At 53.2% G+C, this 51,046-nt stretch carries 56 protein-coding genes, 2 tRNA genes, 1 pseudogene and 1 riboswitch; of the genes and pseudogenes, 32 read left to right on the plus strand and 27 right to left on the minus strand.

The window, feature by feature from the left end:
* The first annotated feature begins 159 nt into the window (after positions 1-159).
* The 7 genes from phsA to KQJ19_RS09245 all read left to right on the plus strand — a co-directional run bounded on the left by phsA (position 160) and on the right by KQJ19_RS09245 (position 7,411).
* A complete protein-coding gene (gene phsA, locus KQJ19_RS09215) occupies positions 160-2,433 on the plus strand; it encodes a thiosulfate reductase PhsA (RefSeq protein WP_216403583.1) in 2,274 nt (757 codons plus the stop codon).
* Between the two features lie 14 nt (positions 2,434-2,447).
* Positions 2,448-3,026 carry a thiosulfate reductase electron transport protein PhsB gene (phsB, locus tag KQJ19_RS09220; protein WP_019077108.1) on the plus strand — a complete coding sequence of 193 codons (579 nt, stop codon included), beginning with the start codon at positions 2,448-2,450 and terminating at the stop codon, positions 3,024-3,026.
* Positions 3,023-3,790 carry a thiosulfate reductase cytochrome B subunit gene (phsC, locus tag KQJ19_RS09225; RefSeq protein WP_016156888.1) on the plus strand — a complete coding sequence of 256 codons (768 nt, stop codon included), beginning with the start codon at positions 3,023-3,025 and terminating at the stop codon, positions 3,788-3,790. Before phsB ends, phsC begins: the two co-directional genes overlap by 4 nt.
* Positions 3,791-3,928: 138 nt before the next feature.
* Entirely contained in the window at positions 3,929-5,101 is a 1,173-nt protein-coding gene (gene dacD, locus KQJ19_RS09230) for a serine-type D-Ala-D-Ala carboxypeptidase DacD (RefSeq protein WP_032931656.1), read from the plus strand.
* A 123-nt stretch (positions 5,102-5,224) separates the two neighbouring features.
* Complete coding sequence (sbmC, locus tag KQJ19_RS09235; RefSeq protein ID WP_216403584.1) at positions 5,225-5,692, plus strand: DNA gyrase inhibitor SbmC; 468 nt, start codon at positions 5,225-5,227, stop codon at positions 5,690-5,692.
* An 86-nt stretch (positions 5,693-5,778) separates the two neighbouring features.
* The gene (locus KQJ19_RS09240; protein ID WP_016156885.1) at positions 5,779-6,837 is read left to right on the plus strand and encodes an FUSC family protein; all 1,059 of its coding nucleotides are present in this window, start codon (positions 5,779-5,781) and stop codon (positions 6,835-6,837) included.
* Positions 6,838-7,075: 238 nt separating this feature from the next.
* On the plus strand, positions 7,076-7,411 hold the full coding sequence (locus KQJ19_RS09245; RefSeq protein ID WP_003834176.1) for a DUF496 family protein: 336 nt from the start codon (positions 7,076-7,078) through the stop codon (positions 7,409-7,411).
* Positions 7,412-7,451: 40 nt separating this feature from the next.
* On the opposite strand, the gene KQJ19_RS09250 is transcribed toward KQJ19_RS09245, so the two are convergent.
* The 21 genes from KQJ19_RS09250 to pduA form a co-directional block, all read right to left on the minus strand.
* Positions 7,452-8,318, minus strand: coding sequence for an L-threonine kinase (locus KQJ19_RS09250; protein WP_046275680.1), 867 nt, complete (start codon positions 8,316-8,318; stop codon positions 7,452-7,454).
* Positions 8,319-8,410: 92 nt separating this feature from the next.
* A complete protein-coding gene (locus KQJ19_RS09255; RefSeq protein WP_049270741.1) occupies positions 8,411-9,625 on the minus strand; it encodes an acetate/propionate family kinase in 1,215 nt (404 codons plus the stop codon).
* Positions 9,610-10,062 carry a propanediol utilization protein PduV gene (gene pduV / locus KQJ19_RS09260; protein ID WP_046275682.1) on the minus strand — a complete coding sequence of 151 codons (453 nt, stop codon included), beginning with the start codon at positions 10,060-10,062 and terminating at the stop codon, positions 9,610-9,612. The genes KQJ19_RS09255 and pduV overlap by 16 nt, the downstream gene beginning before the upstream one ends.
* Before the next feature lie 4 nt (positions 10,063-10,066).
* Entirely contained in the window at positions 10,067-10,417 is a 351-nt protein-coding gene (pduU, locus tag KQJ19_RS09265; RefSeq protein WP_016156881.1) for a propanediol utilization microcompartment protein PduU, read from the minus strand.
* On the minus strand, positions 10,417-10,971 hold the full coding sequence (gene pduT / locus KQJ19_RS09270) for a propanediol utilization microcompartment protein PduT (protein WP_003030201.1): 555 nt from the start codon (positions 10,969-10,971) through the stop codon (positions 10,417-10,419). Before pduT ends, pduU begins: the two co-directional genes overlap by 1 nt.
* Positions 10,972-10,973: 2 nt before the next feature.
* Positions 10,974-12,329, minus strand: coding sequence for a cobalamin reductase PduS (pduS, locus tag KQJ19_RS09275; RefSeq protein ID WP_047499008.1), 1,356 nt, complete (start codon positions 12,327-12,329; stop codon positions 10,974-10,976).
* Positions 12,326-13,438, minus strand: a complete 1,113-nt coding sequence (locus KQJ19_RS09280) for a 1-propanol dehydrogenase PduQ (protein WP_016156879.1) — start codon at positions 13,436-13,438, stop codon at positions 12,326-12,328. Before KQJ19_RS09280 ends, pduS begins: the two co-directional genes overlap by 4 nt.
* Before the next feature lie 10 nt (positions 13,439-13,448).
* Entirely contained in the window at positions 13,449-14,834 is a 1,386-nt protein-coding gene (gene pduP / locus KQJ19_RS09285; RefSeq protein WP_216403585.1) for a CoA-acylating propionaldehyde dehydrogenase PduP, read from the minus strand.
* Entirely contained in the window at positions 14,831-15,838 is a 1,008-nt protein-coding gene (gene pduO, locus KQJ19_RS09290; protein WP_141875387.1) for a two-domain cob(I)yrinic acid a,c-diamide adenosyltransferase PduO, read from the minus strand. Before pduO ends, pduP begins: the two co-directional genes overlap by 4 nt.
* A gap of 8 nt (positions 15,839-15,846) precedes the next feature.
* A complete protein-coding gene (locus KQJ19_RS09295; protein ID WP_003030211.1) occupies positions 15,847-16,122 on the minus strand; it encodes a EutN/CcmL family microcompartment protein in 276 nt (91 codons plus the stop codon).
* Between the two features lie 3 nt (positions 16,123-16,125).
* The gene (gene pduM, locus KQJ19_RS09300; RefSeq protein WP_216403586.1) at positions 16,126-16,617 is read right to left on the minus strand and encodes a microcompartment protein PduM; all 492 of its coding nucleotides are present in this window, start codon (positions 16,615-16,617) and stop codon (positions 16,126-16,128) included.
* A complete protein-coding gene (locus tag KQJ19_RS09305; RefSeq protein ID WP_181221595.1) occupies positions 16,614-17,246 on the minus strand; it encodes a phosphate propanoyltransferase in 633 nt (210 codons plus the stop codon). Before KQJ19_RS09305 ends, pduM begins: the two co-directional genes overlap by 4 nt.
* The gene (locus tag KQJ19_RS09310) at positions 17,246-17,710 is read right to left on the minus strand and encodes a BMC domain-containing protein (RefSeq protein ID WP_181221597.1); all 465 of its coding nucleotides are present in this window, start codon (positions 17,708-17,710) and stop codon (positions 17,246-17,248) included. The genes KQJ19_RS09305 and KQJ19_RS09310 overlap by 1 nt, the downstream gene beginning before the upstream one ends.
* Before the next feature lie 24 nt (positions 17,711-17,734).
* A complete protein-coding gene (gene pduJ, locus KQJ19_RS09315; RefSeq protein ID WP_001057752.1) occupies positions 17,735-18,010 on the minus strand; it encodes a propanediol utilization microcompartment protein PduJ in 276 nt (91 codons plus the stop codon).
* A 19-nt stretch (positions 18,011-18,029) separates the two neighbouring features.
* A complete protein-coding gene (locus tag KQJ19_RS09320; protein WP_216403587.1) occupies positions 18,030-18,380 on the minus strand; it encodes a glycerol dehydratase reactivase beta/small subunit family protein in 351 nt (116 codons plus the stop codon).
* Positions 18,370-20,202 (minus strand): diol dehydratase reactivase subunit alpha, encoded by a 1,833-nt coding sequence (locus tag KQJ19_RS09325; RefSeq protein WP_216403588.1) that lies wholly within the window; start codon positions 20,200-20,202, stop codon positions 18,370-18,372. The genes KQJ19_RS09320 and KQJ19_RS09325 overlap by 11 nt, the downstream gene beginning before the upstream one ends.
* A 15-nt stretch (positions 20,203-20,217) precedes the next feature.
* On the minus strand, positions 20,218-20,736 hold the full coding sequence (pduE, locus tag KQJ19_RS09330) for a propanediol dehydratase small subunit PduE (protein ID WP_049040279.1): 519 nt from the start codon (positions 20,734-20,736) through the stop codon (positions 20,218-20,220).
* Positions 20,737-20,750: 14 nt separating this feature from the next.
* Positions 20,751-21,425 (minus strand): propanediol dehydratase medium subunit PduD, encoded by a 675-nt coding sequence (gene pduD / locus KQJ19_RS09335; protein ID WP_003844241.1) that lies wholly within the window; start codon positions 21,423-21,425, stop codon positions 20,751-20,753.
* A gap of 10 nt (positions 21,426-21,435) precedes the next feature.
* Positions 21,436-23,100 carry a propanediol dehydratase large subunit PduC gene (pduC, locus tag KQJ19_RS09340; RefSeq protein ID WP_003030249.1) on the minus strand — a complete coding sequence of 555 codons (1,665 nt, stop codon included), beginning with the start codon at positions 23,098-23,100 and terminating at the stop codon, positions 21,436-21,438.
* A gap of 18 nt (positions 23,101-23,118) precedes the next feature.
* Positions 23,119-23,931, minus strand: a complete 813-nt coding sequence (gene pduB / locus KQJ19_RS09345) for a propanediol utilization microcompartment protein PduB (protein ID WP_016153528.1) — start codon at positions 23,929-23,931, stop codon at positions 23,119-23,121.
* Positions 23,931-24,212: a propanediol utilization microcompartment protein PduA gene (pduA, locus tag KQJ19_RS09350; protein ID WP_003030255.1), complete on the minus strand. Its 282-nt coding sequence runs from the start codon at positions 24,210-24,212 to the stop codon at positions 23,931-23,933. Before pduA ends, pduB begins: the two co-directional genes overlap by 1 nt.
* Positions 24,213-24,737: 525 nt before the next feature.
* Here pduA and pduF point away from each other — a divergent pair.
* The 23 genes from pduF (at position 24,738) to ldtA (ending at position 44,798) form a co-directional block, all read left to right on the plus strand.
* A complete protein-coding gene (pduF, locus tag KQJ19_RS09355; RefSeq protein ID WP_016153527.1) occupies positions 24,738-25,547 on the plus strand; it encodes a propanediol diffusion facilitator PduF in 810 nt (269 codons plus the stop codon).
* 201 nt (positions 25,548-25,748) lie between these two features.
* Positions 25,749-26,660: a regulatory protein PocR gene (pocR, locus tag KQJ19_RS09360; RefSeq protein ID WP_016153526.1), complete on the plus strand. Its 912-nt coding sequence runs from the start codon at positions 25,749-25,751 to the stop codon at positions 26,658-26,660.
* A 332-nt stretch (positions 26,661-26,992) separates the two neighbouring features.
* A riboswitch (cobalamin riboswitch) is annotated at positions 26,993-27,168 on the plus strand.
* 87 nt (positions 27,169-27,255) lie between these two features.
* Positions 27,256-28,635 carry a cobyrinate a,c-diamide synthase gene (locus KQJ19_RS09365; protein WP_216403589.1) on the plus strand — a complete coding sequence of 460 codons (1,380 nt, stop codon included), beginning with the start codon at positions 27,256-27,258 and terminating at the stop codon, positions 28,633-28,635.
* The gene (cbiB, locus tag KQJ19_RS09370) at positions 28,632-29,591 is read left to right on the plus strand and encodes an adenosylcobinamide-phosphate synthase CbiB (RefSeq protein WP_216403590.1); all 960 of its coding nucleotides are present in this window, start codon (positions 28,632-28,634) and stop codon (positions 29,589-29,591) included. Before KQJ19_RS09365 ends, cbiB begins: the two co-directional genes overlap by 4 nt.
* Before the next feature lie 10 nt (positions 29,592-29,601).
* Entirely contained in the window at positions 29,602-30,234 is a 633-nt protein-coding gene (locus tag KQJ19_RS09375; RefSeq protein ID WP_008785140.1) for a cobalt-precorrin-8 methylmutase, read from the plus strand.
* Entirely contained in the window at positions 30,231-31,367 is a 1,137-nt protein-coding gene (gene cbiD, locus KQJ19_RS09380; protein ID WP_016153523.1) for a cobalt-precorrin-5B (C(1))-methyltransferase CbiD, read from the plus strand. The genes KQJ19_RS09375 and cbiD overlap by 4 nt, the downstream gene beginning before the upstream one ends.
* A complete protein-coding gene (locus tag KQJ19_RS09385) occupies positions 31,361-31,966 on the plus strand; it encodes a cobalt-precorrin-7 (C(5))-methyltransferase (RefSeq protein WP_019077093.1) in 606 nt (201 codons plus the stop codon). Before cbiD ends, KQJ19_RS09385 begins: the two co-directional genes overlap by 7 nt.
* The gene (locus KQJ19_RS09390; RefSeq protein ID WP_216403591.1) at positions 31,956-32,525 is read left to right on the plus strand and encodes a decarboxylating cobalt-precorrin-6B (C(15))-methyltransferase; all 570 of its coding nucleotides are present in this window, start codon (positions 31,956-31,958) and stop codon (positions 32,523-32,525) included. The genes KQJ19_RS09385 and KQJ19_RS09390 overlap by 11 nt, the downstream gene beginning before the upstream one ends.
* Positions 32,518-33,291, plus strand: a complete 774-nt coding sequence (locus tag KQJ19_RS09395; protein ID WP_003030275.1) for a cobalt-precorrin-4 methyltransferase — start codon at positions 32,518-32,520, stop codon at positions 33,289-33,291. Before KQJ19_RS09390 ends, KQJ19_RS09395 begins: the two co-directional genes overlap by 8 nt.
* Positions 33,272-34,327 (plus strand): cobalt-precorrin 5A hydrolase, encoded by a 1,056-nt coding sequence (gene cbiG / locus KQJ19_RS09400; RefSeq protein WP_016153520.1) that lies wholly within the window; start codon positions 33,272-33,274, stop codon positions 34,325-34,327. Before KQJ19_RS09395 ends, cbiG begins: the two co-directional genes overlap by 20 nt.
* The gene (locus KQJ19_RS09405) at positions 34,327-35,052 is read left to right on the plus strand and encodes a precorrin-3B C(17)-methyltransferase (protein WP_003030278.1); all 726 of its coding nucleotides are present in this window, start codon (positions 34,327-34,329) and stop codon (positions 35,050-35,052) included. The genes cbiG and KQJ19_RS09405 overlap by 1 nt, the downstream gene beginning before the upstream one ends.
* On the plus strand, positions 35,049-35,834 hold the full coding sequence (locus KQJ19_RS09410) for a cobalt-precorrin-6A reductase (RefSeq protein WP_047499027.1): 786 nt from the start codon (positions 35,049-35,051) through the stop codon (positions 35,832-35,834). Before KQJ19_RS09405 ends, KQJ19_RS09410 begins: the two co-directional genes overlap by 4 nt.
* A 10-nt stretch (positions 35,835-35,844) precedes the next feature.
* Complete coding sequence (locus KQJ19_RS09415; RefSeq protein ID WP_019077091.1) at positions 35,845-36,639, plus strand: sirohydrochlorin cobaltochelatase; 795 nt, start codon at positions 35,845-35,847, stop codon at positions 36,637-36,639.
* Positions 36,636-37,349: a cobalt-factor II C(20)-methyltransferase gene (locus KQJ19_RS09420; protein WP_216403592.1), complete on the plus strand. Its 714-nt coding sequence runs from the start codon at positions 36,636-36,638 to the stop codon at positions 37,347-37,349. Before KQJ19_RS09415 ends, KQJ19_RS09420 begins: the two co-directional genes overlap by 4 nt.
* Positions 37,346-38,083, plus strand: a complete 738-nt coding sequence (cbiM, locus tag KQJ19_RS09425; protein ID WP_016153516.1) for a cobalt ECF transporter S component CbiM — start codon at positions 37,346-37,348, stop codon at positions 38,081-38,083. Before KQJ19_RS09420 ends, cbiM begins: the two co-directional genes overlap by 4 nt.
* Positions 38,084-38,085: 2 nt before the next feature.
* Positions 38,086-38,367: an energy-coupling factor ABC transporter substrate-binding protein gene (locus KQJ19_RS09430; protein WP_006683999.1), complete on the plus strand. Its 282-nt coding sequence runs from the start codon at positions 38,086-38,088 to the stop codon at positions 38,365-38,367.
* Positions 38,354-39,031, plus strand: a complete 678-nt coding sequence (locus KQJ19_RS09435; RefSeq protein WP_103766451.1) for an energy-coupling factor ABC transporter transmembrane protein — start codon at positions 38,354-38,356, stop codon at positions 39,029-39,031. The genes KQJ19_RS09430 and KQJ19_RS09435 overlap by 14 nt, the downstream gene beginning before the upstream one ends.
* Before the next feature lie 8 nt (positions 39,032-39,039).
* Positions 39,040-39,855 carry an energy-coupling factor ABC transporter ATP-binding protein gene (locus KQJ19_RS09440; RefSeq protein ID WP_216403593.1) on the plus strand — a complete coding sequence of 272 codons (816 nt, stop codon included), beginning with the start codon at positions 39,040-39,042 and terminating at the stop codon, positions 39,853-39,855.
* Entirely contained in the window at positions 39,852-41,372 is a 1,521-nt protein-coding gene (locus KQJ19_RS09445) for a cobyric acid synthase (RefSeq protein ID WP_047357945.1), read from the plus strand. The genes KQJ19_RS09440 and KQJ19_RS09445 overlap by 4 nt, the downstream gene beginning before the upstream one ends.
* Positions 41,369-41,914, plus strand: a complete 546-nt coding sequence (gene cobU, locus KQJ19_RS09450; protein WP_016156859.1) for a bifunctional adenosylcobinamide kinase/adenosylcobinamide-phosphate guanylyltransferase — start codon at positions 41,369-41,371, stop codon at positions 41,912-41,914. The genes KQJ19_RS09445 and cobU overlap by 4 nt, the downstream gene beginning before the upstream one ends.
* Positions 41,911-42,654 (plus strand): adenosylcobinamide-GDP ribazoletransferase, encoded by a 744-nt coding sequence (gene cobS, locus KQJ19_RS09455; RefSeq protein WP_047415506.1) that lies wholly within the window; start codon positions 41,911-41,913, stop codon positions 42,652-42,654. Before cobU ends, cobS begins: the two co-directional genes overlap by 4 nt.
* 24 nt (positions 42,655-42,678) lie before the next feature.
* Positions 42,679-43,743, plus strand: coding sequence for a nicotinate-nucleotide--dimethylbenzimidazole phosphoribosyltransferase (gene cobT, locus KQJ19_RS09460; RefSeq protein WP_047499039.1), 1,065 nt, complete (start codon positions 42,679-42,681; stop codon positions 43,741-43,743).
* 125 nt (positions 43,744-43,868) lie between these two features.
* Positions 43,869-44,798: a L,D-transpeptidase gene (gene ldtA, locus KQJ19_RS09465; protein WP_016153509.1), complete on the plus strand. Its 930-nt coding sequence runs from the start codon at positions 43,869-43,871 to the stop codon at positions 44,796-44,798.
* 23 nt (positions 44,799-44,821) lie between these two features.
* Here the strand turns inward: ldtA and KQJ19_RS09470 are convergent, their stop codons facing one another.
* From KQJ19_RS09470 to mtfA, 5 genes are all read right to left on the minus strand, one after another.
* Positions 44,822-45,505 (minus strand): ABC transporter ATP-binding protein, encoded by a 684-nt coding sequence (locus KQJ19_RS09470; RefSeq protein WP_016153508.1) that lies wholly within the window; start codon positions 45,503-45,505, stop codon positions 44,822-44,824.
* A gap of 10 nt (positions 45,506-45,515) precedes the next feature.
* A complete protein-coding gene (locus KQJ19_RS09475; RefSeq protein ID WP_216403594.1) occupies positions 45,516-47,204 on the minus strand; it encodes an iron ABC transporter permease in 1,689 nt (562 codons plus the stop codon).
* Positions 47,188-48,225, minus strand: coding sequence for an extracellular solute-binding protein (locus KQJ19_RS09480; RefSeq protein WP_047499042.1), 1,038 nt, complete (start codon positions 48,223-48,225; stop codon positions 47,188-47,190). Before KQJ19_RS09480 ends, KQJ19_RS09475 begins: the two co-directional genes overlap by 17 nt.
* Before the next feature lie 262 nt (positions 48,226-48,487).
* Positions 48,488-48,563, minus strand: a tRNA-Asn gene (locus tag KQJ19_RS09485).
* A gap of 99 nt (positions 48,564-48,662) precedes the next feature.
* Positions 48,663-49,460 carry a DgsA anti-repressor MtfA gene (gene mtfA, locus KQJ19_RS09490; protein ID WP_047357950.1) on the minus strand — a complete coding sequence of 266 codons (798 nt, stop codon included), beginning with the start codon at positions 49,458-49,460 and terminating at the stop codon, positions 48,663-48,665.
* Between the two features lie 93 nt (positions 49,461-49,553).
* On the opposite strand from mtfA, the gene KQJ19_RS09495 reads away from it, so the two are divergent.
* A tRNA-Ser gene (locus KQJ19_RS09495) sits at positions 49,554-49,643 on the plus strand.
* Between the two features lie 66 nt (positions 49,644-49,709).
* On the opposite strand, the pseudogene KQJ19_RS23985 reads toward KQJ19_RS09495, so the two are convergent.
* A pseudogene (locus KQJ19_RS23985) lies at positions 49,710-50,103 on the minus strand (integrase); the annotation flags it as partial.
* A 552-nt stretch (positions 50,104-50,655) separates the two neighbouring features.
* On the opposite strand from KQJ19_RS23985, the gene KQJ19_RS09500 reads away from it, so the two are divergent.
* Complete coding sequence (locus KQJ19_RS09500; RefSeq protein ID WP_153690256.1) at positions 50,656-50,793, plus strand: hypothetical protein; 138 nt, start codon at positions 50,656-50,658, stop codon at positions 50,791-50,793.
* Positions 50,794-51,046: the final 253 nt, after the last annotated feature.

Consider the following 51,046-nt stretch of genomic DNA (forward strand, 5'->3'; position numbering starts at 1 on the left):
GATTTGTTGTGTTCTGGAAATTTTAAAATTCTTTTATAAACAATGGGTTTTTATTTTGGTGGTTAGCTGCTCTATATTCTAATGAAATGTGAGTGAGGTTAAAAATTAATAATTTAAACACCATATAATAATTGGATATATCTAATAACAGGAGGTTATATGAGCATTAGTCGGCGTAATTTTTTGCGAGGAGTGGGGATCGGTTGCTCGGCCTGCGCGATAGGCAGTTTTCCGCCAGGCGCACTGGCGCGAAATTCTCCAGAGAGCATTAAGGGGAAAACATCTCTGACGCCAAGCTTGTGCGAAATGTGTTCTTATCGTTGCCCAATACAGGCACAGGTAATTAATAACAAGACGGTTTTTATTCAGGGGAACCCTAATGCGCCTCAACAAGGCACGCGTGTCTGCGCGCGCGGAGGCAGTGGTGTTAGCCTGGTCAACGACCCGCACCGTATTGTCAAACCCATGAAACGCACAGGGCCTCGCGGCAGCGGAGAATGGCAGGTTATTAGTTGGGAACAGGCTTACAAAGAAATTGCCGAAAAAATGACGGCAATAAAAGCGCAGCATGGTCCTCAGGGGGTCGTATTCTCTTCCAAATCCGGTTCGCTTTCGGGTCATTTATTTCAGCTGGCAACGGCGTTTGGATCGCCAAACACCTTTACGCATGCGTCGACATGCCCTGCCGGAAAATCGATTGCCGCCAAAGTGATGATGGGCGGCGATTTGGCTATGGATATCGCCAATACCCGTTATATGGTCTCTTTTGGCCACAATCTCTATGAAGGTATTGAGGTTGCCGAAACGCATGAACTGATGACCGCGCAGGAAAAGGGCGCAAAAATGGTCAGCTTCGATCCCCGTTTGTCAGTTTTCTCCAGCAAGGCGGATGAATGGTATGCGCTCAAGCCGGGCGGCGACTTGCCGGTGTTAATGGCCATGTGTCACGTCATGATTAATGAACATCTGTATGACGCGGACTTCGTTGCGCGCTACACCACAGGGTTTGACCAACTGGCCGAAGCGGTACAAGAGACCACGCCGGAATGGGCGCAAAATCAAGCTGATGTGCCTGCTGATGTTATTGTTCGGGTCACCCGCGAAATGGCCGCCTGTGCGCCTCATGCTATCGTCAGCCCTGGCCATCGCGCGACGTTTTCGCAAGAAGAAATTGATATGCGGCGTATGATTTTCACCCTCAATGCGCTGCTGGGAAATATTGAGCGTGAAGGCGGCTTGTACCAGAAAAAAGCCGCGGCGACCTACAATAAGCTGGCCGGAGAGAAGGTCGCTCCGGTGCTGGCAAAACCTGATGCCAAATTGCCCAAGCCAACGGCGCAGCGCATCGATTTGGTTGCCCCACAATTCAAGTACATCGCGGCGGGCGGCGGCGTGGTGCAAAGCATCATCGATGCCGTGTTAAACCAGACACCCTATCCGGTGAAGGGATGGATTATGTCCCGCCACAATCCTTTCCAAACCGTGACCTGTCGGCCTGATCTGGTCAAAACCGTCGAACAACTCGATCTGGTGGTCAGTTGCGATGTCTATTTAAGCGAAAGCGCGGCATATGCCGATTATCTGTTACCCGAATGCACTTACCTTGAACGCGATGAAGAAGTCTCTGACATGTCGGGCCTGAATCCAGCCTATGCCCTGCGCCAGCAGGTTGTAGAGCCGATAGGGGATGCGCGTCCGAGCTGGCAAATCTGGAAAGAACTGGCCGTGCAGTTAGGCCTTGGGCAGTTCTACCCCTGGCAGGATATGCAGACGCGGCAGCTGTACCAGCTTAATGGCGATCATGCGCTTTCCGCTGAACTGCGTCAGAAAGGATATCGGGAGTGGGGGATTCCGCTGCTGCTGCGGGAACCTGAAGCAGTGCGTCAGTTTGTGGCGCGTTATCCGGGCGCGGTGGCGGTTGACGGCGACGGTACCTATGGCGAGCAACTGCGCTTTAAATCCCCGTCTGGAAAAATTGAACTCTACTCTGAAGAGCTGGAAGCACTTTTGCCTGGCTACGGTATTCCGCGCGCCCGCAATTTTGCCCTCAAAGGCGACAATGAACTCTATTTTATTCAGGGAAAAGTTGCGGTGCATACCAACGGCGCGACGCAATATGTACCACTGCTGAGTGAGCTGATGTGGGATAACGCGGTGTGGATCCACCCGCAAACGGCCCGTGAAAAAGGCATCAAAAACGGCGATGAGATTTGGCTGGAAAATGCGACCGGTAAGGAAAAAGGCAAAGCATTGGTTACTGCCGGAATACGACCCGATACGCTGTTCGTTTATATGGGATTTGGCGCCAAGGCGGGAGCCAAAACCGCGGCGACGACGCACGGTATTCACTGCGGTAATTTGCTTCCGCATGTTACCAGTCCGGTTTCCGGTACGGTGGTGCACACCGCTGGCGTTACGCTTCGTCGGGCATGAGAAAGGAGAACATCATGAATCAATCAACAAACCCTTATGTCATGTTGCATGACGAGAAACGCTGTATTGGCTGCCAGGCGTGTACGGTTGCCTGCAAGGTACTGAATGACGTGCCGGAGGGATTTAGTCGCCTACAAGTGCAGATCCGTTCACCCGAACATGAACCCGAGGTGCTGTCCCACTTCCAGTTTGTTCGCGTTTCCTGTCAGCATTGTGAAGATGCGCCGTGCGTCAGCGTCTGTCCTACCGGCGCTTCATTTCGTGACGAAAATGGCATTGTGCAAGTGGATAAGTCTCGCTGTATTGGTTGTGACTACTGCGTTGCCGCTTGCCCGTTCCATGTCCGCTACCTCAACCCACAAACGGGGATTGCCGACAAATGTAACTTCTGCGCCGATACTCGCCTGGAGGTCGGACAATCGCCAGCCTGCGTTTCCGTTTGTCCGACGGATGCGCTGAAGTTTGGACGTCGCGATGACCCGGAAATTCAGCACTGGATTAATCAAAAAGAGGTTTATCGCCAGCAGGATACGCGTAGCGGCCCGGTAAGTGTCTATCGGCGTAAAGAGAGCCATCAGGAGGGTAATGTATGAATTCTATCTGGGGAGCAGAGCTTAACTATGCGCCGGACTACTGGCCGCTGTGGCTCATTTATGCAGGCGTCGTTATTGTGCTGATGATTGCGGGCCTGGTCACGCACGCGCTGTTACGTCGGATGTTGGCGCCCAAAACGGCAACCGGGGAAGAGCATCGGGACTACCTTTATTCGCTGGCGGTCCGCCGCTGGCACTGGGGTAATGCGCTGCTCTTTATCCTGCTTCTGCTGAGCGGCCTGTTTGGCCACTTTTCTGTCGGACCGGTGGCCTTAATGGTGCAGGTACATACCTGGTGTGGCTTCGCATTGCTGGCCTTCTGGATTGGCTTTGTGTTAATAAACGCAACCAGCGGCAACGGCTGCCATTATCGCGTGAAATTTAGCGGGTTGATATCACGCTGCCTGCTGCAAACACGCTTTTATCTGTATGGCATTATGAAAGGTGAGCCGCACCCGTTTGCCGCAACGGCAGAGGACAAATTTAACCCGCTGCAACAGCTGGCCTACCTGGCCATCATGTACGCACTGGTTCCACTACTGATCATCACCGGGTTGCTATGTCTCTACCCGCAGGTGGTAGGGGCGGGGCCGGTGATGCTGGTGCTGCATATGGCGTTAGCGATTGTGGGCTTACTGTTCATCTGCGCGCATATTTACCTGTGCACGCTGGGTGACACGCCAGGGCAAATTTTTCGCAGTATGATTGATGGTTATCACCGCCATCGCAGTCATCACGCAGAGACCGCGCCGCGTAAAGGGTAGTTCCGGCGAGATTTGTCTCTGAACCCCTTTCCTGATAGCAAGAAAATGTGCCTTATGTCACATTTTCTTGCAATTTATCCATGTTTCTTCGACAGAACTTCCGTAAAAAGAACGGCTATTTCTCCCTTTCCTGAGGACATGCTGTTGAAACGCCGTTTGTTTATTGCCGCTTCACTATTAACGATGAGTTTTTCGCCCGCCTGGGCGAGCGATGCCGTGAGCTTCGCCCCACAACCTCCTGCGATTACTGCCGGGGCATGGGTGTTAATGGATTACACCACGGGTCAAATCCTGACAGCCGGTAATGAACACCAGCAGCGCAATCCTGCCAGCCTGACGAAACTGATGACTGGCTATGTTGTCGATCGCGCAATTGACAGCAAGCGTATTAGTCCGACAGATATTGTGACCGTCGGGCGCGATGCCTGGGCAAAAGATAATCCGGTATTTGTCGGTTCATCCTTGATGTTCCTGAAAGAAGGGGATCGCGTTTCGGTACGCGACCTCAGCCGTGGGTTAATTGTTGATTCCGGTAATGATGCCTGCGTGGCACTGGCGGATTACATCGCTGGAGGGCAGCCGCAGTTTGTCGCGATGATGAACAACTATGCGCAAAAACTGAACCTGCAGGACACCCATTTTGAAACGGTACATGGTCTGGATGCGCCGGGTCAGCATAGCTCCGCGTACGACCTGGCCGTGCTGTCCCGCGCTATCATCCACGGGGAACCGGATTTCTACCATATGTACAGTGAGAAAAGCCTTACCTGGAACGGCATCACACAGCAAAACCGTAACGGTTTGTTGTGGGATAAAACCATGAACGTAGATGGCCTGAAGACAGGGCATACGTCCGGAGCCGGGTTTAACCTGATTGCTTCCGCCGTCGATGGTCAGCGCCGCCTGATTGCGGTGGTGATGGGCGCGGAGAGTGCGAAAGGGCGCGAAGATCAGGCGCGTAAACTGCTGCAATGGGGGCAACACAACTTCGATACAGTGCAGGTTTTGCGTAGCGGTAAGCAGGTTGGCACTGAACGGATCTGGTATGGCGATAAAGAAAAAATCAGCCTCGGAACCGAGCAGGATTTCTGGATGGCCCTGCCTAAAGCAGAAGTCCCTAACATCAAAGCAAAATATGTCCTTGATAAGAAAGAGCTGGTTGCTCCCATCGCTGCGCATCAACGTGTGGGGGAGATTGAACTCTACGATCGGGATAAGCTGGTGGCACATTGGCCTCTGGTTACGCTGGAATCCGTCGGCGAAGGCGGCGTTTTCTCGCGCCTGAGCGACTATTTCCACCACAAGGCGTAGTTTTTCCTGATGCGTCTGACTGGCAAGAGTGCGAATCTGCTCACATAATAATCACTATTTCCTTGTGGTCGACATAGCCAGAAATTACACTGTATATAAATACAGTGTAACGGTGGAGGTTGTATGGAGTACGAGATAAAGCTGGTCGATAAACGCATGATTGCCGGTTTCCATATGGTTGGACCGTGGGAACAAACGGTGAAGCAGGGGTTTGAGCAATTAATGAAGTGGGTCGACGGAAAACAGATTGTGCCGTTGGAATGGATTGCTGTTTATTACGACAACCCTGATGTTGTTCCTGCGGAAAAACTGCGCTGTGATACCGTGGTTTCTGTGCCTGAAGGTTTTGAAATCCAGGAAAACAGCGAAGGGGTGATCCTCACCGAACTGGCGGGTGGCGACTATGCTGTCGCCGTTGCGCGCGTTGAGAATCACGATTTTGCGACGCCTTGGTATCAGTTCTTCGAGCGCCTGTTGCAGGATACAACTTATACGATAGCCGCTAAACCCTGCTTTGAAGTTTATATGAACAATGGCATGGAGGACGGTTACTGGGACATTGAAATGTACGTGCCAGTGCAGACGAAGTAACTGTTTGGGGTGTAAATCAGGATGATCTTTTCACGCTAAAAACAGGTACAATTCGCTTCTTTGCTATTCCCTGACGGAGTGCATGAGTGCGTGCAGACAAATCGCTGAGTCCTTTTGAAATTCGTTTGTATCGTCATTATCGTGTGGTGCATGGTATTCGCATTGCGCTGGCGTTTCTCCTTACTTTTCTGTTGGTACGCCTGTTAAACATTCCCGAAGGTACATGGCCTCTGATCACGCTGGTGGTGATTATGGGGCCAATATCTTTTTGGGGTAACGTTGTTCCCAGGGCCTTTGAACGTATAGGTGGCACGATCCTGGGCTCGGTCCTGGGACTGGTTGCCCTGCGTCTGGAACTCTTCTCGCTGCCGTTAATGCTGATATGGTGCGCGGTAGCGATGTTTCTCTGCGGCTGGTTGGCGCTGGGTAAAAGGCCGTATCAGGCGCTGCTGATTGGCATAACGCTTGCCGTGGTCGTGGGTGCGCCTGCCGGAGATATGAATACCGCGTTATGGCGCGGTGGTGATGTTATTCTGGGGTCGTTACTGGCGATGCTGTTTACCGGCATCTGGCCGCAGCGGGCATTTATACACTGGCGTATCCAACTGGCGCATTGCGTCACGGGGTACAATCGGGTGTATCAGGCCGCGCTATCCCCCAATCTGCTCGAGCAACCGCGGCTGGAAAAACATTTACAACAACTGTTGAGCGACGTTGTCAAAATGCGTGGGCTCATCGCTCCTGCCAGTAAGGAAACCCGCATTCAAAAATCGATCTTTGAGGCTATTCAGACGGTGAATCGCAATCTGGTCTGCATGCTCGAGCTGCAAATTAATGCGCTGTGGGCCAGCCGTACCAGCCACTTTGTCATGTTGAATGCGCATACTCTGCGTGAAACTCAGCTCAGGACCCAGCAGGCACTACTGACAATAACCCACGCCTTGTATGAAGGTAATCCGCAGCCGGTGCTTGCCAATACGGAAAAGCTCAATGACACCGTGGCAGAGCTGCGTCAGCTTATTGCTGAGCATAAAGGCGATAATGTCGCAGAAACGCCCATTCACGGCTACGTTTGGTTGAACATGGAGATGGCTCGACAGCTGGAGTTACTGTCACATCTAATCTGTCGCGCACTGCGCAAATAAAGAGCAGATGAGGGGATTGGTTCTACTGCTGCTTCGATTCAGCAAAGATTAGAGGTATGATACTGAAAAAGGCTAAAACCATTGGTAACTGCAATGGCTTTACCCTCGATAACTCAGGTTTCAACCATGCATTGTCGATGCAGATGCAACTTGAAGTATGGCGGGCATGAAAGTAATGTTGACCCACTTTAGCCGTTGTTTTAACGAATCCGAATCTCACATTATCAGGGGTGTAAAAATGGAAACTACCAAGCCTTCTTTCCAGGACGTGCTGGAATTTGTTCGTCTGTTCCGTCGTAAAAACAAACTGCAACGTGAAATCCAGGACGTTGAGAAAAAGATCCGTGACAACCAGAAACGCGTTCTGCTGTTGGACAACCTGAGCGACTACATCAAGCCTGGTATGAGCGTGGAAGCGATTCAGGGCATCATTGCCAGCATGAAAAGCGATTATGAAGATCGTGTTGATGACTACATCATCAAAAACGCCGAGATCTCTAAAGAACGCCGCGATATCTCTAAAAAGCTGAAAGCCATGGGCGAAGTGAAAAACGGCGAAGCGAAAGCCGAGTAACGATTTTATGCTTGTCCGGGTCGCTGCCGTGCGGCGACCCTTATTGCAGTTCGACCCCGCCCGTTACCATGCGTAACAAATGCTGTTCTGGCCAGTGAATCGTAAGTTTTTTCTGCGTCAGCATCCATTTAATGTAATCCACATCATGACGATTTCTGTCCAGCATCAGTCCGACTACGCTGCCGCTGTGCGCGACGTTGACGCCGTATAAATCACATTCTTCCACCAGTGCTAATAGTGAATCAAAATCTGGCTTTGGTAACAGCAGTTGGCTGGCGATTGCGCTAAGCGTAGCCGCTTCTCCCAACCGGTAAGGATTTTGGCTAATACAGGCTTCCTGTACTTTTTCCCATGCCCGTTGGAGGGCCGCAGCTCCCGCCTGCAAGCCGGAATGACGTGGAATACGGTGATAATCCGCGGTACGCAATGTTTCAGGGCTTTCGAGAACCAGCAGATCGAGTTGAGGCTGAGCTTCACAACCAATTTGCGTGGAGGCGTTGTTATGGTCGAAAAGAGTTAGCTTACGAAACACGGTGCTGTCGGTCGGCTCCAGCGAAACGCAAAGCTGCGCCAGTGTTGGCTCGTCCAGCTGATGGCCCAGATAATGCGCCGCGGCGATGGCCGTGGCGGCAATATCCGCAGTGCTGCTGGCCATTCCTTTCGCGATGGGAATGGTTGACTGAACATCTATCCGGATATCCTGACTGAGATGCGCCGGGTACTGCCAGTGCTGTAATAACCTGTCAACCATTGCCCGAGAAAGTGGACGTTCATCTGTCAGCGGTGAGCCTGAAGTGACCTCAACGGTGCTATACCATTCGACCGGGCAGGAGACCAGTTTCTCACTGCCCAGAATCCAGCCCTGGATAAGTTCTCCGCACGATGCGGGACATTGCGCAACAGCCACGTCTTCACCTTTGTGTTCAGCAATCCTCGGCGCATAGTGTCATGGCGATCGCGCTATTACCATGATTTGCCGCAATTTGCGGTGCGGCAATATCAGGCGGGAATGCCCAATGTCACAGTTTCTGATATCGCTAAGCGCATAACGTCCTGGGCTATCATCAGCTCTTCATTGGTATTAATCACCGCCACTTTAACCACCGCATTTTCCGTCTGAATAAAGGTGGCGTTACGCTGATTTTTTTCTTCATCAACGGCCAGACCTAAGAAATTCAGGTTGTGGCAAATCGCGGCGCGAGCCCGCGCTGAATTTTCACCAATTCCCCCGGTAAACACCAGCGCATCCAGACCGCCCATCTGCATAATATAGCTGCCAATAGTGGCGCGAATCCGCTCGGCAAAAAGCGTCAACGCCAGTGCTGCCTGGTGATTGCCCGTATCTGCGGCATGTTCAACGTCCCGGTAGTCGGGTGAAACACCAGAAACTCCGAGTAATCCGGACTCATTGTTGAGCAATTGGTTGAGCTGCTGCGGGGTTTTGCCTTCACGCAGGGCAATCCACGGCAGAATGGATGGATCAATATCGCCACTTCGCGTGCCCATCATTACGCCAGACTGCGGCGTAAAACCCATGGAGGTATTTACCGAGTGTCCGCCTTTGATAGCGCAGATGCTGCTACCGTTGCCCAGATGACAACAAACAACCCGCAGGGCGCTGAGCGGCACGCCCAGCTTTTCAGCAAGCTGAGCGCTGACATACTTGTGGCTGGTACCATGAAAACCATAACGACGAATACCGAGCTCTGAGTAGTAGCGCCAGGGCAGGGGATAGATGAAAGAAGGCTCATCAAGGGTCTGATGAAAAGCCGTGTCAAAAACCGCAACAGCCGGCGTTTTCGGCAGTAGCTGGCGAAATACCGCAATCCCCAACGCATTAACCGGGTTATGAAGCGGTGCCAGTTCCGCAAGGCGTTCGATTTCCGCCAGTGTTTCATCGGTTACCCGCGCGGAATCTTTGAAGGATTCTCCACCGTGTGCGACGCGATGGCCTACGCCGTCGATCTCTTCAAGACTGCTGATAATATTGTGACTGAGCAGTTTTTCCAGTAGCAGCGTTACTGCTTCACGGTGATCGGCTACGGGCAAAGTCTCCTGCCATTTTTGCGCTGGTGTTTTTAGGGTGACTTGCGCATCAGACATACCGATACGCTCGATCAGTCCCTGGCAAATCATTTCACCCTGCGGCATCGCCAGAAGCTGAAACTTAAGCGAGGAACTGCCTGCATTAATGGCCATTATTTTGTGAGACATGAAGGTTCCTTTGCATTCAGAAAAATGAACATCTCATCGACCCCGGTATTCTCCAGCGCGCTGGTGACAAATACTTGTTGCGCGCCAGCCTGAACTAGCCAACTCTCCACGAGAGAAATACGCTGCGGGCTGGCTAAATCGGCTTTGGTGACGAGGCCGATAACGGGTCGGTTCATCGGACCAGTAAAACCTGGAGAAAAAGGTGACCACGGCGCGTCAGCATTGAGAACCAGCGCGATGATGTCTGCTTCACAGGCGCTGGCCAGCAGCGCGCTGTACAGGCAGCGGTTTTCGAGATACTCACCCGGTGTGTCTATCGTTGTGGGAGACCAGACAATGGCCTGGGTCTTCTGATAATGAAGCGCCTCTCCCCGCATGCACTGCGTGAGTGACGTTTTACCGCACTGGCTGGGGCCAATTAGCATTATGCGTTTCATGAGATTATGTCCGGGTGATGGGACAGGCGGTAAAACGCATCATTTCGCCCAGCGTCCGGGTTACCTGTTTCAGCGCGTACTCAACGGCGGAAACATCGCCCGTCAGCACCACTGCGCCGGTAAAACGGTCGAGAAAACCAATCTCTACCGCCCCGGATTTCGTGGCGATATCACAGGCGATGATTGAGGCTTCGCTGGGGGTAATCGTCAGAATACCGATTGCGGAAACCGACTCTGGTAATCCCAGTTTCTTGAACAAATCTTTACCCGGATTAGCGATAAGATGCGCCAGCGTAACCTGCTTGCCAGGAACATATTCCTGAATCATACGATCCGTGGTGGGTTGTCTTTCCATTATCCCTCCACCATCTGTCGCCACATGCTTTCATGCGGACGAGGGATGACCGAACGGTAAACCAACAGACCTTTTTCACCTGCACTTTCACTGGCAACTGTCACTGCGTTATTCACATCAGACACATCGCCAGCGACAACCATGTAGCACTTGCCGCCAATACCAAATGCCATATGGACGCGTACCAGCGTGACATTGGAGGCTTTAACCGCACGGTCGGCGGCGCAGATGCAGGCCGCAACGCTCCATGTTTCAACAATGCCCACGGCCTGACGCTTATCCACGCTGTTAAGTCCACTGATCGCAGGAAGTACGCTGGCGTGAATGTTGGGTAGTACCAGACTATCAACGAGCATATCGCCAGCAAGAGAAGTTCCGGTGGCGATCGCCTGTTGTACTGCGCCTACGTCACCACCGAGCATGAGCAGAAATTTACCCGGGCAGATGGTCTTGCTGACCAGTAAATTCACATTCGCGCTTTTTAACATGGCATCGCCAGCTTCCATTCCTTTGGCAATGCTGGTGAGTTCTAAAATCCCTATAGCCTGAGACATGATTAACCTCTTATTACCGTGATGGATTGCTCAGTAATTTCGCTGACAATACCGTCAATACTGGCGTGGACAGGTGCGCCTAATGCACCGGACGGCACATCGGCAACGCATTGACCGCGAACAACGTGTTCGCCCTGCAGTACACATGGGATGGCGCTGGCACCAATATGCTGGCGTAGCAACAGCGTCGTTTTATCTGTGGGATAATCAGTCTCAGCCAGTGGCGCATCGTGATACCAGTCGCTAAGGCCCAGTTTGGTAATAAGGCGCTTCACCGGAATAAGCCGATACTTCGCCATTTCATCCTCAGGATTTAACGGCCCTTCATAACGATGGTTGAGCGCCCGTAGCTCGCGTTTAAGCATGCGGTTAATTCGCATCGGTGAAATCCCAACCGGACAGGCTACGCTTTCACATACATTGCATTCTGAACAGGTCAGGGCCGTGAGCAGTAACTGCGGTGTGGCCGCCTGCTGATAATTAACCGCGCGAACCAGCAGGTGCGGCGATAATTCATGGCCGATCAAATGTCTTGGGCACAAATCCGTACACAAACGACACTGCTCGCAAACGGTTTTTGCGACGGAAAGCACGGTGCGTTCATCCTGCATCCGCCGCTGAATCAACGCATGAGACTTTGGTAAAACCAGCAGTCCCCCGGTGGTCTTGCTGACTGGGGTATCAAGTGAGGTAATCAGGCCGCCCATCATCGGGCCACCGTTAATAAAACCGGGATCGTCAACGGTAGCACCACCGGCCAGCGCCAGAACCTCACGTAAAGACATTCCGATAGGGACGGTAAGAGTGATTGGTCTGGCGACCGCGCCGTTAACGGTCAGGGTACGACGCGTAACCGGGTATTGCTGCTCAACGGCTCTGGCGATGTTGAGTACAGTCTGGACGTTATTGACCACCACGCCGACGCTGACCGGCAGCGCGGCAGGCGGAACTCTCCGGCCCGTTGCCATCCAGATGGTCAAAACCTCGTCACCAGCCGGGTAGACATCAGGCAAAATATGTAAGCGGATCCCGGCAGGCAGAAGGGGCGTTAACGCATTGATAGCCTTTTGATATTTCTCTTTGAGCGCAATAATACCGGCCCTGGCCCCGGTAGCCGTCATGGCATATTGAACGCCACGGATAAGTCGCTCAGCCTGAACGGCCATCAATTGCTGGTCAACTTTCAGCATCGGCTCACATTCTGCCGCATTGACCAGAAACGTATCGACCTGCGCCTGTAATTTTACGTGAGCTGGAAAGCCTGCGCCTCCGGCCCCGACAACACCCGCTGCGCGAACGCGTTCGCGAATTGTCTGCGCATCATAAAGCGTGGACTCTGCCGTCATGGCTGTCTTCATAATAATTCCTCAAGCAGTTCCTGCATGGCGCTGGCGTCGGCAACACGAGGATTGGTTTGCAGCGTGACATCAGCCAGCGCGGCCTGAACCATCGACGGTATACGTTGTGACCAGGCTTGCTTTCCGTCTTTAAGCGCGTCAGCAAAAGAAGGTAACGCACACTGTTTTTTGAGTAGCTCTATATGACGAATTAGCGCATTCAGTGCCGCCGTATCGTTCGCGTTATCCGGGCATAGGTGGCAGGCTTTAGCGAAACGGGCATAACGCTTCGCAGCCCGCGGATCGCGGGCATTAAAATGAATGACATGGGTCAGCAGCAGCGCATTGGCAAGTCCGTGGGGCAGATGAAACTGGCCGCCCAACTGATGGGCAATCGCATGATTGATACCCAGACCAGCCTGACTGAATGCCATTCCCGCGAGCGTTGACGCGTTGTGCATTTTTCCTCTGGTTGCCAGGCAGTCGCCTTTGCTGACGGCGACAGGCAGGTACTGGAAGACAATTTGTGCCGCTTTTTCAGCCAGCGCATCGGTGAAGTCGCTGGCTTTCGTGGATACGTAAGCCTCCAGCGCATGCGTTAATACGTCCATGCCGGTATTCGCTGTTATGGCTGGTGGAACGCTGACGACCAGCGTCGGATCAAGGATGGCCATGTCCGGATAAAGCGCATTATTAAATAATGGATACTTAATGCCTTTATCCGGATCGCTAATCACGCAGGCGCTGGTCACCTCCGATCCCGTGCCGCTGGTGGTGGGAATTGCAACGCAGGTTTCAATCTCAATACCGAACTGTCGGCTGAACCAGACGATGGCTTTTGCGGCGTCCAGTGCAGAGCCACCGCCAAAACCAATGACGACGTCCGGTCGTAGGGACTGCATTTGCGCAATCCCTTGTACTACCGTGCTAATGGTGGGATCGGGGGTGATATCGCTGAAAATGCTGATGCGGTTATCCGCTGGCAGCGCGTCGCGCAGCTTTTCAATCAGGGGAGAACGCGCGAGAAAACCATCGCAGATAATCCAGATATGCTTATTCGTGAAGCGCTTAAGCACATCCAGGCTTCCCTGGCCGCTGTACAATCGAGTTTGCAGTGAAAAGCTTTTCATAACGGCCCCATTAGCGAATAGAAAAACCGTTTGTCAGCACGCAACGACGAGAGCGTGCGAAAGTGCGCGCAGATGTCGTTCCTTCACCGGTCGGCGTTGCGATGGTGAAGGTGGTAAAGCCTTCACCACCAACGCCAATCCCAGCATAAGAGGGGCCATTTTTCACAAAAATGGAGGTCTGAAGCGTGCGCGCGGCAAGGTTCAGACGTGACACATTTTGCGAATGCATAATGGCGGTGTGATGCAATCCCTCTTCAACCTTCAGGGCCAACGTTAACGCGCTGTCAAAATCGCTCACCGTTACGATGGGGAGCATTGGCATCAGTTGCTCGCTGGTAACCCATGGGTCGTCAGCCTTGACGATACCTATCAGTAATCGAGGAGCTTTTGCCGGAACCGGTATTCCCGCGGCTTCCAGTAAGGTTGCCGGGCTTTTCCCTACCAGTTGTTTATTGGCTATTCCTTCTGGCAGACAAACTGCGCGCAGTTTGTCTATCTCTTCGCTATTGAGTCGCATCGCGCCAAAAGACTGCATTTGTTGAACCAGTCGTTCGGCAACGACATCAACAACAATCAGACTCTTCTCAGCAATGCAGGGGAGGTTGTAATCAAAGGATGCGCCATTGATGATATCTTCCGCCGCCTTAACCAGGTCGGCTGTTTCATCAACAATGCAGGGAGGATTGCCTGCGCCTGCGCCAATGACTTTTTTCCCGCTTTTCATGCCCATAGCAACAATGCCTGGACCACCGGTAATCGCCAGAACTGCGATTTTAGGGTGCGCCATCATCTGCTGGGTAGCCTCAAAAGTGGGTTCTGTGACCGTGACGACAAGATTCCGAATCCCGCAGCAGCGAAAAGCAATATCTTCAATCATGGTAATCAGCTTCAGTGAGACCGCTTTTGCACCTGGATGTGGGCTAAAATAAACGCTATTTCCCGCAGCCAGCATACTGATGCTGTTGTTAATAATGGTTTCCGTCGGGTTGGTACTGGGGGCGACGGAACCAATCACCCCAAAGGGTGAATACTCGAATAACACCATGCCGCCGTCGCCGGTAAGCGCCGTGGTGGTGAGATCTTCGATACCCGGGGTATTGTCCAACGCAGCTTTATTTTTAAGGAACTTATCCTCTTTGTTGCCCATTCCCGTTTCGGCAGCGCTTTCAGCAGCCAATGAAGCAAGGTGAGGCGTCAGTTCTTCTCGCAGGGCGTTAATGATGGCGCTGCGGGTTTTCAATGGACATTGCTGATAACGCAGAAAAGCCTGATGAGCGGCATCGATCGCTTCGCTAACGGACGGAAAAATTCCATTACCCTTAACTTCTGCTTTTGCCGGTGCAAGTTGCTCACTCAAAATGTTACGAATAAGGGTTTCAAGTTCTGAAGTGTTCATTGATGTGTTCTCACGTTAATTGCCGCAATGGCCGTTTCTGCAATGTCCATATCCTGCTCAACGCTTCCCCCGCTGATGCCAAGACCCCCAAGGAGTAACCCCTCACGCCATAATGCGTACCCGCCACCGAAGGTGACGACTTTTCCCTGCATATGGCTTTCCAGACCGTAAAGCGCGGCGCCTGGCTGCACTGCCGATGTCAGCTCATGCGTGGCGGTTTTCATTGCCACGGCGGTCCAGGCTTTTTTCGGTGCCAGTTCGCTACTGACGAGTAATGCGTCAGGCATGCGCCAGGTCACCGTTTGGGTCCCATTCGCATCAACAATGCTGATGACGACCGGAACCTGAAGTTCTTCTGCTCTCGTTACCGCAGCGCGAGTGAGTTGGTGGAGTTCCTGAAAAGACAGAGACATAGCCGGCTCCCTGGTAGCTGATGTACGGATGGCTGCGAGATAACGCTCCGCCACTTTCTGAATAATGTTGTTTTGATGGGCGTCATGATCTTCTGCTCGTGCAAGCGCATATAAGCAGTCGGACAGGCGATTGATATAACGCATCAGCACGTGTCTGACGGAAATCTCGGTGGAGAGTTCGACCAGTCGCCTCTCTGCGCGGCGGGCCAGCGTGCGGGCAAAGTGCAGACGGCTGGCGGCTTCGCTGCGGCCAGGTAAAATAAAGCTGCGTAGGGAGGGGACTCTTCCCATCGCGGTATCAATGGCGGCCTCCAGCGCGGCAATTTCTTCTGAGCTGATGTAGCGCTGCTCTGGCGCTGGCTGTTCGCTTTCGCTTGCCAGCTCGGCGCTGAACCAAAAAAGCTGCAGCTGAATGTTTTCGAGTAACTGGCGGTGCTGCGGGTTTTTCGCTGCGCATACACACAGGCTAAGCGCCGCATTAAGTTCGTCCAGCGTACCGTAAGCCTCGACGCGCGGGTGCGTTTTGCTCACGCGTTGCCCGGTAAAGAGGGCCGTTGTGCCGGCATCGCCAGTGCGGGTATAAATCGCCATAGTTCCTCCTAACGAGAAAGCGTGTCGACAATGCCGACGATAGCCAGATCGATGGCCTCATTAGGGCCGGAAAAAACGTGTCTGGCGCTGGAGCCACTGCTGAGTAATACCAGTTCTCCAGTTCCAGCGCCGACAGAATCAACCGCGACTTCATCTCCGCTCACAGGGGACGCGGGAAGCTCTCCGTCCGCACTCACCCGACGTACCAGCAACAGTTTCTTCCCCACCAGTGATGGGGATTTTTGCGTGGAAACCACAACGCCTGTAACCCGTGCCAGATGCATAGCTCACTCCTGCTTAATTAATTGGACATTTCGCGTACTGACGGCGTCCTGAGCCAGAGCCGTCACGACACATCGACGACGTAGCACCATAACGCCCCCCTTCAGTTGGGCGACGTCGGCATAGCTGAGAAGTTTGTCAGGATGCAAAACGATGATTCGCCCCAGCTCGTCACTGAACTCCAGCGGCAGACGCGCGAGTTTTCTAACGGGGATTGCGGGTAACAATCGGTGTTGTAGTGAAATTTTCACGCGGACTCCGCATGCCAGCGCTTCGTGGATCGTTACCACCGACATGTTGTCCGCGCAGCCCTCGGCAATTTGCTCCAGCAATGGCAGGTCCGCCTGCAGGAGGTGGAGCGACGAGTACTTGCAGCACAATGTCCGTGGTTCGATTTCCCGTAACTGCGCGACGCTAAGCGAGAGCGTGCTTTCCGCGCGTTTTTTTAATCGGGAAACAACCTCCTCGATAATGCGTTGCAGCAGATCGTTGTTCATCGTGGGCTCACCAGTGTGGCAAATGCCTGCGGATTATCAGCGCCCGCAGCATTGGCTTCGTCGGTATCGATATGCATCTCAAGGCGCATATCCGGCGAAACGCGTACGGCGACGTTATCGAAAATCAGTCGACGTTCATCGCCATTAATAGCAACAGAGACTTTATCGCCATGGGAAACGCGCAGGATTAGGGCATCGAGCGGCGACATATGGATATGGCGTTGGGCGACGATTACCCCGGATGCTAAGTCCAGTTCAGCAAATGGACTGATAAGGCGAACACCTGGCGTGCCCTCGATACTGCCTGACATCCGTAGTGGAGCAGCAATTCCCAACGTACGAGCGTCGGTACGAGAAATTTCGACCTGACTGGTGCTACGCAGTGGGCCGAGTAAGCGCACATTTTTTAACTGACCTTTTGGTCCCACCAGCGTGACGGTCTGGTCTGCTGCATATTGTCCGGGCTGCAGCAGCTCTTTTTTCTCACTAATAGGGTGATTGGGAAACAAGCGGTCGTAATCTTCAGCGCATAGATGAATATGACGATTAGAGATCCCTAGCGGAATAGGGCGCTCACGCATTTCATCCAGAACTTTGGTGACCGTTGTCTCCAGTTGCTGTTTATTCATCACGCTTCACCTCGTTTGCCTGAGTGCAGACAAAGAGAGCGCGGCTCGCCCTTTTGACGGGGGCAGGCAGGGTCAAGACACAGATTGCAGCTAATCAACTCTGCATCTTGCGGCACTTCGGGCGCTGCATGGTCCTCAGGCATCTCTTCATGTGGTACGACCGGTGTCGGGGCGGGCGCTGGCTCAGACTCCGGGGTGACGCTATGTGACAGAATGCCATCCCCTGGTCTGGATATGACTTTATGAGCCACCAGTCCATCTCGCTGGTCAGCGAAACTGACACCGGTGGAAATGGCCGCCTGGACGGAGGCCACATCCCCGATTATCTTGATCACCATCCAGCCTGAACCGTTGGTTTTTTCGAGGCCCACCAGCGTGATGGAGGCGGCTTTCGCCATGACGTCCGCGCAACTGATGGCTAATGCCAGACCACTAACTTCAAGTAATCCCAGTGATTGCTTCACGCTGTGCTCCTTGGTTGCAACGACTTATGCGGATTTAGGTAAAATGGCTTCAACGTCGCTGTGCGGACGTGGGATAACGTGGCAGGATTTCACCTCGCCAACGGCGCTTGCTGCAGCGCTTCCTGCATCTACGGCAGCTTTCACTGCGCCGACATCGCCGCGAACCATAACGGTGATAAGGCCTGAGCCGATTTTTTCGTAACCAACCAACTGCACGTTTGCGGATTTCACCATGGCATCAGCGGCTTCAATAGCGCCGACGAGCCCTTTTGTTTCAACCAGTCCCAGTGCGTTATTCATACTGCTTTTCTCCTGTGGGTTATGAGTGGCATTCCCGAAATGGAATGCCTTTAACCAGCCGCGCAGCGTTATTACCAATGCTGCGTTTGGCGTGGTTATCTTGTTGATATGTCAGCGTAAATAGTGGCGCTGATGTGGGTAAGTTTTTATAGTGCAAGACCAGTTTTTCGCGACTGCAGCCAATGCCAACCAGCAGTGGCGATTGGCAAGCCGCCAGCCATGCGTTGTGGATAACGTCAGTTGACGGGCTCTCCTGAATCACAAAGGGGATCCCTTCTTCTTCAATACCCAGCAGCACATCACTCCAGACGTCAGTGCATCCAGCAGTGGCGAAGATAACGATGGCTGGCGTGGTGAGATTACTTTCCATGAGCGAATGCCTTGTACCAGGAGAGAATCAGCCCTGTCGCGACCGCGTTGCGCGGACCTTCGGTGCCACGAATGTTGCCGCGCCCGGCAACCAGGCGATAGTGTGCCAACGCATCGGTGACCAGTTGCGGAACTTCAAAGTCCAGGGATGAGCCGCCAACCAGCACCACAAAGGGAATATCCCGAATGTTCCCGGTCGGACTCACCTGACGTAGCGCTCTGAGTGCGTTGGTGACGAAAACGCGTTCCTTAGCGCTGCGGCGAATGGCCCGGACTTTCTCCAGCGCCAGTTCGCCTGGCAGTGGCACCAGTTCATCGGGTTTTACTACGCATACGCGGGCAAAAACCGTTGGCGGGAGAGGTGTAGGGAAGAACTGGACGCTGCCATCTTCGTGGCGAAGATGGAACAAGCTCTCGACTTTCGCCAGCGGGTACTTTTTGATCTCTTCAGCGAGATAACGGTCTTCCAGCCCCAGTTCACGGGCAATAATCATCGTGACCATATCGCCCGCACCCGCCAGGTGCGTGGCAATAATTTCGCCTTTCGGGTTGATGATGGAGGCGTCGGTCGATCCTGCACCGAGGTCCAGAATAGCCAGTGGCCGCGTCGTGCCGGGGGTGGTTAAGGCCCCCAGAATGGCAGCTTCGGCTTCGGCGCCGCCAACCTGGACGTCAATGTTGAGCTTTTGCGTGATTTCCTGAGCAATCATCGCCATTTGCAGGCGGTCTGATTTCACCATGGAAGCAATGCCGACAGCTTGTTCCAGCGAGAACTCACCGGCTAGCCCGCCGGTCACGCTGACGGGAACCGAGGTATCGACTGCCAGCAGGTCCTGAATAAAAATTTCGTGGCTGGGTTTGTTAGTTAATTCAGCCATTGTCTGGCGCACATGCTCCAGCATGCCGCCAATATTGGTGCCAGCCTCTCCGGTGACGTTATCCAGTTTCGGGGATTCACCAACCGCTTTCATAATCGCTTCAGCGCCAGCTGCAACGTCGACCCGTACGGTACGACCCTGCGACTGTAGCTCCAGATTTCCGGCAGGAATGGCTCGTGCTTTCACATCACCTGATGGCGTTTTCACGACCACGGCAGAACGGTTGCCGATCAGCGCCCGCGCCATCGGGACAATGTTTTTAGTCTCGTCGGCGTTGAGGCCAAAAACGGTCGCAATCCCGTAAGGGTTAGAAAGCGTTTCAATGACTTTTCCTGGAATCGCGACCTCAATGGCAGCCAGCATACCTAACGGGATGCGGTCGATATGAAGGACTTCATCGACGATAGGCAGGGGGTGAGTCAGACGATTACTGACCAATACGCCATCGTCCTGCTGCAAAATAACGCCAGTTAACTGGTATCCGGCGCGGACGGAGGCATTAATCATCGTGGCGACATCGGCGAAATCAAAGGCCGATGACACCACCAGAATATAGGGCGTATCCGCCGGACGGCTGAGCAGGTCTTCCGGCGTAATAGTGACGCCAACGCCTAATCCGACGCCGCCCGGCGTTTTAGGGTTATGGCCGATCATGGTGGATTCAGTGATGATGGTTTCGGTTATCGTTTCCATCGCGACGTCGCCAATGACCGGGGTGGCTTCATTGATACGGATGAGCGAAATATCGCTGACATTGATACCGGCATTTTTTGCTGCCAGCGAAAGTGCCTCCTGAATACCAAACACATTACGTAATGTGCCTTTAATTCCGGTGGTTTCTGCCAGCGCGCTGCCGGTGATGCTCAGTGCGCCAGACTCATCGAGGGTAGCCAGAGCGACTTCTGTTGATGAGTTGCCTATGTCAATGCCAGCTATATATCGCATGATCCTGTCCCTGAGTTAGTCGTCGCCTTTGAGTTTTTTACGCTCAACGTACAGCGCTGCCGCTTCACGAACGAAAGCTGCACAGATCTTTGCCTGATAACGATTTTCGAGATCGTCGGCGATGGCCATCAGCTCATCTTTCGTTGAGCGGTATGGGCGCAGCGCGTTGTAGATCTCAAGAATGCGATCGTCAGGTACAGCGGTTAGCTCAGCGGCACGCTCGAAGTTCATCGCCAGTCTGTCACGTCCGGCATCTTTGGCGATTTCCGCCTGAAGGCGCAGCGTTTCAGGGGTGATGCGCATGTCCTGCGCCGTTACTTTGTTGCTCAGAACATTTTCGAGCGTGAAGTCATCCAGAGTTTTGTTGGTTGCGGTTTTTACCCACTCAGGATGTTTATTCGCGAGAGGGTAATCCGTGACTTTCGCGGTATGTGCTGATGAACTCGCCGCGACCGGCGTCGCGGGCTCGCCTTGCAGGCTGTTCATCCGGCTCAGCACATCCCGAACCATCGATTCAATTGCGTCGGTATTCATGGAGTTATCCTTTATCAAAGCGCCACGCGCAGTTCCTGCGGGTTTTTGCCCGTCACGACGTATTTGGTCTCTTTAATGTGCAGAATGGCCGATTTCGCCTGGTACTTAGGACGAGCCATCTGGTCATTCAGAGTAGGGACCGGTTGCGGAGATTCACGCTTGGCATAACGCGCGGCGTTTTTACCGATCTGACGATAGGTTTCCAGCGTCAGAAGTGGTGCCTGAGGGAACAGCTCCAGGTTAGAAAGCGGCGGTAACCCCTGCTGGTGGATTACCGTGGTGCCTTTTGACTGGATGCCGATAGAGATCCCGGAACCGCTCAGACGGTTACCTTCCACGGCGACAAATGCCACATCGGAGGATTTAAAGCAGCGGATAACGCGCGCTTTAATGCCTTCTTCTTCAATACCCGCAATCACTTCGCGCAAGATGTTCTTATGCGGGATCCCTACGATATTGACGGTTTGCGACAGTCCAAACGCGGGACCTACGGCAATAATCACTTCGTCCTGCTGCTGGCCTTGTTTGGCTTCGCCAATCTCGGTCAGAAAGCTGTCGCCCTGCGCCGCTGCAGCCTGTGGCGCGCTAGCCGCTGTCGATGCGCGGAATGAGACGGGTTTGTCGCTGGTTTGCATTTCAGACAGTACGTCTTCAATTATCTGGCGCAGCAGCTTTTCATTGATTTCCATTTTTCACCCCTTAGCCAAGTTCGTTGGGATCAAGTGCGCCAGGGATGTTTTTGATCTCTTCCCAGCGTTCGCCTTGTAGGCGATAACCTGTTGCCGGACCGGCATAGTCATTGACGTCATTTACTGCGGATAGCACCTGTCCGTCGCCAACGATAATGGCGGAGGTATGCAGATAATCCCCGGTTAACTTGGCTTTCTGGATGTTGAGCATGTCCTGAGCGACATCGGTAAACCCGCCCTGAGCAAGGGCTTTCACCACTTCCAGACCGTTACGGTTTTTATTGATGATCTCTTGCGCAAACTTGATATCTTCAACGATGTTTCGCTCCGGCATATCTTTCGAACCGTGGGCGTAAGTCGCCGCTTCCACTTCTTCATCAGTGATTGGCGGTAATCCCATCCCGGCAAAAACGGCCTGCAGTGCACGTGCCGCTTTATTACGAATGGCGATAACGTCTTCTTCACGAACCGGACGCAGACCCCCATCTACCTTGAGGTCTCGCTGGAGGACGTTGTAGTCGTCAAAATCTTCGGCATCCTCGTTCGAACCCGCAAACATGTTGTCGTAGTTCGGCACAGCGGAATAACCGGAAGAGATGAAGTCAGTACCCGGCAGGAACTGCATCAGCAGGCGGGCAGTACGACGCATATCCGAGTGGGTAAAGGTTTGGTCGTTGCTGGAGGCACACTCCAGATCCAGGGAGGAACAGATCAGGTTTTCAGCTAACACCGCACGAATGCCTGACGGCACAGCGGAAGGCACGCCGATGCAGCTTACTGAACCATTTTGTAAACCCTGTACGCCAGCGGCTTTGGTGATGTAAATACAGCGGGCTTCAAGGTAAAGCATCGATTTACCTTCGGCGTAACCCATCTGAACTTCTGAGCCAGAACCGGAGGTAAAGCGCATTTTCAGACCGCGTGAGGCGTAGGAAGAGGCGAGGAAACCTTTCGACCATGGCGTGTCATCGCCGTCGGTAAAGACGGGTTCAGTACCATAGACAGAGATGGTTTCCGCGTAACAGGTGTGGCCTAACATACCGAGTTTAAGTTCGGTCGCCTCTTCCAGCGAGCACTGGGTTAATACGCCAGGGCGCCCAACCTGTGAGCCGACTAACAGCGCAATGGCGTTAAAGGGTGCATAACGCGCAACGGCAACCGTCGTTTCTTGTTCGTCAAATCCGCGCCAGGCGCCTTCAGCCGCATCAGCGGCAATCTGCACCGGATTATCTTTAACGTTAGTGACGTGTGCCTGCTGAGACGGTGTACGACGAGCACGCATTTTCTGCATGGCCATCATCATCTCAACGACGTTCATATGGGACACCACTTCGACAATTTTTGCCGGGGTCATTGCGGTGGTCAGCGGCACAATGTCTTTGCGCTTCACGTTAGGGTCGCAAAGCATATTGGCAAGTTTTACTGAGTCCATCGCCATGACTTCTTCAGCGCGCGCCAGGTTAATGCCATAGCGGGCAATGAAATGGTCAATTAAGTCAAATTCACTGGCGGATTTGCCGTCCAGTTCTGTGACTGTACCGTTGACGATTTTAATCGACGGTTTAGGGTCGTTCGGGCTTTCCATCGCAATGAAGCCTTCTTCGATCCACTCCTTAACGAAGCCATCCTGATTCACAGGGCGCTTCGCCAGTGCTTCAAATCTTTTCGATCTCATGAATCAGCCTCACTGATATCAGATGTAGGACGGACGATCGTTTTTCGGTTCTGAGCCGAGGGTCCCGAGTACGGTTTTACCGATTTCGCGGGCGGAGATAACGGCCTGACGTACAGCGCCGGAATCGCCTGAAATGACCAGAATGGCTTCGTTACTGAAGCTGGTGCCATGAGCAGGGGAGCTGTAGGCCACAACTTCCACGTTGGCGGATTTCAGCGCAGTATCAGCCATCAGGACACCAACGGATGCCGGGGCGCCGACGATTACGCCACAGGCACGGCCAATCGGTGCACCAAAGGCTTTTTCCAGCGCGTAGCTGGCGCGTGCGGTGTATTGCATTTCGATGTGACCGGCTTCGTTGGCATACACATCGCCAAAGGTGCGATCCAGTTCTTTCAGCGCAACCTCAATTCCGCGTTTCACGTCGGAAACATCGTTGCCGCCGAGAATAATCAGCGAACCGTGACCCGCACCGCCTTTGGTATCACGTGGCAACTCAATACTGACGACTTCAGTATTGGTGGCTTTTACCGCTTCATCTGCGGCCATGATGTGCGGGCCTGCACCAGTACGCGCGCCAAGGATGCCAATGGAGCGATACCGTTTTTCAAGTTTCATTGCGTCCAGTAGGGCGCTGTCCACGTTGGCGATTACCAGACCGACGGTGTCGCCAATCGCAGTACCGACAAACTCCGTTAAACTGCAGCTTTTCTCTGCCATAGCCGTTTCTCGTGTTGGAGGATTATTTTCAGGGATAGCCTGCTGTTCCGGCGTTGCCACGCGAGCAATCACCTGCGCCATGATCTGATCAACCAGCTCATTGCTGCTCATTAGCTAATTCCCTTCGGTAAGATTTTTTCTACATCGGTGTGAGGGCGTGGGATGACGTGTACGGCTTTCACTTCTCCCACATTACGTGCTGCGGCGGCACCTGCATCTGTTGCTGCTTTGACTGCGCCAACATCGCCGCGGACAATGACTGTTACCAGCCCCGAACCAATTTTTTCGTAGCCGACCAGCATTACATTGGCTGACTTCACCATTGCATCTGCGGCCTCTATGGCTGCAGTCAAGCCTTTGGTTTCTACCATTCCTAACGCTTCTTGTTGCATAAAGACCTCGCCTGGGTTGTCCCGATGTTCATGACTATAAAAAGAAGCGAGGAAAAAGAATGGCTGACTTGAAATTGAGAGTGAAAAAATAATAGAGGTAAGGTGATATAAAATTGCTATTAATTATTTTAAATTGTTGTTTTTAATGGGTATATTAAATTTCATTAATATGATTATTTAGTTATGTCAGTTCCACATTTACACTTTTTCTGGTGACATTATAAATATCATTTGCTATGCGAAAAAAATGAAATTGTGATGGTGGTTTGAAAACGGATTTCTGCTAATAGCAATATTTTATTGTTTTGAAAATGTCCGTGTAATACGCGTAATCCCGATTGTCTCTAATGTTTTAATAAAGTGCGTAGCAAGAATTTGCTATTGCGCCACGATTTTAAAGGGCAAGCTATCCGCAGAATGCCAACAATTTGCTGATACGGCCTTTTATAGTAAGCCTCGAAGTATTCTACTTGCCAGTAAGGAGTCCGCTGGTAAAGACACGAACTCTGCTTAGAAGGTGTCACAATGAACGATTCACTAAAAGCGCAATGCATTGCTGAGTTTTTGGGTACCGGGCTGTTTTTGTTTTTTGGTATTGGCTGCCTGAGCGCTCTGAAAGTCGCAGGTGCCAGCCTGGGATTGTGGGAGATCTGCATCATTTGGGGGCTGGGGATCTCGCTTGCAGTCTACCTGACGGCCGGGATTTCTGGCGCGCATCTCAACCCTGCTATCACCATCGCACTGTGGTTGTTTGCCTGTTTTCCGGGGCGCAAAGTTTTACCTTACACTGTGGCGCAGGTCGCGGGGGCCTTTGGTGGCGCTTTGCTGGCTTATTTGCTCTACGGCAGTCTGTTTACCGAGTATGAGTCGGCCCACCAGATGGTGCGCGGCAGTCTGGAAAGCCTGCACCTTGCCAGTATTTTTAGTACTTATCCTGCGGCGGCGCTCAGCGTCTGGCAGGCAGCGTTGGTCGAAGTGGTGATTACCTCCATTCTTATGGGGATGATCATGGCGCTGACTGACGACGGTAACGGCGTTCCTAAAGGTCCGTTGGCGCCATTGCTGATTGGTATTCTGGTTGCTGTTATCGGCGCATCCACCGGTCCGCTAACCGGATTTGCGATGAATCCGGCGCGTGATTTTGGTCCTAAATTGTTTGCCTGGATGGCCGGGTGGGGAGATGTTGCGATGACCGGCGGGCGTGATATCCCTTATTTCATTGTACCGATTGTGGCCCCTATCATCGGCGCGTGCGCGGGTGCAGCAATTTATCGTTATTTGATTGGCAAAAATTTACCGTGTAATACGTGTAAGCTGGACGAAAATGAGAGCTAGCTTCACAGAAGAAGTTTATTTTTGAAAAGTAAAAACTGTTTTCGTGATCCGGTATCCTGAACTGCCCAAAAAGTCTCCCAAGAATGGGAGACTTTTGTTATGTTCAATTACGACTTTCATCAATGCTCAGGATGGCAGGGTGAAAATGAATGTGAATAATATGTTTTATTTATAACAATAAATTAACTGAGAGGTTTTATCATGATTTCTGCGAGTGCCCTGAACTCAGAACTCATTAATAAAATCGCACAGGATTTTGCGCAGGCCACCAGTCTGGCCGTTGTGGTTGTCAATATTCACGGTGATGAAATTTCTGAGCTTTTTAATTTCACCCCTTTTTGCCAGTTGATGCGTCAGCATCCTCAGCACAGTACCCGTTGTCGTATGAGCGATCGCTGTGGAGGGCTGGAAGCCTCTAAATCCGATCAACCCTGCATCTATCGCTGTCACGCCGGACTTACCGACTTCTCAATTCCGCTGGTCATTGCGGGGCACCTCGTAGGGTTTGTGCTTTGTGGCCAGGTACGCTTAAGTAACGATGTTGGTTTGGTTGATATTCTGAATGTAGATGACCGCTGGCAAGCCGATCCCGAACTGGTCAACGAGTTTCGTAATGTACCGGAAATGGACTATTCGCGAGTCATCGCCTCAGCGGATCTGCTGAAGCTCATCGTAGAAAATTGCCTTAAGAAACAACTTAATTTTGTGGTTATCAAAGATAACCCGCAGCAGTCAGAGCCAGTACGCGCTAACCGCAGCACCAATCCTCATGACAGCAAAATGAAAAAAGCACTGCGCTATATTGATGCGCATTTATCAGACGAATTGCGTCTGGAGGATGTCGCCTCTCATGTTTACCTTAGCCCTTACTATTTCAGCAAATTGTTCAAAAAATATCATGGTATCGGTTTTAACGCATGGGTAAACCAGCAGCGAATGGCCAGTGCAAAAGAGCTGCTTTGCCACAGTGACTGGAGCATAGCCAGCATTGCGCGTAATTTAGGATTTTCGCAAACCAGTTATTTTTGCAAAGTTTTTCGTCAAACGTATCAGGTCACGCCGCAGGCATTTCGCCAACAAATAAATGTCATTTCACGTGGCGAATCCGCTTAAATGGCAATATTTTGCTATTGCCGATTTTTGATATAGGGCGCTATGCCAGTCATTATAAAATGAAAAGTAGCGACAGCAGTCAATAAATTGTCATAGCGCAACAAAATATTAGTATTAGAGGGATAAACTGCACCAGTTTTTATTTTTGTGATGAGATACAGTGTCTCTGTGAATGACTTTCTTTATTCTTTGTTGGCACTTTCATTCAGAATGCGAGCATATGAATAAGTGGGTTTATGCCAGGTAATTGGTTGAATGAACCCGGCAAGATATTAAATTGAATTATTGTCATGAGGTCGTGAATTTACCTCATAACAGAGAGCTTAATTAATCAGGCTCTTGAACTGACAGGTTTGCCACATTTGTGGTAGGGAAGGGGGTGAGAATCCCCCGCAGCCCCCGCTGCTGTGATGCTGACGACCCCGTATTGACCACTGATCGCAAGATTGGGAAGGACGGGTGAGGATGACGCTAAGCCAGAAGACCTGCCTGTCAGTGACTACCAACAACTTCGGTGGGAAGTGGGTGGTTCAGATGCATACAGTCGAGAGACTGGGTATCTTTACACCCCTACCACCCTGAACAGGATCAGGGTATGGCGGCCAATTTTCACGCTTTTGTTCTTGCAGGTACCGGAAGCGGCTGTGGTAAAACCACGGTGACGCTGGGCTTGTTGAGCTTGTTGAAAAAACGCGGTTTAAGCGTCCAGCCTTGCAAAGTAGGCCCCGATTACCTTGATACTGGCTGGCATACCGCGGTATGCGGCACTGCTTCCCGCAATCTTGATAGCTTCATGCTTCCCGTCCCCACCCTGAATGCTTTATTTCGCGAGCACATGAAACATGCGGATATCGCCGTTATTGAAGGCGTTATGGGGTTGTATGACGGATATGGCACCGACCCAAACTACTGCAGCACCGCCGCGATGGCCAAACAGTTAGGCTGTCCGGTTATCCTACTGGTTGATGGCAAAGCCGTTTCCACCTCGATCGCCGCGACGGTAATGGGGTTTCAGCATTTTGATCCAACCCTGAATATTGCCGGCGTTATTGTTAATCGGGTTAACAGCGAAACGCATTACCAGCTCCTGAAAGTGGCAATTGAGCGTTACTGCGCTGTACCCGTCTTAGGCTACGTTCCCCGTATGGAAGGCGTTGCGCTTCCTGAGCGTCATCTGGGTTTGGTTACCGCGCGTGAGTCGGTTATCAACCAGCAGCCGTGGCAGGCGTTTGCTGCGACGCTGGAGCAAACCCTTGATATCGACGCGCTGCTGAGATTAAGCCAGTTAGACACGCTTCCTGCGGGTGAATGGCCAGCGCTGCCCGCCGCAGACGCCGGGGCAGGGCTAACGCTTGCCATCGCCGATGACGAAGCGTTCAATTTCTACTACCCGGACAACATTACGCTACTGGAGCGCACGGGGCTTAAGATTGTCCGTTTTAGCCCGTTGCACGACACCTGTTTACCCGACTGTCAGATGATCTGGCTGGGGGGGGGCTATCCTGAGTTACATGCTGCGGCGTTGGCCCGTAATATTGCAATGCTTAACCAACTGCGGGCGGCGCACCAGCAGGGTGTCGCGATTTATGCCGAGTGCGGGGGGCTGATGTATCTCGGCAGTTCGCTGGAAGACAGCCAGGGTGATACCTGGCTGATGGCGGATATCATTCCCGGTCACAGCAAAATGGGAAAACGTCTGACCCGATTTGGCTACTGCGAAGCGCAGGCCGCGCAGCAAACGTTGTTAGCTGCAGAAGGCGAAGTGCTGCGCGGACATGAATTCCACTACTCCGATTTTACCCCTGAAACCCCCGCGGTGATGAACTGTCGCAAAGTGCGCGATGGCAAAACGCTGCAAGCCTGGTCCGGCGGTTGGCAGGTGGGAAATACCTTCGCCAGCTATCTACACGTTCATTTTGCTCAACGTCCGCAGATGCTTAACCACTGGCTGGCAGCCGCGAGGAGCGCACTATGACCATCCTCGCGTGGTGTGTTGCCTGGCTGCTTGATTTTATCATCGGCGATCCGCAGAACTGGCCGCATCCGGTACGCTGGATTGGCAATCTGATTTCTGCGGTGCAACGGGTTGTTCGGCGTTACTGCCATAGCGACCGTGCGCTACGCATCGGTGGCGCGGTGATGTGGATTGTGGTGGTGGGGCTGACCTGGGTTGTGTCCTGGGGAGTACTGGCGCTGGCGCACTCTATTCATCCCTGGCTTGGTTGGGTGGTGGAAGTCTGGATGATCTTTACCGTGCTGGCCGGGCGCTGCCTGGCAAATGCCGCGCAGGATGTCGAGCGTCCGCTACGTGCCGGTAACCTTGCTGCAAGTCGGGAAAAGCTGTCATGGATTGTGGGACGTGATACCTCGCAATTACAGCCACAGCAGATCAATCGCGGCGTAGTGGAAACCGTGGCTGAGAACACCGTTGATGGCATCATCGCGCCGCTGTTCTTCTTGCTCCTCGGCGGTGCGCCTCTGGCGATGGCCTACAAAGCGGTAAACACCCTTGACTCCATGGTGGGCTACAAACATGAAAAATACCGCGCTATCGGTATGGTCAGCGCTCGTCTGGACGATGTCGCAAATTATATTCCCGCGAGACTAAGTTGGCTGCTGCTGGGCGTAGCGGCATTTTTATGTCGCCAGGACGGCGCGCGTGCTTTGCAGATTGGCTGGCGCGATCGCTACAACCACAGCAGCCCAAACTGCGCGTGGTCAGAAGCGTCCGTTGCCGGGGCATTAGGAATTCGTCTGGGTGGTCCTAATGACTACTTTGGCGAGCGCGTTGAGAAACCGTGGATCGGTGATGCACAACGCGACATTTCGGTAGACGACATTTCCCATACGATTCGATTGATGTGGGTGGCATCGATGCTGGCACTGGCGCTGTTTATTGCGCTGCGGTGGCTGCTGGTCGGTGTGGCCTGAGGACAACACAATGCAATATATCCAGCAACCCCAGGCGATTGAGGCCAAAAGTTTCGACATTATTGGCGAGATCATCCGTGAAACCCGCCCGGACTATCAGTTTGCCAGCCCGTTACATGAAGCCATTATCAAGCGGGTTATTCACACGACAGCGGATTTCGACTGGCTGGACATTCTGTGGTTTTCCAGTGATGTGCTGGAGCAGTTCTGTGCGGCGCTTAGCCGTTCGAGCGTGATTTATACCGACACCACTATGGCCCTTTCCGGGATTAATAAAACGCTGCTGGCAAAATTCGGTGGCGAATGCCGCTGCTACATCAGCGACCCGCGGGTCGTGCGGACGGCAAAAGAGCAGGGCATTACCCGGTCAATGGCGGCCGTTGACATTGCGGTGAAGGAAGAGGGTGAAAAGCTGTTTGTGTTTGGCAACGCGCCGACAGCGCTGTTCCGCCTGCTTGAGCATGATGTGGCCGTCAGTGGTGTCGTTGGCGTACCGGTTGGGTTCGTCGGTGCCGAAGAGTCCAAAGATGCACTGACCCAAAGCAATCTGCCCGCCATTGCTGCGTTAGGTCGTAAAGGGGGAAGTAACGTCGCCGCCGCGATCGTCAACGCCATGCTTTATCACATGCAGGGGGCGCGATGAGCGAGTCCTTCGATACGCCTGTGTGGCACAACGGTAAAGCGCTGCGTAAAGGATATACCACGGGATCGTGCGCGACGGCGGCGGCAAAAGTGGCGGCGCTGATGGTATTGCGCCAGCACCTGATCCATCAGGTTTCTATCGTGACGCCATCAGGTGTGACGCTGTGTCTGAACGTAGAGTCACCGCATATCGAAGGACAGCAGGCGATAGCCGCCATCCGCAAAGACGGTGGCGATGATGTGGATGCCACCCACGGCATGCTGATTTTTGCCCGCGTGACGTTAAACGATAGCAAAGAGATAACCCTTCAGGGCGGGGAAGGCGTTGGCACGGTAACCCGCAAAGGGATCGGCCTGCCAGTGGGCAGTTCGGCGATTAATCGCACACCTCGCCAGACCATTGAGTCTGCGGTTCGTGAGGCGATTGGTCCGAATCGTGGGGCGCAAATTGAAATCTTCGCGCCGGAAGGCGAAGAGCGGGCGCAAAAAACCTACAACTCTCGCCTTGGCATTCTGGGCGGCATTTCGATCATTGGTACGACTGGGATCGTCACGCCGATGTCAGAAGAAAGCTGGAAACGTTCACTGTCGCTGGAACTGGAAATTAAGCGAGCGGCGGGGCTGGAGCGTGTCGTACTGGTGCCAGGAAACCACGGCGAACGTTTTGTGCGTGAGCAGATGGGGATCGACACCCAGGTTGTGGTCACTATGAGCAATTTTGTCGGCTACATGATTGAAGAAGCCGTACGTCTGGGGTTCCGACAAATTGTGCTGGTGGGACACCCTGGTAAGCTCGTCAAAATTGCGGCGGGGATCTTTCATACCCACAGCCATATTGCCGATGCTCGCATGGAAACGCTGGTGGCCCACCTCGCGTTACTGGGTGCGCCGCTGGAACTGCTCACGCTGGTCAGCGACTGCGATACCACCGAGGCGGCGATGGAACACATAGAAGCATACGGTTTTCAGCACATTTACAACCATCTGGCTAAGCGCATCTGTATGCGCGTCCTGCAAACGTTGCGCTTTACCAAAAATCCCCCGACCTGTGACGCCATCATGTTCTCTTTTGATAATCAGGTGCTTGGAAGTAATCGCCCGGTCGCAGAGATTGCTGAGGAGATGCAATGTTAACCGTTGTAGGGATGGGACCAGCCGGTTTGCATTTGATGACGCCTGCGGCACGTGAAGCGGTCGCAACGGCTGATGTTCTGGTCGGTGGAAAGCGACATTTGCAGCAATTCCCGGATTTTACCGGTGAACAGTTTGTTCTCGGCGCCAATATTCTCGAACTCTTGAACTGGATTTGCGCGCACCAGGAGCAACGCGTTGTGGTGCTGGCATCTGGCGATCCGCTGTTTTACGGCATCGGGACGCGCATGGTGGCGCATTTCGGTATTGAAAATGTGCGCATTATTCCCGGTATTAGCGCGGTGCAGTACCTGTGTGCGCAGTCCGGTATTGATATGAACGATATGTGGCTGACCAGTAGCCATGGTCGCAGCGTCTGTTTCGATGAACTGGCGCGACATAACAAGGTGGCGATGGTGACAGATGCGCAGTGTGGCCCGCGTGAAATTGCGCAGCAGCTCATTGCACGAGGCAAGGGACATCGCTGGATGGTGATTGGCGAAAACCTGGCAATGGAAAACGAACGGATCCATTTCCTGCCTGTGAACGAAGTTAACGCCGACTATGACATGAATGCAGTGGTGATCCTTGATGAAAGATGAGCTGTTTTTACGTGGAGAGAAAGTGCCGATGACCAAAGAAGCGGTACGTGCACTTGCCCTCTCAAAACTTGAATTACACCGCGCCAGTCACCTGATTGATATTGGCGCAGGAACCGGCAGCGTGTCGATAGAAGCCGCGCTGCAATACCCTGGATTGCGCGTGACGGCAATCGAGCGTAACCCGGCGGCGCTCAGGTTATTGGATGAAAACCGCCAGCATTTTGCCTGTGCAAACATCGACATTTTTCCCAGTGTTGCACCGATGACCATCGCTGAAAAAGCCGATGCCATTTTCATGGGCGGCAGCGGTGGCCATTTGACTGAACTGATTGACTGGTCAATGCGTCAATTGCATCCCGCAGGGCGGCTGGTGATGACATTCATCCTCCAGGAAAACCTCAACACCGCGCTGGCACATCTGGACCATCTTGGCGTACCGGGAGTGGATTGCCTGCAGCTACAGGTTTCCTCGCTTACCACGCTTGGCAGTGGTCACTATTTCAAACCGAATAACCCCGTATTTGTTATCGCCTGTCAGAAGGAAGGAAACCATGTCTGAGATTTTTGATCCCCGTAGCGTGTGGTTTGTTGGCGCAGGTCCTGGCGATCGCGAGCTGATTACCCTCAAAGGTTACCGGTTGCTACAGCAGGCGCAGGTTGTTATCTACGCCGGATCGCTGATTAACACCGAACTGCTGGAATATTGTCCTGCTGGTGCTGAATGCCACGACAGCGCTGAACTGCATCTGGAGCAGATCCTTGATCTGATGGAAGCCGGAGTGAAAGCGGGTAAGACCGTGGTGCGTCTGCAAACCGGCGATGTTTCGCTGTACGGTTCCGTGCGCGAGCAGGGCGAGGAACTGACCAAACGCGGGATTGACTGGCAGGTGGTGCCCGGCGTCAGCGCATTCCTTGGTGCGGCGGCGGAGTTGGGCGTTGAGTATACCGTGCCTGAGGTCTCACAGAGCCTGATCATTACCCGCCTGGAAGGACGCACGCCGGTGCCGGAGCGCGAACAGCTGGAGTCATTTGCCAGTCACCAGACATCTATGGCGATTTATCTGTCCGTTCAGCGTATTCATCGTGTGGCCGAGCGTTTGATTGAAGGCGGTTATCCGGCGACCACGCCCGTGGCGGTGATCTACAAGGCAACCTGGCCGGAAAGCCAGACCGTGCGCGGTACCCTGGCGGATATTGGCGACAAGGTTCGTGATGCGGGCATCCGTAAAACGGCCCTTATTCTGGTCGGTAATTTCCTGGGCTCGGAGTATCACTACTCCAAACTCTATGCGGCGGACTTTAGCCATGAATACCGTAAAGCCTGAGTCAATTGCGCTTTTTTGCCTGACCCCGGGAGGCGTTACGCTGGCAAAACGTCTGGCGGCCATGCTGCCGGTCACCTGTTTTACCAGTGAAAAGCTGCTGGAGGAGGGATTCATTCCTTTCGAAAACGGCTTTGCGAATACCGCCCGCGAAGCGTTTGCGAATTACTCGGCGCTGATTTTTATCGGTGCGACCGGCATTGCGGTGCGCGTGCTGGCCCCGCTGGTCAACGACAAATTTTGCGATCCGGCGGTGGTGGTCATTGATGAACGCGCCCAGCATGTCATCAGCCTGCTCTCCGGTCACGCGGGCGGTGCCAATGCGCTGGCGCGGTATCTGGCGGGCATGTTGGGCGCCGATCCGGTGATCACCACGGCGACGGATGTCAACGATATGGCGGCACTGGATACGCTGGCATTTCAACTGAATGCCCGGATGAGTGATTTCCGTTCGGCGGTGAAGATCGTTAATCAGATGCTGGTCAGTAATAAGCGGGTGGGGCTGTGGTGGGATGATGAACTGACGCAGGATGTCAGTCATTGCGACCGGCGCGGATTTATCACGGTAACCGATCTCAATCAGCTTCCTGAACTGGATGCGCTGGTGTGTATCACCTTACGCACCAACTTACCCGATCTGCCGGTTCCGCACTGGAAGCTGGTGCCGCAGCGTGTTGTGGCCGGAATTGGTTGTCGTCGTGACACGCCGTTCCCGTTGCTGGCCGCGCTGCTTGCCAGGCAACTCGAAGCCCAGCAGCTCGATCCGCTGGCGCTAAAAGCGATTGGCAGTATCACGCTGAAAAAAGATGAACAGGGACTTATCCAACTGGCTTCGTGCTGTCGCGTTCCTTTCGAAACCTTTACTGCTGACGCGCTGCGTGAGCATGAACACCGTTTTCCGGCCTCATCGTTTGTTCGCAAAACGGTGGGTACAGGAAGCGTTTCCGGTCCTGCAGCCTGGCTGCTGAGCCACGGAAAACTGTTAGGCGAGACCCTGCGAGAACAGGGCGTCACTATCACTTTGGGAGTTTCACACTGATGTTAAGCGTAATTGGAATTGGCCCTGGCTCGCAGGCAATGATGACCATGGAAGCCGTTGAAGCATTGCAGGCAGCGGAAATCATCGTTGGCTATAAAACCTACACCCACCTGGTAAAAGCGTTCACTGGCGACAAGCAGGTGATCAAAACCGGGATGTGCAAAGAGATTGAACGCTGCCAGGCGGCGATCGAACTGGCGCAGGCAGGTCACAATGTGGCGCTGATCAGCAGCGGTGATGCAGGGATTTACGGTATGGCCGGGCTGGTGCTTGAGCTTGTCAGCAAGCAAAAGCTAGACGTTGAGGTCAGGCTGATCCCTGGAATGACGGCCAGCATTGCCGCCGCCTCTTTGCTGGGTGCGCCGTTGATGCACGACTTCTGCCACATCAGCTTGAGCGATCTGTTAACTCCGTGGCCAGTTATCGAAAAACGCATAGTGGCTGCCGGCGAAGCAGACTTTGTAATCTGTTTCTACAACCCGCGCAGTCGGGGTCGCGAAGGACATCTGGCGCGCGCATTTGAGCTGCTTTCTGCCAGCAAGAGCGCGCAAACGCCGGTGGGTATTGTGAAGTCAGCCGGACGTAAAAAACAGGAAAAATGGTTGACCACCCTGGGTGAAATGGACTTTGAACCGGTTGATATGACCAGCCTTGTGATTGTTGGCAACAAAACAACCTATGTTCAGGACGGTCTGATGATCACGCCACGAGGTTATGTGCTGTGAATTACGGTGATGTGTTGGTCATGGGCGGTACCAGCGATGCGCGCATGCTGTGCCAGCAACTGGACGCAGCCAATGTGGCCTACACCCTGTCAGTTGCGACGCCAACGGGGAAGCAGCTGGCGGGAGATATCAAAGGTCAGGTGCGCTGCGGGCGTCTGGAGCGCGAACAAATGATTGCCTGGCTACAGGAAAATCGGACGCGCTGGGTGATAGACGCCTCGCATCCGTATGCCGAGGTGGTGAGCCGCAACATCATGAACGCCTGCGAAGCGGCGGGGGTACTGCTGAGCCGCTATCAACGTCCTGAGCAGTTGAGCGGTTTAACTCACCCGCAGCTTCATACCGTTCAGAGTATTCAGCAAGCCTGCGAGGTTGCGCGCCGTTTCGGCGACCGCGTGCTGCTGACGACCGGCAGTAAAGATCTGGCTATCTGGCGCGAAGGGTTGCCTGAAAAAACGCTGCTGGCGCGCGTCCTACCTGTACCCGAGGTTATTCAGCAATGCGCGGACCTGGGATTTGGCGTCGGTGAGATTTTTGCATTGTGCGGGCCGTTTAGCGCCGAGTTCAACGCTGCGTTTTATCGCCAGTGTCAGGCTGATGTGGTGATCACTAAGGCATCCGGTGCGGAAGGTGGTTATCAGGAAAAAGTTCAACCCTGTCTGGATGCTGGTATCCCCTGCATCGTGATTACACGTCCGGCACCGTTGGTGACGGGAGAAGAGTTACTGGAAAGTCAGGCCGCCTTTGGGGCGCGTTTAACGCGCTGGCTGGCCGCGGCTTAAGGAGTTAGAGATGAAAAAGGCGCTTCTGGTGGTCAGCTTTGGCACCAGCTATCACGACACCTGTGAGAAAAATATTGTGGCTTGCGAGAGCGATCTCGCAGCCAGTTGCCCTGACCGCGACCTGTTTCGGGCGTTTACCTCCGGGATGATTATCCGCAAGCTCAAGCAGCGCGACGGCATTGAGATCGACACGCCGCTGCAGGCACTGCAAAAGCTGGCGGAGCAGGGGTATCAGGACGTGGCTATTCAGTCGTTGCACATTATCAACGGTGATGAATACGAAAAAATTGTCCGCGAAGTGCAAAGCATGCGCCCGCTTTTTTCTCGCCTGACGCTGGGTGTTCCGCTGCTGAGCAGCCATGACGATTACGCCCAGCTGATGCTGGCGCTGCAACAGCAAATGCCAGTGCTTGGCGAAAATGAAAAAGTGGTGTTTATGGGACACGGTGCCAGCCATCATGCCTTTGCTGCCTATGCCTGCCTCGACCATATGATGACGGCACAGCGCTACCCGGCGCGGGTTGGGGCGGTGGAAAGCTACCCGGAAGTCGATGTGCTGATTGAAAGTTTGTCTCAGGAAGGGGTGACGGCGGTGCATCTGATGCCGCTGATGTTAGTTGCTGGCGATCATGCCATCAATGATATGGCCTCTGACGAAGAGGATTCCTGGAAAACATTGTTCAATGCGGCCGGGATACCGGCTACGCCGTGGCTCAGTGGTCTGGGTGAGAATCCGGCGGTTCGCGCTATGTTCGTGGCGCATTTACAACAGGCGCTTAATGTTGCGCTGGAGGAAGCAGCATGAGCGGAAAACTGTACGCATTAAGCACCGGGCCAGGCGCTTCCGATCTTATCACCGTGCGGGCCGCACGCACGCTGGGTACGCTGGATATTCTCTATGCGCCCGCCGGGCGTAAAGGTGGCGACAGTCTGGCGCTGTCGATCGTACGTGAATATATCGGCGAGCAGACCGAAGTTCGCTGCTGCCATTTTCCTATGAGTGCTGACAGCGCCGAAAAAGAGGCTGTATGGGATGACGTTGCGGCCGCACTGGTTCAGGAAGTCGAAGCGGGTAAGCAGGTGGGCTTTATTACACTCGGCGACGCCATGCTGTTCAGCACCTGGGTTTTTTTACTCCAGCGTATTGGCTGTCCTGACTGGTTAGAAATCGTCCCGGGCGTGACCTCTTTTGCTGCGATTGCCGCGCGCTCAAAAACGCCGCTCGCCATGGAGCAACAGTCACTGGCCGTGGTCTCCTGTACCGCGCCGGAAGCGGAAATCCAGCAGGCGTTAAAGCAGCATGACAGTCTGGTGCTGATGAAGGTATACGGTCGTTTTGCGCGCATCAAAGCGCTGCTGCAACAAGAGAGTTTGTTGGGCTGTGCATTGATGATGTCTGAAGCCACGCTGCCGGGTGAACAGTGCTGGCGTCATCTCGATGAGGTGAGCGACGATCAGCCGCTGCCTTATTTCTCGACCATTCTGGTCAATAAACAGTGGGAGTATGCACAATGAAGCTTGAACAACAGCTAAAACAGCTGTCTTTCAGCGGGTTGGCTGCGGCGCTATTACTGATGGTTGTTCCTGAACAAGCGTTCGCCATGCACATAATGGAAGGTTTCTTGCCGCCGATGTGGGCGCTGGCCTGGTGGCTGCTGTTTTTGCCGTGCCTGTGGTACGGGCTGGTGCGGCTGCGCCAAATCGTGCAGGAAGATAGTCACCAAAAAGTATTACTGGCTCTGTGCGGCGCGTTTATTTTTGTGCTGTCGGCGCTGAAAATTCCTTCTGTTACCGGAAGTTGTTCGCACCCTACCGGGGTAGGCCTGGCGGTTATCCTGTTTGGACCGGGCGTGGTGGCAATCCTCGGGGCAATCGTCCTGCTGTTCCAGGCGCTGTTACTGGCGCACGGTGGTTTGACAACGCTTGGCGCTAACGGCATGTCGATGGCGGTGATTGGCCCGGTAGTGGGTTACATGGTATGGAAAATGGCCTGCCGTGCGGGGTTGCGTCGTGATGTTTGCGTCTTCCTGTGCGCGATGCTGGCGGATCTCGTCACCTATTTCGTGACCTCGGTGCAACTGGGCGTGGCGTTCCCGGACCCATCCGCCGGTGCTACGGGGTCAATCATCAAGTTCATGGGGATTTTCTGCCTGACGCAGATCCCAATTGCGATAGCGGAAGGTCTGCTCACCGTAATGATTTATGACCAGTTAACCAAACGGCAGTTGATTACCGCTCAAGGACATTAACGATGAAAAAGACGCTGATTTTGTTAGGGATGGTAGTGGCGCTGGTGATCCTGCCGTTCTTTATCAACCATGGTGGAGAGTACGGCGGCTCAGACGGTGAGGCGGAGAGTCAGATTCAGGCAATTGCCCCACATTATGAGCCGTGGTTCCAGCCGTTGTATGAACCGGCAAGCGGTGAGATTGAAAGCCTGCTGTTTACGCTTCAGGGATCGCTGGGCGCAGCCGTGATTTTCTACATTCTGGGTTACACCAAGGGCAGGCAACGCCGTGATGACCGGGCTTGACAGGCTTAGCTATCAAAGCCGCTGGTTTCATGTCTCACCCGTGCGGAAATTTCTGCTCTGGCTGATGATGATGATTCTGGCGTTTACTCTGCCCCCGTTGGGGCAGGGTATTGAGCTGTTACTGATTGCCGCGCTGAGCTGCTGGCTGCTGCGCATTTCCTTCTGGCGCTGGTGTCGCTGGATGGCATTACCGTTTGGTTTTCTGACGGTCGGCGTCGTGACCATTCTGTTTAGTTTTAGCCGCGATCCGCAGACGCTGCTGGCCAGCATCCCCGTTGGAAACTATTGGTTAGGCGTTAGCGCGCCAGGGCTTGTCACCGCCAATGAAACCTTTTGGCGCAGCCTGGCTGCGCTGGCGGCGACGTTCTGGCTGGTACTGAATCTGCCGTTTCCGCAATTGATTATCTTACTCAAACGCGCGCACGTTCCTCGCCTGCTCACTGAGCAGATCCTGCTAACCTGGCGCTTTATTTTTATCCTGTTAGACGAGGCGCTGGCTATTCATCGCGCACAAACGCTACGTTTTGGTTATCGTAGCTTGCCGTTGGGCTATCGCTCGCTGGCGATGCTGGTGGGATTGCTGTTTACCCGCGTGTTGATCCGCTACCAGCAAATGACCACCACACTGGATATCAAACTGTATCAGGGTGATTTTCACCTGTAAGGAAAAGTATGCTTGCCACTTCAGCGCTTTGGTTTCGCTATCAGGATGACCCGATCCTCAAAGGGCTAACGCTGGACTTTTCAACGCATGCCGTCACCGGGCTGGTCGGTGCTAATGGCTGCGGGAAATCCACGCTGTTTATGAACCTGAGTGGTTTACTGCGCCCGGAGGAAGGCGCGGTGATGTGGCAAGGCAAACCGCTGGATTACAGCAAGCGCGGCCTGCTGGCGCTGCGTCAGCAGGTGGCAACCGTATTTCAGGATCCCGACCAGCAAATTTTTTATACCGATATCGACAGCGATATTGCCTTCAGCCTGCGCAACCTTGGGGTGGATGAAGCTGAAATCTCCCGCCGGGTGGATGATGCGCTCACGCTGGTTGATGCCCAGCATTTTCGCCATCAACCAATTCAGTGTTTAAGTCACGGGCAAAAAAAACGTGTGGCGATTGCCGGGGCGTTGGTGTTGCAGGCGCAGTATTTGCTACTGGATGAACCTACTGCGGGCCTTGACCCATCAGGCCGCACGCAGATGATTGAGATAATCAAACGCATCGTAGCGCAAGGAAACCACGTGGTTATCTCCAGCCATGATATCGATCTTATCTATGAAGTCAGCGATGCAGTGTACGTTTTACGCCGGGGTGAAGTGCTAACACACGGCTCGCCGGGTGATGTGTTTGCCCGGACGGATCTTATTGAACAAGCGGGATTAACTCAGCCCTGGCTGGTGAAGCTGCATACCGAGCTGGGCTTCCCGCTGTGTAAAACAGAGGCTGAATTTTTTAGCTGTATGCGAGAGAACGCACTGAAGGAGGCGTCATGACGCAGGCAATAATGTTGCAGGGAACGGCATCTGATGTAGGTAAAAGCGTGTTGGTCGCCGGTCTGTGTCGAATTTTTTATCAGGATGGACTGCGTACCGCACCGTTCAAATCGCAGAACATGGCGCTGAACTCTGGCATTACGCCAGAGGGCAAAGAGATGGGCCGCGCGCAAATTTTTCAGGCTGAGGCCGCCGGTATTACGCCAGATGTGCGTATGAATCCGGTGCTGCTTAAGCCGACCAGCGATCGTAAAGCGCAGGTTGTGCTGATGGGCAAAGTGGCAACCGATATGGATGCGGTGAGCTACCACGAGTACAAACCGAAACTACGGGATCAAATCCTGTCTGTTTATAACAGTCTGGCGCAGGAGTTCGATGTGCTGGTACTGGAAGGGGCGGGAAGCCCGGCTGAGATTAACCTGCGCGATCGCGATATCGTCAATATGGGGATGGCTGAAATGGCACAGTGCCCTGTCGTCCTGGTGGCGGATATCGACCGCGGCGGGGTGTTCGCCTCCATTTACGGCACGCTGGCGCTACTGCACGACCATGAACGCGCCAGGGTAAAAGGGGTGATCATCAATAAGTTTCGCGGTGATGTGGCGTTGCTGTATTCCGGGATTGAGCAAATTGAAGCGCTGACCGGCGTTCCGGTCCTGGGCGTCATGCCATGGCTGGACGTTGATCTGGAAGATGAAGATGGCGTTGCGCTGCAAAAGGGCAAATATTTGCGCACAGACAAACGCGACATCGATATCGCCGTTGTTCAAATACCACACATTTCTAACTTTACTGATTTCAATGCGCTTGCCGCACAGCCGGATGTGCGCGTGCGCTATGTTCGCCAGCCTGAAGAGTTGGCGGGGGCCGATCTGGTGATTCTACCCGGCAGCAAAAACACCCTGGGCGATCTGGTGTGGCTGCGTGAAAGCGGGATGGCGCATGGCGTGGTGCAATTACATCGTAATAACGTACCCGTGGTGGGGATTTGCGGTGGCTATCAAATGCTCGGCGAAACCATCATTGATGAAGTTGAGTCAGGACTCGGTACGTTGCCGGGTCTGGGCTTGCTCAATACCGTAACGCATTTTGCCCAGCACAAAACCACGACCCTGGTTGAGGGACAAATGTCCTCCTCGCTGCCGGACTGGCTGGCGGGTACCGCGGGATTATCCGTACGCGGTTATGAAATTCATATGGGCGAAACGGCATTAACCGAGGAATGCCGGTCGGTGATGACGCTGCGTAAAGACGGTGGCAACGTGGCTGATGGCGCGGTCACTGCCGATGGCCTGGCGTTCGGCACCTATCTTCACGGTCTGTTCGACAGCGATGAATTTACCCGTGCGCTGGTTAATGGCCTGCGAGAACGTAAAGGGTTAGCGCCGCTGGATTCCACCTTCCATTACGCGCAATATAAATCGCAGCAGTTTGATCTGCTGGCGGATGCGATGCGGCAACACATCGATATTGAGAAAATTTATACCATCATGCAGCAACACCGGGAGCCAGTATGATGATTCTGGTGACTGGCGGCGCGCGAAGCGGCAAGAGTCGGCATGCGGAAGCGCTGATCGCAGACTCTCCAAACGTTTTGTATATCGCGACTTCGCAGATTTTTGATGAGGAGATGGCTGCGCGAATTCAGCATCATCGTGACGGACGTCCTGCGCACTGGCGGACAGCCGAACGCTGGCAACATCTCGATGAACTGATTACGGCAGCAAACGATCCACAAGAAGCCATTCTGCTGGAGTGCATCACCACGATGGTGACCAACCTGCTGTTTGCGCTGGGCGGTGACAGCGACCCGGATAGCTGGGATTACGCGGCGATGGAGCAATCTATTGAGGATGAAATTCGTTCGCTGATTGCGGCCTGTCAGCGTTGTCCGGCGAAGGTTGTGCTGGTCACTAACGAAGTCGGAATGGGGATTGTTCCGGAGAACCGTCTGGCACGGCATTTTCGCGATATTGCAGGACGCGTGAACCAGCGACTGGCGGCGGCGGCTGATGAGGTCTGGCTGGTGGTATCAGGAATTGGAGTCAAAATTAAATGAGTAAGTTGTTCTGGGCAATGCTCTCTTTTATTAGTCGCTTGCCCGTTCCTGCTCGCTGGTCGCAAGGACTGGATTTCGAGCACTATTCACGTGGCATTGTGATGTTCCCGCTAATTGGCGTGGTGCTGGGAGGGCTGACGGGGCTGGTCTTTATGGCGCTGCAGCCCTGGTGTGGGGTGCCGTTGGCGGCCCTGTTTGCAGTCCTCACGCTGGCGTTATTGACCGGGGGATTCCATCTCGACGGTCTGGCGGATACCTGTGACGGTATTTTTTCGGCCCGTCGACGCGAGCGGATGCTGGAAATCATGCGTGACAGCCGCCTGGGGACCCACGGTGGACTGGCGTTAATTTTCGTGTTGCTGGCGAAAGTGCTGGTGGTGAGCGAACTGGCTTTGCGGGGTACACCGATGCTGGCGGCGCTTGCAGCCGCTTGTGTCGCCGGGCGGGGTACCGCTGTTTTACTGATGTATCGACATCGCTACGCCCGCGAAGAAGGGCTGGGCAACGTCTTTATCGGTAAAGTCACCGGGCGTCAAACCTGCGTCACGTTGGGATTTGCGGCGATCCTGGCTGCCGTGCTTCTTCCTGGCATGCGCGGCGTGGCGGCGCTGGTTATCACGATAGTGGCGATTTTTATTCTTGGGCAGTTATTAAAACGCACGTTGGGTGGGCAGACCGGCGATACGCTGGGCGCAGCCATTGAACTTGGCGAGTTGATTTTCCTGCTGGCTCTGCTCTGAGTCAGCCAACATACTGGAACCCTTATGCAGACTTTAACCTCTTTACTCCACGCAATCCCTTCACCTGATAGTGCTGCGATGCTGCGTGCACAGCAGCATGTCGATGGCTTGCTTAAACCGCCAGGAAGTCTTGGTCGACTCGAGTCGCTCGCCGTGCAACTGGCCGGAATGCCGGGTCTGAAGGGCGTACCGCATGTGAATGGCAAAGCGATGCTGGTGATGTGCGCCGATCACGGTGTATGGGATGAAGGGGTTGCCGTTTCGCCTAAAATCGTCACGGCTATTCAGGCTGCTAATATGACGCGTGGCACGACAGGCGTTTGTGTGCTGGCCGCTCAGGCGGGGGCAAAGGTACATGTGATTGATGTCGGCATCGATGCTGAGCTTATCCCTGGCGTGGTGAATATGCGCGTGGCGCGCGGCTGCGGCAATATTGCACAAGGCCCGGCGATGAGTCGTTCGCAGGCCGAGGAGCTGCTGCTGGAGGTTATCCGCTATACCCATGAGCTGGCCAAAGATGGCGTAACGCTGTTTGGCGTCGGTGAACTTGGTATGGCAAATACGACACCAGCGGCGGCAATCGTCAGCGTGCTGACCGGCAGCGATGCCGAGGATGTGGTGGGTATCGGCGCTAACCTGCCGCTTTCAAGAGTAGGCAATAAAGTCGATGTTGTGCGGCGAGCAATTGCCGTCAATCAACCGGATCGCAATGACGGTATCGATGTGCTGGCTAAGGTAGGCGGGTTTGATCTGGTCGGCATGGCGGGTGTGATGTTGGGGGCGGCCTCCTGCGGCCTGCCGGTCGTGCTGGACGGTTTTCTCTCTTATTCCGCTGCGCTGGCGGCCTGCCAGATTGCGCCGCAGATTAAACCTTACCTGATCCCGTCACATTTCTCCGCCGAGAAGGGGGCTCGCACCGCGCTGGCGCATCTTGAACTGGAGCCGTATCTCAATATGGGGATGCGTTTGGGCGAAGGCAGCGGGGCCGCGCTGGCGATGCCGCTCGTTGAAGCCGCCTGTGCAATGTACAACAACATGGGGCAGCTTGCCGCCAGCAACATTGTGCTTCCGGATGGTAAGGAAGCATAGTTACGTGAGTTCCTGATCCCGCCTTATGGCGGGTTTTTTTATGCGGATTTTAGGCGTAACCCACTAAAACAGATAATAAAAGCTATAATTAACGGATATCTGCTGCGGCGAAGGAAAGGAAAAAAATGCGTCGTGTAAAACTGCTTTGTTCACTCATTATGCTGCTCGTGAGTCAGAGCGCGCAGGCGGTGAGTTATCCGCTCCCGCCTGAAGGCAGTCGCCTGGTGGGGAGCCCTTTGACCATTACGGTACCTTCAGGAAACACTCAGCCGTTGGAAGCTTTTGCCGCGCAGTACGGACAGGGGTTGAGCAATATGCTGGAGGCCAATCCCGGCGTGGATGTTTTTCTGCCTAAGTCTGGCTCGACGCTGGTTGTGCCACAGCAACTGATATTACCGGATACTGTACGCGAGGGGATCGTAATCAACGTCGCAGAAATGCGCCTTTACTATTATCCCGCTGGCAGCAATACGGTTGAGGTTTTACCCATTGGCATTGGCCAGGCGGGCAGAGAAACGCCGCGTAACTGGGTGACGGCGGTAGAACGTAAGCAGGAAGCACCAAGCTGGACGCCTACGCCGAATACCCGGCGCGAATACGCAGCACGTGGGGAAAGCCTGCCGGCGTTTGTTCCTGCCGGGCCAGATAACCCGATGGGACTGTATGCGATTTATATCGGCAGGCTTTATGCCATTCATGGCACAAATGCGAATTTCGGTATTGGTCTGCGGGTAAGTCAGGGGTGTATCCGTTTGCGTAATGACGACATTAAATATCTGTTTGATACCGTACCGGTAGGGACGCGTGTGCAACTGATAGACCGACCGGTGAAATACAGCGTAGAGCCGGACGGTAGTCGCTGGGTGGAAGTGCATGAACCACTGTCACGAAACCGGTCGGAATACGAGTCTGACAGAAAAGTTCCCTTGCCAGTCACCCCCGCGCTGCGCACCTTCATCAGCGGGAATGACGTGGATATGAGTCGCGGAAATCAGGCACTGGAAAGACGCTCCGGCATGCCGGTGAATATCAGTCTGATTCAGACCCATTACTAATTTTCAAGGCGACCCTGTGACCTTTAGTCTGGGTGGGTCGCTTTTTTAATTTGATATTGTCCCTTTTTTACCACGCCAATATGGTCTGCCATTAGCTGCGCCTCGTGTTCGCTGTGTGTAACCAGCAGTGCCGTTTGCCCGGCGGCACGCAAAATATCCCGTACCTCGTTGCCAAGACGCTCACGCGTGCGCTTATCAAGGCTGGAGAAAGGCTCATCGAGCAGCAGGATTTCCGGATGCGGCGCCAGCGCGCGCGCAAGAGCGATACGCTGCTGTTGACCGCCGGACAGTTCATGCGGATAACGGCTGGCATGACTGTGCAACTCCACCATTTTTAACAGTTCCGCCACCCGGACCTGCTGCTGCTCACGCGGCATACGTCGTAACCCAAAGGCCACGTTTTGTTGCGCGGTCAGGTGAGGGAATAACGCATATTCCTGAAAGACCATGCCGACATGCCGTTTTTCCGGCGGCAGATGAACACCGGAACCGGCAACGCGGCGCTGCGACACATAGATCTCTCCGCTTCGCAGCCGTTCAAATCCGGCAACAGCGCGTAACACTGTGGTTTTTCCGCAACCTGAAGCGCCCAGTAGACAGGCGATCTCTCCTTTACGTACCGACATTGAAAACCCGCTCAGCACCGATTGCTGACTGTTGCCGTAGGCAACATGCACATCCTGGAGTCGTAATGCAATTTCTGACATTGTTACTCTCTTAACCACGGCGAGTCATCTGGTGACGCACCAACAAAATAACCGGTAGCGTGCCAGCTAAAACAATCATTAGCGCGGCGATAGCACCTTCTTCATAGGTTCCACGGGCGGCTTCTGCATACAGCAACGTTGCCAGCGTTTCGAAGTTTACCGGGCGCAACAGCAACGTTGTTGGCAGTTCTTTCATGGCATCGGCAAAAACCAGCAGGGCGCTACTCACTAACGCCGGGCGCAGCAATGGAAAATGAACCCGTGCAAATGTGCCCGCACCATTCTCACCCAACAGACGAGAAGCCTGCTCCAGCGAAGGCGGAATGCGGCCCAGGCCGGAATCCAGTGCGCCGATAGCAATCGCCTGGAAACGCATGGCACAACAAATTACCAGCAGGATCCCGGCGGACATCAGCGGCAGGCCGCGAACATCCAGTAAATCTGCCAGCCAGCGGTCGACTGCCATCGCGGGGGTTAAAAAACCAATCGCCAGAATTGTACCGGGAACCGCGTAGCCTAAAGAAGCCAGACGCATCACACCACGGCGAAATCCTGGCATCGCGTTATCTGCGGCGCTATGCCGCGCGCTCCAGGCCACCAACATACTGACGCAAACCACCACCAACGTGGTTCCCGCGGCCAGTGATAACGTATTTCGTAATGCAGCCAGTAACGAGGAGGATATAGGGCTCTCGTCACCTATACGTTTGGCGCTTTCCCAGATTAAAAACAGCACCGGGGCCAGAAAGCCCAGCACAACCGGCAGCGAAATAACGACACCGAGTAGCCAGCCACGCCAGCCTTGCACGCGGGTGGGTTGAATTTCCCGCAGGCTACGGCTGCTGAATCCCTGTTTTCTGCGGCCATAAAATTCCAGCGTCAGAATAAAGAATATAAACATCAGCATTATGCAGGCGATTTGCGCTGCGGCAGATAAATCAGAGCGAGAGATCCATGTGGTGTATACGGTAACGGTTAACGTTTGTACCCCGAGAAATTCCGACGCGCCAATATCGTTAAGCGTCTCCAGCAGCGCCAGACTGATCCCGACGGCCAGTGCCGGGCGTGCCATGGGGAGTGCAACACGAAAAAAGGTCCCGGTCGCGCTGCATCCCAACGTACGCGCTGCTTCCAATAGATGGGCCGGCTGGCTGATAAACATGGCGCGGGTTGTCAGGTACACGTAAGGATAAAGTACTAATCCGAGCAGGATTATTGCGCCGGAAAGGGAACGTAAATCGGGCAGGCGGAACTGTCGCGGGTTGTCAAAGCCCAGTATAAAACGGATAAAGGTTTGCAACGGGCCAATCGGATGCAGCAGATCGAGCCATGCAAAGGCAACGATGTAGGTCGGCATTGCCAGCGGCAACAGCAGCGCCCAACTGAGAATTTTTCGCCCAGGGAAATCCCATGCCGTTACCGCCCATGCGCTGCCTACGCCAATGACGCCAACCATTATCGCGACACCCGCTAGCAACAGCACGGTGTTTTTTAGCGCTGAAGGCAGTACATATGTCATAAGATTATCCCAGTGGGATAAATCAGCCTGAGTGGCCTGCCAGATCAGCGCAACGATGGGGGTCAGGACGCCAAGTGCGACGCACAGCGCGCCAAGATGCAACGGCGTTAATAATGACTGCGGCCCGGAAACCAGGCCGCGTAACGTCGGAAACTGCAGCGATTTATTGATCGAATCCAACTTTATCTACCAGCAGGCTAGCTTGTTTACGATACTTCACGATCTCTGTGAGCGGTGTTTTATCGACGTCGATTTCACCGATTGTGGCGCTAATGACCGGGTCAAGCGTTACGCCTTTCAGTACCGGATATTCGAAGTTCGCTTTCGCATACTGCTGCTGGGCAGGCGCGGAAACCAGATATTCCATCAGCTTAACGGCATCGGCTTTATTTGGCGCATAGCGGGCAACGGCAGCGCCGCTGATGTTGACGTGCGTACCGCCATTTTCAAAGGTGGGTTTAACGACTTTAATGGCATCGCCCCACTGACGAGCATCGCTGCCTTCTTTGGCGTTTTTCATATGGCCGACATAATAGGAGTTGGCCAGACCAATATCACAAATTCCACCGAGGATATCGCGGGCAACATCGCGATCGCCGCCGGTGGCTTTACGCGCCAGGTTAGCCTTCACGCCGCGCAGCCATTCTTCGGTTTTAGCTTCACCATGATGGGCAATCATCGCGGCGATCAGCGCCGTGTTGTAGGGGTGCTGACCGGAACGAATACAAACTTTGCCTTTGTATTCTGGGCTGGCGAGCTGTTCGTAATGCCAGTTATCGATTGGCAGCGACTTCTCGGCATACAGTACGCGGGCGCGCATAGAAAGCGCAAACCACTGATTATCCGCGCCGCGCAGATTCGCCGGAATGGCGGCTTTCAGCGCTTCTGACTCTACCGGCTGGGTGACGCCGGCTTCAACTAAATCGATGAGATTTCCGGCATCGACGGTCATCAGCAGGTCGGCAGGGGAGTTTTTGCCTTCCGCCTTAACACGCTCAAGCATACCGTCTTTGATATAGACCGTACTTACTTTGATACCGCTGGTTTTAGTCCAGCTATCAAGTAAAGGCTGGATCAGGCCCGGTTCACGGGTGGTGTAAAGCGTTAACGTTTCCTGAGCGAAAGCCGGCAGGCTGACAGAGAAGAGGAGGGCAGAGGCAAGCGTGATACGGCGCAATCCGGTGCGAGTCAGAGCATTCATCGTTTTTATCCCAGAGTAATTGGAACATACAGTGAACCGAGTCGGGGCTCGTTCTTTTGGCTCGCGTACAATAAATGATAATCACTAGCACTTACAATAATTGCAAAGTTTAAACGATTTACATTTACACAACTTTAATCAACGATGTGATGCGGCATGGAATGGGGAGTTATGGCAGACTGAGCGCTTATAGAGGCAGCTTTTATACAGACGTGAAAAGCAAAAAGCCCGCTTAAGTTTCCTTAAGCGGGCTTCTTAAATTTGGCTCCTCTGACTGGACTCGAACCAGTGACATACGGATTAACAGTCCGCCGTTCTACCGACTGAACTACAGAGGAATCGTGTGAACGAGGCGCATATTACTGACCTCATCATGAGGTGTCAACAGTAAAATTAGCGCGTCATTTCAATTGGTTAATTAATCTTCAAATTCAGTGTTAATGCGTGTTTGGTGAGCGATAATCGTCGTCTCCCCGGGTATCGCGTAACCGCTCCATGGGGTTCTGGCGATAAAACTGGATGAAACGCTGCCATAAGGCAGGAAAACGCGGAGCAAATAATTCAGGAGCACTGAAAAAATACTCGGATAGCACGGCAAAGCATTCAGCAGGATCGGTCGCTGCGTAGGCATCTATACTGCACGCAGTTTCTCCAACCAGATCGATCTCATCCTGAATATTGTTCATTGCAGCATGCAGGTCGTGTTCCCAACCGGCGATATCGCGTAGGGGAATCGCCGGAATACCGCTGGCACGATCGCCATTACGCATATCAAGCTTGTGCGCCACTTCATGGATGATCAGATTAAAGCCGGAGGCATCAAAGGAATCCTGAATATCAAGCCAGTTGAGGATTATCGGGCCTTGTTGCCAACTCTGCCCGGACTGTACCACGCGTTGATTATGCACCAGCCCAATATCGTCTTCCCATTCATCGTCTACGACAAATGGGGCAGGGTAGATGAGAACTTCATGAAACCCGTCAAGCCACTCAATCCCCATTTCCAGAACAGGTAAACAGAATAGCAGAGCAATGCGCGCACTTTTTAGCGGGTCCAGCTCAAACCCCTGAAGAGCGACTAATCTTTTTTGTTGTAAAAAGCGCTCGGCCAGGGCAATAAGTCTGGCTTGTTCTTGCTCGGTGAGATTCACCAAAAGGGGAATAGCCAGGGCGTCGTCCCACGGCCAATCGTCACTCCGGGTTGCTTCTTGTTCTTTCCAGGGCCACTTAATCATCGTTTTGCTCGCAAACTCGTCACTTGAACGAAATTGACGGAACTGGGTCTGTTAAAATGCCAAATTACCTGGCATCATGGCAACCGCCAAAACGGAGAGATGCCAGAGCGGCTGAATGGACCGGTCTCGAAAACCGGAGTAGGGGTAACTCTACCGGGGGTTCAAATCCCCCTCTCTCCGCCACTATTCAAACACTTAGCACACTTCCTTTCAACGACTCATGTCACACTTGGTATAGTGTTGGTATATTCACTTGGTATAAAACTCGCCATCACCATCTTCTGATTTGCCCAATACTGGAAGATCCAATGTGGGAGAAATTTTCACTTTTCTGTCATAAACCACAACCTGGCTTTCAGTTTTGTGACCTGAGAATACTTGCTTTTACTTACTCTAGCCTTCGTAATCCGATATTCCCTTGGCTTTGAGATCATGAAAAGTACACGGCAGTTTTCTATCTGGTTTTTTTCCTGCTACAGATGACCGTTTCCCGTCCGTCCAAAGTCTTTGCAAGTTCGATGGCGTTATGAAGCCGTTCGGTCCAGACCTTTATTTGCTTAGTCCCGGTCTTTCCTTGCTGAATAAAAATGCCTTCCTCGCTTACTTGCGACCATTTGAGTGAAAGAACATCAGACAACTATGCGAACAGTTTACGTACCAGCGCAATACACCCCGATACCGGGAACGCTGACCCAGCCGGTGGTAGCTCCATTACCTCCAGTGCGCTGACGTACTGCGAGATCGTAATCTGGATTGAACCTCTTCTTGCAGCAATAGAGAAGGCAAACAACCAACTTGCAGGGATTAGATAAATTGAAGAGATAAAAAGGCAGAGGCCGGTTGGAAGCGATGCGGGTAATTAGAAAGCATAAAAATAATCTCGCCCTATCGGATCATGTAAATTAATTGTAAGTGTGTTTTTTTAATTTCCCATTAATTAATGACATGAACGTGTTTGTCCGAGATAATAACCGCCTCGTTAATTCTTTATGGTTTTTTTTACTATACTATAACCACAGCGACGTGCTGGAAAATAAATTGGAGTTTTCCATGAAATTTTACTCAATGAACATATCTTCTGATCAATCTAAGAACAAGGATAGAAAAAATGATGATGAGGAAAAGAATAAAACTAAAAAAACACAAAAGTAAACATAATGCTTTGTTGTTTTCTTAGTAAGTTAAAGGTGGTTTTATGACAGACCGTCCTGATATAGTTGAACCGATACCTGAAGATTTACCCTTCCCTGGAGAAGATAAACCAATTTATCCAGATGACGGAGAACCCTCAGAGCCAGAGAATCCCGAAATTGACAGGGATTCTCCTAAATGATATGTATCATAATAAACCGTCGTAATCTAGGCGGTTTATTATGTGATGAGAAATCGATGAGAACTGCGTGTGAATGAATTTAAAAAATATAAACTGTGAGTTTTTATTTTCGCTGGTTAAGTGTTCTACGTTATAAATGGCTCGGTATGAGCCATTTATGCTTTAACGGCGGCCCAATAAAAAGCCAATTATAAATGCGGTAGTCGCGGCTACGGCGACGCAAGTTATTGGATTGGACTCTATCTGACTCTTG

Source organism: Citrobacter sp. S46_ASV_140 (assembly GCF_018919545.1).
Taxonomy (GTDB): Bacteria; Pseudomonadota; Gammaproteobacteria; order Enterobacterales; family Enterobacteriaceae; genus Citrobacter; species Citrobacter braakii.

Bases quoted from the DNA above. Each gene is read 5' to 3' on its own strand.
- phsA (WP_216403583.1), top strand. From the start codon at position 160: ATGAGCATTAGTCGGCGTAATTTTTTGCGAGGAGTGGGGATCGGTTGC.
- phsB (WP_019077108.1), top strand. From the start codon at position 2,448: ATGAATCAATCAACAAACCCTTATGTCATGTTGCATGACGAGAAACGC.
- phsC (WP_016156888.1), top strand. From the start codon at position 3,023: ATGAATTCTATCTGGGGAGCAGAGCTTAACTATGCGCCGGACTACTGG.
- dacD (WP_032931656.1), top strand. From the start codon at position 3,929: ATGCTGTTGAAACGCCGTTTGTTTATTGCCGCTTCACTATTAACGATG.
- sbmC (WP_216403584.1), top strand. From the start codon at position 5,225: ATGGAGTACGAGATAAAGCTGGTCGATAAACGCATGATTGCCGGTTTC.
- KQJ19_RS09245 (WP_003834176.1), top strand. From the start codon at position 7,076: ATGGAAACTACCAAGCCTTCTTTCCAGGACGTGCTGGAATTTGTTCGT.
- KQJ19_RS09255 (WP_049270741.1), bottom strand. From the start codon at position 9,625: ATGTCTCACAAAATAATGGCCATTAATGCAGGCAGTTCCTCGCTTAAG.
- pduV (WP_046275682.1), bottom strand. From the start codon at position 10,062: ATGAAACGCATAATGCTAATTGGCCCCAGCCAGTGCGGTAAAACGTCA.
- pduU (WP_016156881.1), bottom strand. From the start codon at position 10,417: ATGGAAAGACAACCCACCACGGATCGTATGATTCAGGAATATGTTCCT.
- pduT (WP_003030201.1), bottom strand. From the start codon at position 10,971: ATGTCTCAGGCTATAGGGATTTTAGAACTCACCAGCATTGCCAAAGGA.
- pduS (WP_047499008.1), bottom strand. From the start codon at position 12,329: ATGAAGACAGCCATGACGGCAGAGTCCACGCTTTATGATGCGCAGACA.
- KQJ19_RS09280 (WP_016156879.1), bottom strand. From the start codon at position 13,438: ATGAAAAGCTTTTCACTGCAAACTCGATTGTACAGCGGCCAGGGAAGC.
- pduP (WP_216403585.1), bottom strand. From the start codon at position 14,834: ATGAACACTTCAGAACTTGAAACCCTTATTCGTAACATTTTGAGTGAG.
- pduO (WP_141875387.1), bottom strand. From the start codon at position 15,838: ATGGCGATTTATACCCGCACTGGCGATGCCGGCACAACGGCCCTCTTT.
- KQJ19_RS09295 (WP_003030211.1), bottom strand. From the start codon at position 16,122: ATGCATCTGGCACGGGTTACAGGCGTTGTGGTTTCCACGCAAAAATCC.
- pduM (WP_216403586.1), bottom strand. From the start codon at position 16,617: ATGAACAACGATCTGCTGCAACGCATTATCGAGGAGGTTGTTTCCCGA.
- KQJ19_RS09305 (WP_181221595.1), bottom strand. From the start codon at position 17,246: ATGAATAAACAGCAACTGGAGACAACGGTCACCAAAGTTCTGGATGAA.
- pduJ (WP_001057752.1), bottom strand. From the start codon at position 18,010: ATGAATAACGCACTGGGACTGGTTGAAACAAAAGGGCTCGTCGGCGCT.
- KQJ19_RS09320 (WP_216403587.1), bottom strand. From the start codon at position 18,380: ATGGAAAGTAATCTCACCACGCCAGCCATCGTTATCTTCGCCACTGCT.
- KQJ19_RS09325 (WP_216403588.1), bottom strand. From the start codon at position 20,202: ATGCGATATATAGCTGGCATTGACATAGGCAACTCATCAACAGAAGTC.
- pduE (WP_049040279.1), bottom strand. From the start codon at position 20,736: ATGAATACCGACGCAATTGAATCGATGGTTCGGGATGTGCTGAGCCGG.
- pduD (WP_003844241.1), bottom strand. From the start codon at position 21,425: ATGGAAATCAATGAAAAGCTGCTGCGCCAGATAATTGAAGACGTACTG.
- pduC (WP_003030249.1), bottom strand. From the start codon at position 23,100: ATGAGATCGAAAAGATTTGAAGCACTGGCGAAGCGCCCTGTGAATCAG.
- pduB (WP_016153528.1), bottom strand. From the start codon at position 23,931: ATGAGCAGCAATGAGCTGGTTGATCAGATCATGGCGCAGGTGATTGCT.
- pduA (WP_003030255.1), bottom strand. From the start codon at position 24,212: ATGCAACAAGAAGCGTTAGGAATGGTAGAAACCAAAGGCTTGACTGCA.
- pduF (WP_016153527.1), top strand. From the start codon at position 24,738: ATGAACGATTCACTAAAAGCGCAATGCATTGCTGAGTTTTTGGGTACC.
- pocR (WP_016153526.1), top strand. From the start codon at position 25,749: ATGATTTCTGCGAGTGCCCTGAACTCAGAACTCATTAATAAAATCGCA.
- KQJ19_RS09365 (WP_216403589.1), top strand. From the start codon at position 27,256: ATGGCGGCCAATTTTCACGCTTTTGTTCTTGCAGGTACCGGAAGCGGC.
- cbiB (WP_216403590.1), top strand. From the start codon at position 28,632: ATGACCATCCTCGCGTGGTGTGTTGCCTGGCTGCTTGATTTTATCATC.
- KQJ19_RS09375 (WP_008785140.1), top strand. From the start codon at position 29,602: ATGCAATATATCCAGCAACCCCAGGCGATTGAGGCCAAAAGTTTCGAC.
- cbiD (WP_016153523.1), top strand. From the start codon at position 30,231: ATGAGCGAGTCCTTCGATACGCCTGTGTGGCACAACGGTAAAGCGCTG.
- KQJ19_RS09385 (WP_019077093.1), top strand. From the start codon at position 31,361: ATGTTAACCGTTGTAGGGATGGGACCAGCCGGTTTGCATTTGATGACG.
- KQJ19_RS09390 (WP_216403591.1), top strand. From the start codon at position 31,956: ATGAAAGATGAGCTGTTTTTACGTGGAGAGAAAGTGCCGATGACCAAA.
- KQJ19_RS09395 (WP_003030275.1), top strand. From the start codon at position 32,518: ATGTCTGAGATTTTTGATCCCCGTAGCGTGTGGTTTGTTGGCGCAGGT.
- cbiG (WP_016153520.1), top strand. From the start codon at position 33,272: ATGAATACCGTAAAGCCTGAGTCAATTGCGCTTTTTTGCCTGACCCCG.
- KQJ19_RS09405 (WP_003030278.1), top strand. From the start codon at position 34,327: ATGTTAAGCGTAATTGGAATTGGCCCTGGCTCGCAGGCAATGATGACC.
- KQJ19_RS09415 (WP_019077091.1), top strand. From the start codon at position 35,845: ATGAAAAAGGCGCTTCTGGTGGTCAGCTTTGGCACCAGCTATCACGAC.
- KQJ19_RS09420 (WP_216403592.1), top strand. From the start codon at position 36,636: ATGAGCGGAAAACTGTACGCATTAAGCACCGGGCCAGGCGCTTCCGAT.
- cbiM (WP_016153516.1), top strand. From the start codon at position 37,346: ATGAAGCTTGAACAACAGCTAAAACAGCTGTCTTTCAGCGGGTTGGCT.
- KQJ19_RS09430 (WP_006683999.1), top strand. From the start codon at position 38,086: ATGAAAAAGACGCTGATTTTGTTAGGGATGGTAGTGGCGCTGGTGATC.
- KQJ19_RS09435 (WP_103766451.1), top strand. From the start codon at position 38,354: ATGACCGGGCTTGACAGGCTTAGCTATCAAAGCCGCTGGTTTCATGTC.
- KQJ19_RS09440 (WP_216403593.1), top strand. From the start codon at position 39,040: ATGCTTGCCACTTCAGCGCTTTGGTTTCGCTATCAGGATGACCCGATC.
- KQJ19_RS09445 (WP_047357945.1), top strand. From the start codon at position 39,852: ATGACGCAGGCAATAATGTTGCAGGGAACGGCATCTGATGTAGGTAAA.
- cobU (WP_016156859.1), top strand. From the start codon at position 41,369: ATGATGATTCTGGTGACTGGCGGCGCGCGAAGCGGCAAGAGTCGGCAT.
- cobS (WP_047415506.1), top strand. From the start codon at position 41,911: ATGAGTAAGTTGTTCTGGGCAATGCTCTCTTTTATTAGTCGCTTGCCC.
- cobT (WP_047499039.1), top strand. From the start codon at position 42,679: ATGCAGACTTTAACCTCTTTACTCCACGCAATCCCTTCACCTGATAGT.
- ldtA (WP_016153509.1), top strand. From the start codon at position 43,869: ATGCGTCGTGTAAAACTGCTTTGTTCACTCATTATGCTGCTCGTGAGT.
- KQJ19_RS09470 (WP_016153508.1), bottom strand. From the start codon at position 45,505: ATGTCAGAAATTGCATTACGACTCCAGGATGTGCATGTTGCCTACGGC.
- KQJ19_RS09480 (WP_047499042.1), bottom strand. From the start codon at position 48,225: ATGAATGCTCTGACTCGCACCGGATTGCGCCGTATCACGCTTGCCTCT.
- mtfA (WP_047357950.1), bottom strand. From the start codon at position 49,460: ATGATTAAGTGGCCCTGGAAAGAACAAGAAGCAACCCGGAGTGACGAT.
- KQJ19_RS09500 (WP_153690256.1), top strand. From the start codon at position 50,656: ATGACAGACCGTCCTGATATAGTTGAACCGATACCTGAAGATTTACCC.